Origin of the sequence: Vibrio sp. 1-Bac 57 (assembly GCF_037546855.1) — a bacterium.
Lineage (GTDB): Bacteria > Pseudomonadota > Gammaproteobacteria > Enterobacterales > Psychromonadaceae > Psychromonas.
The window spans coordinates 1-57,671 of sequence record NZ_JALAAC010000018.1 but is presented as its reverse complement, the minus strand read 5'-3'; the positions used below and the strand labels follow the sequence as shown (position 1 = coordinate 57,671).

At 37.1% G+C, this 57,671-nt stretch carries 49 protein-coding genes, 1 tRNA gene and 1 pseudogene; 22 read left to right on the top strand and 29 right to left on the bottom strand.

The genetic code is table 11. From position 1 onward, the window contains the following. The first annotated feature begins 272 nt into the window (after positions 1–272). From sbcB to MT391_RS12765, 10 genes are all read left to right on the top strand, one after another. Complete coding sequence (gene sbcB, locus MT391_RS12810; RefSeq protein ID WP_499498377.1) at positions 273–1,703, top strand: exodeoxyribonuclease I; 1,431 nt, start codon at positions 273–275, stop codon at positions 1,701–1,703. Positions 1,704–1,792: 89 nt separating this feature from the next. Beyond that, complete coding sequence (locus MT391_RS12805; protein ID WP_166372479.1) at positions 1,793–2,383, top strand: hypothetical protein; 591 nt, start codon at positions 1,793–1,795, stop codon at positions 2,381–2,383. Positions 2,384–2,519: 136 nt separating this feature from the next. After that, positions 2,520–3,485, top strand: a complete 966-nt coding sequence (gene cysK, locus MT391_RS12800; RefSeq protein ID WP_166372478.1) for a cysteine synthase A — start codon at positions 2,520–2,522, stop codon at positions 3,483–3,485. A 403-nt stretch (positions 3,486–3,888) separates the two neighbouring features. Next, positions 3,889–4,146: an HPr family phosphocarrier protein gene (locus MT391_RS12795; RefSeq protein ID WP_113818788.1), complete on the top strand. Its 258-nt coding sequence runs from the start codon at positions 3,889–3,891 to the stop codon at positions 4,144–4,146. Between the two features lie 51 nt (positions 4,147–4,197). Next, positions 4,198–5,919 carry a phosphoenolpyruvate-protein phosphotransferase PtsI gene (gene ptsI, locus MT391_RS12790; protein ID WP_166372477.1) on the top strand — a complete coding sequence of 574 codons (1,722 nt, stop codon included), beginning with the start codon at positions 4,198–4,200 and terminating at the stop codon, positions 5,917–5,919. A 70-nt stretch (positions 5,920–5,989) separates the two neighbouring features. After that, a complete protein-coding gene (gene crr / locus MT391_RS12785) occupies positions 5,990–6,499 on the top strand; it encodes a PTS glucose transporter subunit IIA (RefSeq protein WP_028867124.1) in 510 nt (169 codons plus the stop codon). A 262-nt stretch (positions 6,500–6,761) separates the two neighbouring features. After that, positions 6,762–7,112, top strand: a complete 351-nt coding sequence (locus MT391_RS12780) for an ArsC family reductase (protein ID WP_299664857.1) — start codon at positions 6,762–6,764, stop codon at positions 7,110–7,112. 9 nt (positions 7,113–7,121) lie between these two features. Then, entirely contained in the window at positions 7,122–8,255 is a 1,134-nt protein-coding gene (gene dapE, locus MT391_RS12775; RefSeq protein ID WP_166372475.1) for a succinyl-diaminopimelate desuccinylase, read from the top strand. A 20-nt stretch (positions 8,256–8,275) separates the two neighbouring features. Further along, the gene (locus MT391_RS12770) at positions 8,276–8,938 is read left to right on the top strand and encodes a M15 family metallopeptidase (protein ID WP_499498374.1); all 663 of its coding nucleotides are present in this window, start codon (positions 8,276–8,278) and stop codon (positions 8,936–8,938) included. Between the two features lie 21 nt (positions 8,939–8,959). Beyond that, positions 8,960–9,346: a PilZ domain-containing protein gene (locus MT391_RS12765; protein WP_299664868.1), complete on the top strand. Its 387-nt coding sequence runs from the start codon at positions 8,960–8,962 to the stop codon at positions 9,344–9,346. A gap of 252 nt (positions 9,347–9,598) precedes the next feature. On the opposite strand, the gene MT391_RS12760 is transcribed toward MT391_RS12765, so the two are convergent. Beyond that, a complete protein-coding gene (locus MT391_RS12760; protein WP_499498373.1) occupies positions 9,599–10,081 on the bottom strand; it encodes a YajQ family cyclic di-GMP-binding protein in 483 nt (160 codons plus the stop codon). 243 nt (positions 10,082–10,324) lie between these two features. Between MT391_RS12760 and MT391_RS12755 the strand changes: the two genes are divergently transcribed. After that, positions 10,325–11,299 (top strand): ketopantoate reductase family protein, encoded by a 975-nt coding sequence (locus tag MT391_RS12755; RefSeq protein ID WP_499498371.1) that lies wholly within the window; start codon positions 10,325–10,327, stop codon positions 11,297–11,299. Here the strand turns inward: MT391_RS12755 and MT391_RS12750 are convergent. The 6 genes from MT391_RS12750 to yejK all read right to left on the bottom strand — a co-directional run bounded on the left by MT391_RS12750 (position 11,253) and on the right by yejK (position 16,968). After that, positions 11,253–12,260: an LPP20 family lipoprotein gene (locus MT391_RS12750; protein WP_499498369.1), complete on the bottom strand. Its 1,008-nt coding sequence runs from the start codon at positions 12,258–12,260 to the stop codon at positions 11,253–11,255. The two genes, MT391_RS12755 and MT391_RS12750, sit on opposite strands and share 47 nt — an antisense overlap. A gap of 93 nt (positions 12,261–12,353) precedes the next feature. Beyond that, positions 12,354–13,598 (bottom strand): COG3014 family protein, encoded by a 1,245-nt coding sequence (locus MT391_RS12745; protein WP_166372469.1) that lies wholly within the window; start codon positions 13,596–13,598, stop codon positions 12,354–12,356. Positions 13,599–13,775: 177 nt separating this feature from the next. After that, positions 13,776–14,375, bottom strand: a complete 600-nt coding sequence (locus MT391_RS12740; protein WP_299664881.1) for a penicillin-binding protein activator LpoB — start codon at positions 14,373–14,375, stop codon at positions 13,776–13,778. A 184-nt stretch (positions 14,376–14,559) separates the two neighbouring features. After that, positions 14,560–14,907, bottom strand: coding sequence for an HIT domain-containing protein (locus MT391_RS12735; protein WP_166372467.1), 348 nt, complete (start codon positions 14,905–14,907; stop codon positions 14,560–14,562). An 84-nt stretch (positions 14,908–14,991) separates the two neighbouring features. Beyond that, a complete protein-coding gene (locus MT391_RS12730; protein ID WP_166372466.1) occupies positions 14,992–15,858 on the bottom strand; it encodes a 6-carboxytetrahydropterin synthase in 867 nt (288 codons plus the stop codon). 33 nt (positions 15,859–15,891) lie between these two features. Continuing rightward, positions 15,892–16,968: a nucleoid-associated protein YejK gene (yejK, locus tag MT391_RS12725; protein WP_299664890.1), complete on the bottom strand. Its 1,077-nt coding sequence runs from the start codon at positions 16,966–16,968 to the stop codon at positions 15,892–15,894. 263 nt (positions 16,969–17,231) lie between these two features. Here yejK and MT391_RS12720 point away from each other — a divergent pair, with 263 nt between their 5' ends. Both MT391_RS12720 and MT391_RS12715 read left to right on the top strand, forming a co-directional pair. Next, positions 17,232–17,456, top strand: coding sequence for a YejL family protein (locus tag MT391_RS12720; RefSeq protein ID WP_028867137.1), 225 nt, complete (start codon positions 17,232–17,234; stop codon positions 17,454–17,456). Between the two features lie 5 nt (positions 17,457–17,461). Further along, complete coding sequence (locus MT391_RS12715; protein ID WP_499441926.1) at positions 17,462–19,267, top strand: DUF3413 domain-containing protein; 1,806 nt, start codon at positions 17,462–17,464, stop codon at positions 19,265–19,267. Positions 19,268–19,648: 381 nt separating this feature from the next. On the opposite strand, the gene MT391_RS12710 is transcribed toward MT391_RS12715, so the two are convergent. From MT391_RS12710 to MT391_RS12675, 8 genes are all read right to left on the bottom strand, one after another. Continuing rightward, complete coding sequence (locus tag MT391_RS12710) at positions 19,649–20,269, bottom strand: nitroreductase family protein (RefSeq protein ID WP_051368855.1); 621 nt, start codon at positions 20,267–20,269, stop codon at positions 19,649–19,651. A 2-nt stretch (positions 20,270–20,271) separates the two neighbouring features. Next, a complete protein-coding gene (locus MT391_RS12705; RefSeq protein ID WP_499498367.1) occupies positions 20,272–22,194 on the bottom strand; it encodes an iron ABC transporter permease in 1,923 nt (640 codons plus the stop codon). Then, on the bottom strand, positions 22,184–23,290 hold the full coding sequence (locus MT391_RS12700; RefSeq protein WP_499498365.1) for an iron-siderophore ABC transporter substrate-binding protein: 1,107 nt from the start codon (positions 23,288–23,290) through the stop codon (positions 22,184–22,186). The genes MT391_RS12705 and MT391_RS12700 overlap by 11 nt, the downstream gene beginning before the upstream one ends. Beyond that, positions 23,290–24,117: an ABC transporter ATP-binding protein gene (locus MT391_RS12695; RefSeq protein WP_499498363.1), complete on the bottom strand. Its 828-nt coding sequence runs from the start codon at positions 24,115–24,117 to the stop codon at positions 23,290–23,292. Before MT391_RS12695 ends, MT391_RS12700 begins: the two co-directional genes overlap by 1 nt. 2 nt (positions 24,118–24,119) lie before the next feature. Then, positions 24,120–26,324, bottom strand: a complete 2,205-nt coding sequence (locus tag MT391_RS12690; RefSeq protein WP_499498362.1) for a TonB-dependent receptor — start codon at positions 26,322–26,324, stop codon at positions 24,120–24,122. 204 nt (positions 26,325–26,528) lie between these two features. Continuing rightward, entirely contained in the window at positions 26,529–27,758 is a 1,230-nt protein-coding gene (locus tag MT391_RS12685; protein WP_499498360.1) for an MFS transporter, read from the bottom strand. A gap of 387 nt (positions 27,759–28,145) precedes the next feature. After that, complete coding sequence (gene pncB, locus MT391_RS12680; protein ID WP_499498358.1) at positions 28,146–29,366, bottom strand: nicotinate phosphoribosyltransferase; 1,221 nt, start codon at positions 29,364–29,366, stop codon at positions 28,146–28,148. Beyond that, complete coding sequence (locus MT391_RS12675) at positions 29,366–30,010, bottom strand: isochorismatase family protein (protein ID WP_499498356.1); 645 nt, start codon at positions 30,008–30,010, stop codon at positions 29,366–29,368. Before MT391_RS12675 ends, pncB begins: the two co-directional genes overlap by 1 nt. 613 nt (positions 30,011–30,623) lie before the next feature. Here MT391_RS12675 and MT391_RS12670 point away from each other — a divergent pair. Further along, on the top strand, positions 30,624–32,006 hold the full coding sequence (locus tag MT391_RS12670) for a sodium-dependent transporter (protein WP_166372461.1): 1,383 nt from the start codon (positions 30,624–30,626) through the stop codon (positions 32,004–32,006). Between the two features lie 495 nt (positions 32,007–32,501). Beyond that, positions 32,502–32,798 (top strand): HlyU family transcriptional regulator, encoded by a 297-nt coding sequence (locus MT391_RS12665; RefSeq protein ID WP_166372460.1) that lies wholly within the window; start codon positions 32,502–32,504, stop codon positions 32,796–32,798. A gap of 125 nt (positions 32,799–32,923) precedes the next feature. On the opposite strand, the gene MT391_RS12660 is transcribed toward MT391_RS12665, so the two are convergent. Beyond that, positions 32,924–33,355 (bottom strand): MarR family winged helix-turn-helix transcriptional regulator, encoded by a 432-nt coding sequence (locus tag MT391_RS12660; protein ID WP_499498355.1) that lies wholly within the window; start codon positions 33,353–33,355, stop codon positions 32,924–32,926. A gap of 92 nt (positions 33,356–33,447) precedes the next feature. On the opposite strand from MT391_RS12660, the gene MT391_RS12655 reads away from it, so the two are divergent. Then, on the top strand, positions 33,448–34,188 hold the full coding sequence (locus MT391_RS12655; protein ID WP_499498353.1) for a siderophore-interacting protein: 741 nt from the start codon (positions 33,448–33,450) through the stop codon (positions 34,186–34,188). Between the two features lie 543 nt (positions 34,189–34,731). Then, positions 34,732–36,003 carry an O-acetylhomoserine aminocarboxypropyltransferase/cysteine synthase family protein gene (locus MT391_RS12650; protein WP_499498352.1) on the top strand — a complete coding sequence of 424 codons (1,272 nt, stop codon included), beginning with the start codon at positions 34,732–34,734 and terminating at the stop codon, positions 36,001–36,003. A gap of 65 nt (positions 36,004–36,068) precedes the next feature. Here the strand turns inward: MT391_RS12650 and MT391_RS12645 are convergent, their stop codons facing one another. Then, positions 36,069–37,061, bottom strand: a complete 993-nt coding sequence (locus tag MT391_RS12645) for a YheT family hydrolase (RefSeq protein ID WP_499498350.1) — start codon at positions 37,059–37,061, stop codon at positions 36,069–36,071. Positions 37,062–37,171: 110 nt separating this feature from the next. On the opposite strand from MT391_RS12645, the gene MT391_RS12640 reads away from it, so the two are divergent. Continuing rightward, positions 37,172–38,044 (top strand): carboxylate/amino acid/amine transporter, encoded by an 873-nt coding sequence (locus MT391_RS12640; protein ID WP_166372455.1) that lies wholly within the window; start codon positions 37,172–37,174, stop codon positions 38,042–38,044. 427 nt (positions 38,045–38,471) lie between these two features. Further along, positions 38,472–38,678: a hypothetical protein gene (locus MT391_RS12635; RefSeq protein WP_499498348.1), complete on the top strand. Its 207-nt coding sequence runs from the start codon at positions 38,472–38,474 to the stop codon at positions 38,676–38,678. Between the two features lie 132 nt (positions 38,679–38,810). Here MT391_RS12635 and MT391_RS12630 read toward each other — a convergent pair whose 3' ends face one another. The 7 genes from MT391_RS12630 to MT391_RS12600 form a co-directional block, all read right to left on the bottom strand. Continuing rightward, complete coding sequence (locus tag MT391_RS12630; RefSeq protein WP_499498347.1) at positions 38,811–39,365, bottom strand: sugar O-acetyltransferase; 555 nt, start codon at positions 39,363–39,365, stop codon at positions 38,811–38,813. 401 nt (positions 39,366–39,766) lie between these two features. Further along, complete coding sequence (locus MT391_RS12625) at positions 39,767–40,489, bottom strand: DUF3726 domain-containing protein (protein WP_299664954.1); 723 nt, start codon at positions 40,487–40,489, stop codon at positions 39,767–39,769. Beyond that, complete coding sequence (locus tag MT391_RS12620) at positions 40,486–42,228, bottom strand: hypothetical protein (protein WP_499498346.1); 1,743 nt, start codon at positions 42,226–42,228, stop codon at positions 40,486–40,488. Before MT391_RS12620 ends, MT391_RS12625 begins: the two co-directional genes overlap by 4 nt. A gap of 84 nt (positions 42,229–42,312) precedes the next feature. Further along, positions 42,313–43,905 carry a BCCT family transporter gene (locus MT391_RS12615; protein WP_499498404.1) on the bottom strand — a complete coding sequence of 531 codons (1,593 nt, stop codon included), beginning with the start codon at positions 43,903–43,905 and terminating at the stop codon, positions 42,313–42,315. A gap of 358 nt (positions 43,906–44,263) precedes the next feature. Continuing rightward, on the bottom strand, positions 44,264–45,304 hold the full coding sequence (locus tag MT391_RS12610; protein WP_499498344.1) for a membrane dipeptidase: 1,041 nt from the start codon (positions 45,302–45,304) through the stop codon (positions 44,264–44,266). 74 nt (positions 45,305–45,378) lie between these two features. Then, entirely contained in the window at positions 45,379–46,842 is a 1,464-nt protein-coding gene (locus MT391_RS12605; protein ID WP_499498342.1) for an aldehyde dehydrogenase family protein, read from the bottom strand. A 136-nt stretch (positions 46,843–46,978) separates the two neighbouring features. Beyond that, a complete protein-coding gene (locus MT391_RS12600) occupies positions 46,979–47,389 on the bottom strand; it encodes a RidA family protein (RefSeq protein WP_166372447.1) in 411 nt (136 codons plus the stop codon). 208 nt (positions 47,390–47,597) lie between these two features. Here MT391_RS12600 and MT391_RS12595 point away from each other — a divergent pair, with 208 nt between their 5' ends. Continuing rightward, positions 47,598–48,479, top strand: coding sequence for a LysR family transcriptional regulator (locus MT391_RS12595; protein WP_499498341.1), 882 nt, complete (start codon positions 47,598–47,600; stop codon positions 48,477–48,479). Between the two features lie 184 nt (positions 48,480–48,663). Here MT391_RS12595 and MT391_RS12590 read toward each other — a convergent pair whose 3' ends face one another. Next, positions 48,664–50,835 (bottom strand): ankyrin repeat domain-containing protein, encoded by a 2,172-nt coding sequence (locus MT391_RS12590; protein WP_499498339.1) that lies wholly within the window; start codon positions 50,833–50,835, stop codon positions 48,664–48,666. 228 nt (positions 50,836–51,063) lie between these two features. Here MT391_RS12590 and MT391_RS12585 point away from each other — a divergent pair. Then, a pseudogene (locus tag MT391_RS12585) lies at positions 51,064–51,284 on the top strand (NAD(P)H-dependent oxidoreductase); the annotation flags it as partial. 258 nt (positions 51,285–51,542) lie between these two features. Here the strand turns inward: MT391_RS12585 and MT391_RS12580 are convergent. Beyond that, positions 51,543–51,633: transfer RNA gene (locus MT391_RS12580), tRNA-Ser, on the bottom strand. Positions 51,634–52,076: 443 nt separating this feature from the next. On the opposite strand from MT391_RS12580, the gene MT391_RS12575 reads away from it, so the two are divergent. Further along, entirely contained in the window at positions 52,077–52,859 is a 783-nt protein-coding gene (locus tag MT391_RS12575; protein ID WP_166372444.1) for an HAD family hydrolase, read from the top strand. A 275-nt stretch (positions 52,860–53,134) separates the two neighbouring features. On the opposite strand, the gene MT391_RS12570 is transcribed toward MT391_RS12575, so the two are convergent. The 3 genes from MT391_RS12570 to MT391_RS12560 all read right to left on the bottom strand — a co-directional run bounded on the left by MT391_RS12570 (position 53,135) and on the right by MT391_RS12560 (position 55,899). Further along, entirely contained in the window at positions 53,135–53,329 is a 195-nt protein-coding gene (locus tag MT391_RS12570) for a hypothetical protein (RefSeq protein WP_166372443.1), read from the bottom strand. A 673-nt stretch (positions 53,330–54,002) separates the two neighbouring features. Further along, on the bottom strand, positions 54,003–54,746 hold the full coding sequence (locus tag MT391_RS12565; protein ID WP_166372442.1) for a PEP-CTERM sorting domain-containing protein: 744 nt from the start codon (positions 54,744–54,746) through the stop codon (positions 54,003–54,005). An 853-nt stretch (positions 54,747–55,599) separates the two neighbouring features. Continuing rightward, complete coding sequence (locus MT391_RS12560) at positions 55,600–55,899, bottom strand: DUF1330 domain-containing protein (protein ID WP_499498337.1); 300 nt, start codon at positions 55,897–55,899, stop codon at positions 55,600–55,602. Between the last annotated feature and the right edge of the window lie 1,772 nt (positions 55,900–57,671).

Below are 57,671 nucleotides of genomic sequence, written 5' to 3'. Positions count from 1 at the left end.
GAAAGTGAGACCATCTAAAGCAACATAAAAATAACATTGAGCAACATTCAATAACATCTAACAACGTCCAATAACAGAACAGTCACTTTTCAGATCAATTCTCACGATTCATCAACAAAACGGTCATATACAAAGAGCATCAGCTTAATTGTATTGAAAAATTATGATTGTTTCGTAAATACTTATTATTCAACCGCATTAAGTTCAATTGATTCGCTTTTTAGGATCAAATTAGCCACAATATAACAACTGAACATTTTGGATATAAGAATATGAATCAAGCATCTCCAAGCCTTTTTTGGCACGATTATGAAACATTTGGATTGAACCCTGGCACTGACCGCCCTTCTCAATTTGCAGGAATTCGAACGGATCTTGATTTAAATATTATTTCAGAACCTTACGAGTGGTATTGCCGCCCACCGAATGATTATTTACCTGCACCAGAGGCCTGTTTAGTGACAGGAATAACGCCTCAACATGCTTTACAACATGGTGAATTTGAAAATCAATTTATATTCAACATATTGCAACAATTCCAACAACCTCAAACCTGTGTTGTTGGTTACAACAATATTCGTTTTGATGATGAAGTTACACGCTTTACTTTGTACCGAAATTTTCACGATCCTTACCAAAGAGAGTGGCAAAATGGCTGTTCGCGTTGGGATATTATCGACATGGTACGCGCATGTTATGCCCTTAGGCCGGAAGGTATTGAGTGGGTATTTGATGACAATGATGCACCAAGCTTTAGGTTAGAGTTATTAACTAAAGCAAATGAGATAACTCATCAACAAGCACATGATGCAATGTCTGATGTTTATGCCACGATTGCGATGGCAAAACTGATCAAGGACACGCATCCTAAATTATACGAATATTGTTATAGCCTGAGACAAAAAAATAAAGTTTTAGAACAACTTAAGCTCGGCACTTTTACACCATTAGTGCATATTTCCGGCATGTTTTCTGCGCTACAGGGTTGTTGTTCTTATATTCTTCCGATCGCGCAACATCCGACAAATAACAATGCGGTTATTGTGCTTGATTTAAATAAAGATCTTTCACAGTTGGCTGCTTTAACGGTAGAACAATTACAAACCTATTTATATACCGCTACGGATGATTTACCTGAAGGTATTAATAGACCTCCTATAAAGCTTATTCATATTAATAAATGTCCAATCGTCGCTAGTGCAAAAACATTAACCGCAGAAAGAGCTAAAGAATTGGGTGTCGATGCTAAACAATGTCGCCTTTCTATGGACTTTTTCTCGGCAAACAGACAGCTAGTAGAGAAGCTGATATCAGTATTTAATACTGATGCCAAAATTAATAAGGAACAGCAGCCAGAGCAAAAACTCTATTCTGGTGGTTTTCCAACGGCTAATGATAAACAACAAGCAAAAACGATTTGTGCTCTTTCTCCACAGCAAATAGTCAATCATGAAGTTAATTTTGACGATCCTAACTTGGCTACACTTTGGTGGCGATATAAAGCGAGAAATTATCCTCAAACGCTGACGATTGAAGAGCAACAAAAGTGGGCTAGACATAGAGAAGCTTATCTGATTGATCATACTAATGACTATGTAGAACGTCTTAATATCTTGGCGATCGAGCATCAACATAGTGCTGAAAAGATAGAGATCTTACAAAAACTGGGACATTATCTAGAGTTTTTGAATGAAAATGGTTAAAAAATAACAAAATTACTCTACAATTAATGATTAACAGCAAAGTGCTGCAATTGTCATACTAGGATTAAGAAGATCAAGGAGCGATCAAGTTGAGTATGTGGTCTGGATTAAAGTTACCTTCAGTAAAATTAACAATATTGGTGCTAAGTTACTTAGTCACTCCAAGTGTTAGTTTTGCTCAAGATAATAACCAAAATCAACTACAACTGGATTACCAGTTAAGCATGAAAAAAGTTAATTTTTTGGAGAAGCCCTTCTCTTCATTTTATTATATTTCAGAAGCAACTTATCACTACCTCGATTCTGCATTCAATGGTTTTTATCAACGCATAACTTTCGACACTTCTATCAAAGACAGTACCTTTAAAAAAAGTAAACAATACGAAATAATTTCAGTTCCGTTCATTTCAAATAACAGCCAATTAGTTCAATTTGAGATATTTGGAAAGTTCTCTGATCCTAGTAACGATAATCATCGAGATATGTCACCAGGCCGTACTTTATATGAATATATTGAAAACTCCGAAGCCCTCGATATTTATAATAGTGAACTATCTCTTGGAGCCGGTATTAGCTTTCAAACATCCCCTTACAGTAAAATCAAAGTATTGATTTCTAATAGAAACCTACCAGGTTACGGTGCAAGCCAAGCTTTAATTGGTTTCGAATCACGCTTTTAACTTATCTTCCCCCTCTAAAATACAACTTATCTCAAAAACCTATATGGTATAACAAAATTTCACTTCCCCATTTACAAACATTAGATATGCTATCAAGAACTAATTATTAAATAACCCAACGGATAGGAACATCATTATGAGTAAGATTTTTAGCGATAATTCACAAACCATCGGTCATACGCCGTTAGTACGTTTAAACAATGTGACTACAGGTAATGTATTTGTAAAGGTTGAAAGTCGTAACCCAAGTTTCAGCGTTAAAGATCGCATCGGCGCTAACATGATTGATGCAGCGGAAAAAGATGGCACATTAACTAAAGGTGTTGAATTAGTTGAAGCAACAAGCGGTAATACTGGTATTGCACTTGCATTTGTTGCAGCTGCACGTGGTTATAAAATCACCCTAACAATGCCAAATACAATGAGTATTGAACGTCGTAAATTATTAAAAGCATTAGGCGCAAACTTAGTATTGACTGAAGGTGCACTAGGCATGAAAGGCGCAATCAATAAAGCGGAAGAGCTAGCAGCATCTGCGCCAGGAAAATACTTAGTTTTACGTCAATTTGATAATCCTGCTAATCCACAAATCCACGAACAAACGACTGGTCCTGAGATTTGGAATGATACAGACGGTGAAATAGATGTATTTGTAGCAGGTGTGGGTACTGGTGGTACGATTTCGGGCGTTAGTCGTTACATCAAAGAAACTCAAGGTAAAGCGATTATTAGTGTGGCAGTAGAACCAACAGATTCTCCGGTTATATCTCAAACATTAGCTGGCGAAGAGATCAAACCAGGTCCGCATAAAATACAAGGTATTGGCGCAGGGTTTATTCCTAAAAACTTAGATATCTCATTGATTGATAGAGCTGAAGCGGTAAGTAATGAAGATGCAATCTCAATGGCTCGACGCCTAATGGAAGAGGAAGGTATCCTTGCTGGTATTTCTTCAGGAGCAGCGGTTGTTGCCGCAGCACGTTTAGCTGCTCAACCAGAATTCAAAGATAAAAATATTGTCGTAATACTACCTAGTTCAGGTGAGCGTTACTTATCAACGGCATTATTTGCAGGTCTATTTGACGGCGAAAACTTTGCATAAAACGTAGAATAATATGTGACTTTATGATTTTACAAAGGTACTTTTTAGTACCTTTTTTTTTACTTCCAATATCCCTACAGGTCGCATAGTCCAAAAAACATACAAACACACGAATAATACCTTGTTTTCATCACCTATTCAGAGAAAATCATTGACCTTATCTGTCTTATTTAGGATCATGAAATCCAATTTTTTAATTGTTATAATTACAAAAAGCTGAATAAAATTAACAGAAAAGTGAAAGTGAATATTTATTCAAACAAATATTGACCTATGTCTAAACTTTCTTATCGTTTTTTATGTTTAATCAGCTTGTTATTATAATTTACTTCAGCTAATAACTATTTTTTTAATGACATTAAATTAATGGTTATTACCATTTAAACTTAAATAAGGTGCTCTCATGTATCAAAAAACAGTAACTATCACAGCTCCAAATGGCCTTCATACTCGTCCTGCTGCACAATTTGTTAAGGAAGCAAAATCATTTGCATCTGACATTTCTGTTGAAGTTGGCAGCAAGTCTGCAAGTGCTAAAAGCCTTTTCAAACTACAAACTTTAGGTTTAACTCAAGGTACATCTGTAAACATCAAAGCTGAAGGCGCAGACGAACAAAAAGCTGTTGATACTTTAGTTGAATTAATGGCAACTTTAGTTTAATTCAAAACATCTTTTATTAGATCAAATTCAGTAGTTTTTTAAGGATAGGTTATGATATCTGGCATACTTGCATCCCCTGGTATTACGTTTGCAAAAGCGTTGTTATTACAAGAAGACGAAATTTCTCTCAATACTGAGAAAGTAGACAATATTGAACACGAAATTACTCGATTTGTTGATGGCCGAGCAAAAACTTCAGCTCAACTAGAAATAGTCAAGCAAAAAGCGCTTGAAACATTTGGTGAAGAGAAAGAAGCTATCTTTGAAGGGCATATAATGCTCCTTGAAGATGAAGAGCTTGAAGAAGATATCATCGCCTATATGAAAAAAAACAAGTGCACTGCGGATTTCGCAATCAACTCGATTGTGGAAGAGAATGCACAAATGTTACAAGAATTAGATGACCCATATTTACGTGAACGTGCTGCGGATTTCCGTGATATCGGCAATCGTTTACTTAAAAATGTATTAGGCATTGAATTAGTTAATTTAAGTGATATCGCTGAAGAAGTAATTTTAGTCGCTAATGACTTAACGCCTTCTGAGACAGCACAGATTAATCTTGATAAAGTATTAGGTTTTATCACTGATATCGGTGGCCGTACTTCACACACATCAATTATGGCACGCTCATTAGAAATTCCAGCGATTGTTGGTACTAATGATATTACAAAATGTGTGAAAAATGGTGACATGATTATTCTTGATGCCTTGAATAATAAAATCATTATTAATCCAAATAAAGCACAATTGGCTGAAGCTAAATTGGTACGTGATGCCTTCTTAGAAGAAAAAGCTGAACTTGCTAAATTAAAAGACTTACCTGCTATGACTTTAGATGGTCATCAAGTAGAAGTAGGGTCAAATGTTGGTTCGGTAAAAGATACCGATGGCGCTAAACGCAATGGCGCTGAATGTGTTGGTTTATACCGCACAGAATTCTTATTCATGGACCGCGATCAACTACCTACTGAAGATGAGCAATTTGTTGCTTATAAAGATGTAGTTGAAGCAATGGAAGGCAAACCTTGTATTATCCGTACTATGGATATTGGTGGCGATAAGGACTTACCTTACTTAAATCTTCCTGCTGAATTAAACCCATTCTTAGGATGGCGTGCAATTCGAATTTGTTTCGACCGCCCTGAAATAATGAATCCGCAATTACGTGCTCTACTTCGTGCTTCTGCATTTGGTAAGATCCGTATTATGTTCCCTATGATCATTTCAGTAGAAGAAGTTCGCAAGCTAAAAGATATTTTAGAATTGTTGAAAACAGAATTACGTAATGAAAATCTTGCCTTTGATGAAGAAATTGAAATTGGCGTAATGATTGAGACACCAGCAGCAGCTGCGATTGCTCATCATTTAATTAAAGAAGTCGACTTCTTCAGTATCGGTACAAACGATTTAACACAATATACACTTGCTGTAGACCGTGGTAATGAACTAATTTCTGATTTATATAATCCACTTTCACCATCGGTGTTAACGATTATTAAGACCGTTATTGATGCTTCACATGCAGCCGGAAAATGGACGGGTATGTGTGGTGAATTAGCGGGTGACGAGCATGCAACACTATTGCTATTAGGTATGGGATTAGATGAGTTCTCTATGAGTGCTATCTCAATACCAACCGTGAAAAAAATTATTCGCAGCACTAATTTTGCTGATGCTAAAGAACTCGCTGATAAAGCCCTTTCAATGGCAACTGCTGCTGAAATTGAAGCCTTAGTTAACGATTTCAATCGAGCTAAAGGAATTAGTTAACTAATTCATTTTAAAGGTGATATAACATCACCTTTTCTTGCACTTTATCAAATATTCGGAGTTTACTAATATGGGTTTTTTTGATTCTTTAAAAAAAGCAGTAACAGGCAATACACAAACAGCTAGTACCATTAATATCATTGCACCACTTTCAGGTGAAATTGTTGCTATTGAAGATGTGCCAGATGTTGTTTTTGCCGAAAAAATTGTTGGTGACGGTATTGCAATTCGCCCAACAGGCAACAAAATGGTTGCACCTTGTGACGGTGAAATTGGTAAAATTTTTGAAACTAACCACGCATTCTCATTAGAATCAGATACAGGTATTGAGCTATTTGTTCACTTCGGTATTGATACAGTTGAGTTAAAAGGTGAAGGTTTCACTCGTATCGCTCAAGAAGGTCAAAAAGTTAAAGCCGGTGATACTATCATCGAATTTGATTTAGCTTTCTTAACTGCAAAAGCAAAATCAATTTTGACACCTGTTGTGATCTCAAATATGGATGAGATTAAAGAGCTACAAAAAATGTCTGGTACTGTTGAAGTAGCAACTGATGTAGTATTAAAAATAGTTAAATAATATTTTTAATTATTTTGATATTCTCTTATTAAGAGTCGCTTAGGCGGCTCTTTTTTTTATGCAACTCTTTAATTACTATCCATTATCAAACAACTGACCTTCTCAAATTTTGCTTAACGAGTCTTCGTAAACACCCATTGCCATTCAATATGCAAATATCATCCGCATCATAGAAGGTATATTCACAGCTATATATTTTTCTTCTCCTTGCTTACTTGTTACAATCCCCTATCTTTTTTATTCTAATACTTAAGTGCTTCTTATGAATACAATAATGTACGGTATCCCAAATTGCGATACGATTAAAAAAGCCCAAAAATGGCTTAATGAAAATAATATCTCGTTTACTTTCCATGATTATCGTAAAGATGGTTTAGATAACCAATTACTAGAACAATTTTATCAACTAGCAAGTTGGGATCAATTGCTCAATAAGCGCAGTACTAGTTACCGAGTGTTAACCGAACAACAAAAAGAATCGTTAAATGCCGAGACCATTAGTCCCTATTTTATTGAATCTCCAACATTGATTAAACGTCCATTAGTGCTCCACAATAATGTGGCTATAGTCGGCTTTAATGCTAAGAACTATCAACAATTTTTTGCTGTATAAGGAAATACAATGACTCATTCCCCAGTGGTAAGCCTGTTACAGGATTTAATCAGCCGTCGTTCAGTCACACCTGAAGATGCAGGATGCCAAGACTTATTAATCGCACGTCTTGAAAAACTTGGTTTTGTCTGTGAAACCATGGAATTTGAAGATACGTTAAATCTATGGGCGAGAAGAGGAACTGAAGCTCCTTTATTTTGTTTTGCAGGACATACTGATGTAGTACCAACAGGTCCGGAAAGTAAATGGGCAACACCTCCATTTGAACCAACTATCATCGATGGTATGTTATATGGCCGTGGTGCTGCCGACATGAAAAGTGGTATTGCCTGCTTTATGTTAGGACTTGAAGCTTTCATTGAAGAACATCAAGACCATAAAGGTTCTATTGCATTGCTTATCACCAGTGATGAAGAAGGTCCGTTTATCAACGGGACAACGCGTGTTATTGATGTATTAGAAGCAAGAAATGAAAAAATTGATTACTGCATCGTTGGCGAGCCTTCAAGCACCAATCATGTTGGCGATATAATAAAAAATGGTCGACGTGGTTCGTTAACGGCAGATATTACCTTCAAAGGTACGCAGGGGCATGTTGCTTACCCACACCTAGTTAATAATCCAATTCACCTTGCGACGCCAACCTTAACTGAATTAGTACAAACAGAATGGGATAAAGGTAATCAATACTTCCCTGCGACTAGCTTTCAAATCACTAATTTCAACTCCGGCACAGGTGCCAGCAATGTTGTACCGGGTGATGCAGTTGTGCAGTGTAACTTCCGCTACTCAACAGAGTTAACAGCGGATATGATCACAGAGAAAGTAGAAAAGATCCTTAATAAAGCAGAATTTGAGTACGAAATACACTGGACCTATAACGGACAACCTTTCATCACTGAACCAGGATCGTTAACCGATGCAGTTGCACAAGCTATTTTAGCAACCAACGGTATCACCACTGAACTATCAACCAGTGGTGGAACATCTGACGCACGCTTTATTGCGCCGACAGGAGCACAGGTTGTTGAGTTAGGACCTATTAATGCCACTATTCATAAAGTTAATGAATCAACCAATGTGCAACAACTTGATGAGCTTGTAGATATTTTTAAACTCACCTTGAAAAATTTATTAGCATGATCTCAAGGTCAATGACACCAATGCAGTTAACTGGACAGGTACAAACTCATCTTGTAGAGTTCGCACCTAACCGATTACTGCATAAACAAGTCATTGCTGATTTTTCTGCGCTCCAACAGGCGGCGAAACGTGATGGGTTTACATTACATATTGCCAGCGCGTTTCGTAGTTTTGAGCGTCAGTTACTTATTTGGAATAAAAAATATGCAGGCCTCACTCCTATTTTAGATGAACATGAAGTTGCCATACAGAGCGATAAGATCAGTGAAATAGACAAATTATACAAAATCTTACATTGGTCCGCACTACCTTCTGCCAGTCGTCACCATTGGGGTACGGATATAGATGTTTACGACCCCACTTTATTACCCGCTGAACAATCTTTACAGCTGCAAAAAAGTGAATATTTAAACGGTGGTTACTTCTCAGAGCTAACCGCATGGCTGGGTAATAATATTGAACAATTTGGTTTTTATCGGCCTTATCAGTATGACCAAGGAGGTGTTGCACAAGAGCCTTGGCATATCAGTTACTTTCCATTGGCTGATGATTTTTTATCACAACTGGATTTAGATCTTATTTCCAACACCTTAAAGCAATATTCTATTCAAGGTGAATCGCTAATTCAGCAAGAGTTGCCTACCATATATAAACAATATATTTGTAATATAAACACACGGTAAGTATCCACTAAAGGAATAATCATGTCTGAACGTCGTAAATTTTCGCGTATAAACTTCCAATGTCATTGCTCACTCATTTTTGATCAAAAGATTGCTACACATGACTTTGATGCTTCACTGGTAGATATCTCACTTAATGGTGCATTAGTGGCTGTTACTGCCCTTTCACCCGATGTAAATCAACAACAGGTTCAGGTTAGTCTGACGCTTCAAGGATCTGACGTACAACTGCTGCTAAACGGCACAGTAAGTCATCAACAAGATCAACTATTAGGTATTCACTTTACTAAAATTGAGTTAGAAACAATGTCACATTTAAAGCGATTGATTGAGCTTAATTTAGGCGATCATGATGAAATGCACAGGGAATTCGAACAGTTGATTGAAATGCATATTGCTGAGAGTTAATCTATTCTCTATCTGTAAAAGAGACGGTTAATGATTTATTCTTAATAAGTTAGTAATGATGAATGTTTAGTATGAGTAGCTAGTATGAATGTTTAGCCTAGTTGCCCATTCATACTTAACTTTTCATCGACTTGCACTTAAGAAATAAAGGCAGAGGATCAAATTGCAAAGCATAAGAGTAAGAGGGTATAAGTTCAAAGCAGTAAACTAAACACAATTAAATTGCTTAATTTACTGCTTAATCAATAAAAGTTAGTCTTTAAAGTTATTAAATTGAAAGCCCATTCCTAGGTCACACTCTTTTACCAAACGCATTGCTTGTTGCAAATCATCACGTTTTTTACCCGTAACACGAAGTTGTTCACCTTGGATAGAGACTTGAACTTTAATTTTACTGTCTTTAATTAATTTAACTAGTTTCTTTGCAGTAGGTTGGTCAACCCCTACTTTAAACTTAACCGTTTGAGACCAAAATTTACCCGATTGGTCACATTTTTCAGGATCCATAGCACGCGTGTCTACATTACGCTTAACTAAATTAGCGCGTAATATGTCGCGTAATGAATTAATTTGCATTTCCGCTTCGGCTTCTAATTTCACAACTTCTTTATTTAGCGTTATAGACGCTTTTACACCACGAAAATCGAAACGAGTACCGAGTTCGCGACTGGTATTATCGACGGCATTTTTAACTTCCACTAAATCAACTTCTGAAACGATATCAAATGAAGGCATTTTTGTTCCTTAATAAACAATTAAAATAATTAACAGTAAATTTACCAGAAAACCTCGCTAGCATCTATCTCCCTACTGGACTTTGTTAGGTATCTCTTAGGTTGATATCATCTCTTAGACTTAAAGGTACTCTCTGAATCAATTTTTAATCAACTATTGAGTTTTGTACAAGGCTGATTAGTAACGGGTATAATAAGATAAAGTAAGCATAAAATAATGACATGATAGAGGTAAGGGACAAGTATGATTCAAATTATTGGTGCAGGTGCAATTGGCTGTTTATGGCTGGCAAAATTACAACAGTCAGGCAGTGTTTGTCACCTTGTATGTAGGTCAAAAACCACCAAATCTATCTTACAGTTTACCAATTTATCTGGTCAGCAAAGTTTACTCACTATTTCTGTAAGCCAAAAGGTATTAAATACAAGCACAGAGCAAAAAAACAGTACTATTCTGGTTTGTGTCAAAGCACAGCACGTTGTCTCTGCTTTATTAGCACAGCAACAATATATAGATATAAAACAAAAACTTATTCTAATGCATAATGGCTACGGTTGTGCAGAACAAGTACGGAAACACTTCCCCGACAATCCAATCATTTGTGCGACTACAGCAAATGCAAGTTTAGTTAATGCGCCATTGGATGTTATGCACACTGGTATGGGCCCTACTTACCTAGGCGCTTTTATAGATTCAGCTGAAATGGAGGAACTGACAGAGGAAGATAAAGAATCAGCAACACAATTACATCATTTTTTAAAGCCCGTTATTGAGCCACTGCAACAGGCAATGCCAGAAGTATATTGGAGTGAAGACATTGTAAAAAAATGTTGGCTAAAGCTGGTCATCAATGCTGTTATTAACCCCCTCACGGCAATTCACCAAATACAAAATGGACAATTGCAATCACCTGAATATGCTGTCGTTATTCAACCTTTAATTTCAGAAATCTTTGCCATTGCAGAAGTAGAGCATATTGATTTTGAATTACTCGCTTTACAGCAAAATATAGATCAAGTGATCCTAGCTACAGCAAAAAACTTTTCATCAATGAATCGAGATATTTTTTATCATCGCCCCACTGAAATCGAATTTATTAATGGTTATTTAATAAAAAAGGCACAACAACATAACATTGAGGTGCCTCTTTTACTTGAGTTATACAATAAAGTTAAAGTGTTGGAGAATCACTCAGCAATTGCTGAAGGTAAGTATTAATATTCTCGTTTAACTTATCTCTTAAACGCAACTGCAATAACTCTGGTTGCTGCGCAGACACTTTAATCGGCCAACGTTTACGACTCATCACTTTACCATTTTCTGAAAAACTCAGTTCATAACTGCCACGTAGCCAGTACCACTGTTCAAGACGTGTTGGTTTAGTGACATCAATCGAGCTTGATAATTGTAAAGCGGACGTATCAACAACTTTCACACCCAATGTTGATAGTCCTGCTTGTAATAAACTGATATCTGTCTCGCTATCTTCGGCAACACTAACTTCTAAAGAAGCTAAGTTATTACGTATTAATTGTTCAATGTCTTGACTAGAAACTTCATTAGGAATGCCGCGTCCTCTAATATAGGCTAACTGTAAATCAGCCATTTTTCGAGAAACTTGCAGATCTCTCGCATTACGTAATGCGTTAACAGCTAAAATAGAATTAGGTGCGGTGTTTTGACTATACTCTATCAGCTTGAGAGCCTCTTGATCCGCTTCCATAATTGTTTCTGTCAGGTTTTGCGCGGCACTAATTTTATGTAGCACAGCTAACGCATAATATTCACCACTTTGGCTCAACCAAGTCTCTTTTATTTCAACGCCTGCAATGGCTTGATTCGTCTTCGTCGCAATATTACGTTGTAAGCTGCTCGAACTCTCCATGGTGACCCCTAAAGCGCTTTCATTTTTGATTGCCTCGGTCAATGTATGTGTTTCAGCTTTAACATTAACGGAAAATATTTCAACTAAATTAGCAACCGCATTTTTACCTGCAAGTGTTCTACTCGATGCCTGTCCCACAGCCGTTAAATAGACATTACTAGGATAAGTTGTTTGGGCATGGTCAATCCAATCCGGTCGTTGCTTTTTATCTTGTTCAATATCACTCGATGATGAACAAGCAGAAATTAACAATATTGATAATAAAATAGGTAACGAGAAGGTTATTTTGTTCATAAAAACTCCATAAAATTTAATCGGTAAAAACGTATGAATAAAAATTTGATTCTATTCTACGAGCTGCAATGTATTCTTTATTATGTATTTTAATCATTGCTCATAATGGAACACTTTATCGGATAATCCTGTACTTAAAATGACATGCTGATTTGGAGCAGCTAATTCCACTACACTATCCCCTTGATGATTGGTTGATACAACAATATTATCAGCATCTGTTTCTAGATAACTAAACTGTATGGTTGCAGGTAACATATTCCAACTTCTCAAATCCGCTACCTCACTAAATATCGTCGCTAAGTTTGCTAATAGCCCCAAGATTGGATCTTTATCCTGTGCTTCCTTAACCAATTGATATTTAGAAATAGCACGCGTCGTGGTTAACAATAAAATGGAGGGATATTCTTTATCTAAATCTTCTCGTACTAGCTTATCTACATTTTCTACTACTTCACTGTTGATTTGCTGCTTATCATCATTAATTTGGTTGTGCTGAGTTCTGCGCTGAATACTTGCGTAAGTTGGCATTGAAACTCTGACAATTTGCTTCCCATTAAAACTAGGAACCGCGAGACTTTGTTGCACCTTATTTGAAACTACCCCGTCAAAATAAAGACCGAAGACTTGGTGCTTTTTCTGCTTTATTTGTTTTTGTTTACTCAGTGCTGGATATTGTTGACTGTAATATTGGTATTGAGTGTCATTGCCCATTTTATCACTCATGCGCAATAGGCCTAATTTCAATCCTTTAGGTAAGCTTATGTTACGTTCCTTGAGTATTTTTTCTGCTAATTGGTAACTAATAAATGCATTAGAACGTTCATCCAACAACTCATAGATAATTGCAGACAACAAATGAGTACTGGCTAATTGACCATTCAATTGATCATTTTCAGCCAGCTTTTTCATTGCTACATCTGCTTGTAACATTTCAACACGTGCATCATCGATGCTGTTGTTAAATAAGTAACCCAATGCCAACATGTTATGCACCATTACACGATCAGTAGGATAACCGCTGTAACGCCTGAACGTTTCATTAACAGTGCCCGCAGCAACATTCTCCGAAATAGAGGTTGCTTGCAATGAAAGCATTTCATTTTTTGCTTTTAATAAAGAATCGATTGATAGTTCAAACTCACCGGAAAGTAGCTGTAAATAACCTAGATTCAAATAGTACTGAGCAAAATCTGATTGATCAGGCTCTGTCTCACTAAGTATCGAGAGGATCTTTTCTGGGGGTTCTTGTTGAAGTTGGTTAGCCAGTTTAATATTGTTATGTTGAGCTGCGCAGCCCGATAATAAGCATAAAAGAACAAACATTATTTTGTGCATAAAGAGACCACTTTCAAATTAAATAAGCGCTAAGCAGAGCTTAATTAGATATACCCGCTATATTCAAACTATAAAATGAGCAAGATTCAAACTCTGAAATGAACAAAGCTAAATATGCACAGTTCCTAGCTAAAAAGTTGAATATGTAACGGGTATATGAATGTCGATTGAATATGCTTAACCGCGTAGTTTGCTGTTTTTAATCAGCTTTTTGATTTTCTTCTCACCAATCCACACTTTACGATTATCTTTAATGCTGATCAACTCTAGATTAACTTGATAGAAACGAACTTGAGTACTGCCATCAACATCGATAATCGTATTGATTTGACCTTGCATCATAAAGTCAGCACCATATTCTTGGCCCATTTCTTTACGTGTTGCTTCAGAAGCATTTAAGTCTTGATCCGCTCGTTCATCACGAATTTCTTGACGATTAGCAGAACTTGCTACAAATTGTACTTCACCTGAATTGATTAACTCACGCTCCATGTTCGCAATAAACGTATTAGTGTTGATATGCTCATGACTTAAGTTTTTTACACGCCCGACGATCACCGCAGGATCTTTACCTTCACTCTTAACAAATTTAGAAATCCAAGCGCGGGATAAAGAGTCTTCGATCATTTCACGTGCAACTAACTGTGAATCAGTATCATTCCATGCACCACTTAAATCAATTTGTTGTTGTGCATCTAAGCGCTCAACCGATGTTGAACAAGCTGATAAAATCAAACTTGCCATTATTGCTAACCAAAAACTAGATTGTTTTTTCATCGTAAATTCCACCTAAAAAGAATGATTGAAGATAACTGTAAATATTTGTTAACCATGACATAAAAAATTATCTATTTACAGTAATGTAATTAGATTATCTATCTGTAACAGTATAATGAGCTGCTTTGGCTTCTATGCTCCCCATTAAAAGCGAGTACAAAAAGCTAAGAGTAAGCTAATCTATTTAGCTCACCAATTTTCCCAGAGCTTTGCCACCTAACAAGTGTAAGTGAATATGGTACACTTCCTGTCCACCATCAGCATTACAATTCATAATTAAACGATAACCCGATTCAGCAATACCCTCTTGCTTCGCCAATTGTTTTGCAACGGTATACATTTTACCAATAAGAAACTCATCTTCTATTTCGATATCATTTGCAGTTGCGATCAATTTATTAGGAATTATCAAAATATGTATAGGAGCCTGTGGAGAAATATCGCGAAACGCAGTCACATATTGATCTTGATATAACGTATCAGACGGAATATCTTTATCGATAATTTTTCTAAATATAGTTTCTTCGGCCATCTTAAATCCTTAAAGCGAGTATTGAATTAATTTCTTAACGACAGTTAAATGTTTGCCGTACCATACAATTAAACAGGTAAACGATTACAACTCGGCAATCGCACCTTTACCGATCCCTTCATAGGCATAAACAATGACATTGTTTTGCCCTTCTTCTTGTTTGATAGTTTCGCATATAAAGCGGGCTAACTCTTCAACCGTTGTGTCATTATTGAGTACTTCACAGCGACTTGCTGGCATCAACAACTCAAAATACCCCTGTGCAGAATGATAAGCAGAACAATGCATTGGCACCGTTGACTCTGAAGGCGTAAAAGATAGTAACGTAGAGTCTAATAAATCTTCGTCGCTTGCTAAATAAATATCAGACCAACGTTGGGCCCATTTTTTAACCCATAGTTCACTATATTGACCATTAATATAAATATCAATTTTTGAACGATGCCCATGGGCAATACGTTGGCAATTACCATCGTGCTTTTTTAATCCATGCGTATAATGATAATAAGGTGTTGAAATTACTTCTGAACGTAACGTAATGGATAATCCGGTTATATTTTTAGGTAACTTAACTAATAATACTTGCTCTAAATATGCCTCTAATAACGGAATGGTTATGCTTTCAGCATCTAACAAGCAATAAGCTTGGTGCGGGCTTTTTAGCTGAATAACACTATGATCTTCAAGTATATAATCTACTTGAGTGCGATCAGCTTGAATCGATACAGAACAATAATCAGCAGACTGTGGCACCAGTAACTTATGATCTACTTCCGCGTCAATAATTGCTTTGATTTGTTTTTTAACTAGTGAAAAATCTAATAACATAGATTGTTCGTTTAATTGTCCATCTAGAACGACGTCTACTTGATAGCTTTCGCCAACAAAACCACGTCTGTGATCTAGATAGGTAGAATCGATGACCGTTAAATCTCGTACAAATAATTTCATGCTTTAATCACTTTTTTAAATTAACAGTCAACCTTAAAAAGGCGCTTTGCCATCGTCAGATGTTTGTGCAGACTCAGTTTTACTATCAGTCTCGATTAACGCATCGCGTTTAAGTTGTTCACGAAGATTTGGTGGAATACCTTGGATAGTCAATGTATCTGAAGCTTCATCATAGCTGATTGAAGTACCTAAATGTTTTTGGTCGAAGCTGATGTTCATACCGCCGCCTTGGCCAGTGTACTTGGTTAGCTTTCTCATTAATGTTCGGTCAGCAGGAAAGTTCTCTTCTAGTTGATAATCCTCAGTGACAAAATCATAAAAACTACCTTCAAGGCTAGAAGCGCTTTTAAACTCTTCGGATAAACTCGATAGGTCAATATCTTCGCCTTCTTTTAATTGCTCTTTACAATAATTTGAAGTGACTTCACGTACTGTTTGTTTTTGTTCTGTAGGTAAAGCTTGTTTTTCACAAAACTCATCGACCGCTTTTAACAAACCTTGGTTTTGTGCTTTTGCATCAAATCCTTCTTTTGCGCCCATAAAGTCTAAAAAGAAATCGGATACTTTTCTACCCACTCGTCCTTTAATAAATGATATGTAACGATTAGCTTCTGGATCGCGAGCTAATAAAGTGAGGTCAATTCTGGCCACAAGTTGAATTTTACTCGTTTCAATATGCTGACTAACTTGTAGTTCTAAGTTTTCGTTGACGCTAATCGATTGGTTATTTTGTAATAACGCCACCAATAAATAGTCACTAGTTGTCCAACTATACTTAGTAATCAACAACACACCCTCTTCTGCAAAGTCATGCTCTTTTAATTCATTAACCAAACACGTTGCTGCTTGTTGTGAAAAGCTAACAAAGTCTAATTCACCCGATAACTCTTCTTTCAAGGCGCGATGAAATACTTGTGGCTTGTCAGCTTCAGCAGCGAAATAAGCAAATGCTTTATTAGATTTACTTTGATAACCACGATGTAAGTCCATCACCAGTTGCTCAATAGAAGGGGAAATAGGTAATTCACCTTCGCGCATTTTACAATTTAAAACCCCTTCGCTATTGTAACTAAGCGAATGTAAAATGATGTTAGTAGCAGAAACGTTCATAGATAGAGAGACCTTATTGAAGCAAGTGAACTTAATTGGTAAATTATACACACCACGGCGGATCTTAAAACAGCAAATCGAAGCTTATTGTGCGAATCTAGGTTCGGATTCACTTTCATAATTAACAGACAGATACGCTAAAGAGGATATTATGTTTGGTTAATTATCCGATCAACTTTAAAATTCCAGTCTTTAAGTGATTGGTATAATAATATGAGTGCGGTATCATATCGCAATTATTATCCCTTAATTAGAAGTTTATTATGCCAATTCAATCGAAATACTCTAGCCAAAAAATCGAAACTATTCTTGACCAGGTAATGGAGGTTTTACACGACAATGATGTGTCCGTTGATTTGAGTCTAATGATTCTCGGAAATAGCATTACACATGTTATTAATAGCCAAGTACCAACATCTCAACGTAAAGCCATTAGCGACAAATTTGTAAAAGCATTAAGTGCTTCTATTAATTTGAAAGATAAATAATAACAATGGTAGAAACGGGTCATAAATTCCACGATAACGTAGCCAAGCAAGTAGCTTGGGCTCACTGGTTTACATTTTTCAATATTGTTGCCATCTCTTTAATTAGCCTGCGTTATATCGCCTATTCAGGGTTAGCTGATTCAAGCTTAGGCATTTTTTATCAATTCTTAAGCTTAGTTGGCCATTTCAGTTTCCTTGGGGCGATGGTCTTCGGCATTCTGTTATTTCCGTTAGCTTTTTTAATTTCCCATAATTTGACCTATCGAATAATTTCTATTGTGATCGCAACCACTGCGATCACTTTTTTGATTATTGACACCCAAATTTTTCGGCTTTATGATTTCCATCTAAATCCACTTATTTGGCAATTTTTACAAAAACCGGAACAAGTTGAAGCGATTTATTCAATCAACCTTCACTATATTTCAATACCAATCACATTCTCATTGGAACTGCTTTTTTCCTTTTTATTATGGAAAAAAGTACGAAAAATTCAGTCTAAACACATCGGCAAGCCTATCGCCCTGTTTTTATTCGCGGCTTTTGTGCTCACACATCTTGTTTTTATTTGGGCTGATGCCACGCAATACCGACCAATCACCCATCAAAAGTCACTTTATCCGTTATCCTACCCGATGACTGCACGCACTTTTTTGACTAAACAGGGTTGGTTAAATGAAGACAAATTACAAAAAAATAGTCTGGGTCAAGCAGGAACCAATCAACAACAACTTAATTATCCACTCACGCCGTTAAGCTATGCACAAAAACCAACAATAAATGCCAACAATAACGTGTTGATCATTAATGTAGAGTCTTTGCGTGCTGACATGTTAAACCTTAATAACATGCCTAATTTAGAAGCTTTAAGCGAGCAAGGAATGAATTTTAAAAATCATTTCAGTGGTGCTAATAATAGCCGACAAGGTGTATTCAGTTTGTTTTATGGGCTACCCAATAGTTATTGGAATGCTGTAACTGAAAACCATATCGCTCCTATTTTCATGAATGAAGTGGTGGCGCAACAACGCCCTATTGGACTATTTTCAAGTATTGGATTTGTGCACCCTGAGTTTTTGCAAAGCAGTTTTAGTCAATTGAAAACAACACCTGATGTCTATTACTCAAAAGCAGAAAATAACATTCAAGTAGTTCAGCAATGGGTAAAATGGGCCGCAACTCAACAGGCAGATAAACCTTGGTTTAGCTATGTGTACTTAGAGCAAAAAAATGACCATTTATTTTCTCAAGCTACGCATAGAACAATTCCCGAACAAAGTGAAAACTTGTCTCTATATCAGTCTCAGGTTGCGACCATCGATAACCAGATACAACGTTTAATAGAAACTTTAAAAGAACAAAAACAATACCAAAATACTATTATTGTTATCACTGGGACTCACGGACAATCATTTAAAGGTCAAAATACAAATGATGAGTTAATTAATGGTTCACATGTACCATTAGTCATTATTTGGCCTGATAAAACACCTAAAAACATTTATAGAATGACAAGCCATGTGGATATTATACCGACGTTAATGCAAGATATTTTTGCAGTGAAAAATCCTGCAAATTCTTACAGTAGTGGCCAACATTTATTAGATAACAATGTACGGCAGTATGTATTATCTGGCGATATAGATAATTATATTATTTATGAAACAGATAAAATCACGCAATTCTCAGGAAATGGCGATATTGATAGTATTGACTGGCAAGGTGAAGGTGTTGGTAAAGCGGGTAATGAAAATGAATTTGATATTACTTTATTAATTGATGTGTTATCAAAATTACGTCGCTTCAATTAAAATTAATGTACTTAGTACATCTTAGAAACTCAGTTACTGTTGATAGTTTGTGAGACAAGGTTAGATTAAAACTAAATCGCTAACAGTTAATTAATGCTTAAAAGATCCGAATAGCATCGAATAACCTTTAAACCGCCTCTCCAATAAATAACGCCCAACATAAAAAGCCAATACAGTGTATTGGCTTTTTTTTATCCAGTTCATACAAGCTCAATTTTTGATAAACTAACTAGTACCAATCTAAGTAATTATCTAGTCATTTATTTATCCAGATTGGTATAACTTGTATTGCGCTTTTTCTGATCAACTGCCTTGTTTATAGTTTAGAACACACTTTTAAATGTTAGGTGTTGAAGATTTAATACTGAATATTTAGCACGTTTATTCTGCTTCACTGAAGGTCATCGCCGTTGCATCAAATAAAGGACTTAATTGATTATCCCCCTGCCACTTGAAACAATGCGAAGCAACATCACTGCGCTTTTTTATACGTTGTTGTTTTTTAGTGCCAAGCATAATAAAAGCAACGGGTTCTTGTTGTAAAGTCAATCCAAACAGTCGATGCACGGCAGGTAACTCTGCCGCATCAGTACTATACCAAATGGCTGCTACTTCTTCTTGCTCTGCAGCTAAGAGAATATTTTGACAAGCGGCGGCGGCGGCTAATACTTGGTCACGTCTTGACACTGCATGTGGCTCAACAATATCAGCAGAAACGAGCACCACCATCGGCGCGTCTTTCAAATAACTCGTTAAACGGCGAATACGTGCAGGTTCTATATGCTCAGCATGTTCAAGCCATGCTTGACACATCAATTCACACATTTCCCCCACTTGTTCAGTATCAACCACCACTAAATGCCAAGGTTTAATATTGCCATGGTCAGGTGCACTCATTACCGATTGGAAAATTCGCTTTAACTTAATGTGATCCGGAGCGGGATGTTCCATTTCATGGACATGGCACGAACTGCGCTGATAAATAAGATCTAATACTGACATCCTTACTTCCTTCTATAACCTAATAAAATTAAACAAATAAAATATAAACCACCGATGATTGACACCAATATGCCGCTGGCTATTTCAAAAGGAGCAATCAAGGTTCTGCCTAAACCGTCAGCTAATAATAATAACCATGCACCCACTAGCGCACTACCTAACAGCAATACCCAATGACGCGTTTGTCCGAGCAAACGTAAAATATGTGGCGATAACAATCCAACAAAAGCGATCGCACCTACCGCAGCCACCGCAGCAGCGGTTAATAACACCACCAGCAATATGATAAATAGACGTAACTTCATTAACGGCTGCCCAAGTCGCGCCCCCCAATCTTCTCCAAGAGTAAAAAGGTCAAGATGTCGCGATAACATTAATAAAGCGAAACAGCAGGGTAAGGTGACCGCCAGTAATAACCAGCCAATTTGCGCATCAGCACCATAGGTTGTACCCGTTAGCCATAATACAGTGACGGAAGCCGCACCAGCACCAAAGGTCAGGACCATCGAAGCAATAGTGCCGCACCAAGCTGAAATAGCGATTCCTAGTAAAGCGAGTTGCGATACCCGTAATTGATATCGCATTGCAATAAACAAAATACAGACAACAATAGCCGCCCCCACTAAAGCCCAGAAAAACAGGTCAACTCTAGAAGCGTCAGGCCAAATTTGTAAGGCTCCGATAATAAATAAAACGGATGCAGAGGTTGCACCAGAGATGTCTGGGCTTGCCATCGGATTTCTAAACAGGGCTTGTAACGCACACCCTGCCATACCAAGTCCCATACCAGCCATCACTGCAACAGCCATTCGCCATGCATTAAATTGGAAACCTAATGCATCAGGCCAAAATACCATTGCCGTGACCACCAGAAAACAAGCCGACAGCACAAGGGCTATCGACTTTGGTAATTTAATTAATGCCGCTAAACCAAAACCACTTTCTTGCATCGCCATCGCTCCTTTTTTACGACTTAATAAATACAAGAAAAAAGGAATACCCAGCAATACGGTTAAAACGCCGGTAGGTAAGCGAAAACCAGACACTGGTAATGATCGAGAAAAGAGTTCTGCGATGACAACGAGTAATGCGCCAAACAGACTGGCACAAATCAACTGTTGGCGTGTTTTGTTAAACCCCAACATGCGAGCAATATGAGGCGCCATCAGCCCAACAAAGCCTAAAACACCAACCATTGCAGTCACTAAAGAAGCTTGTAACACGGCGATAAACAATAAAATGGCGCGCCAACGACGTACAGATAAACCCACCACATTAGCCGTATCATCACCTAAACTGAGCATATCAAGCTGACGATGGCACAATATAGGTAACGCTAATAACAATAACGCGGGTAATAAAATAGTGAACACTAATTGGTCATCACTTTGTCCAATATTGCCACTGCCCCATAAAAACAAACCATCCATACGCTGCTCTGCATAGATCATAATCGCAGAAGACAACGCGCCAACGGCCAAACTCATCGCCATACCAATCAAAATAAGCTGTAATTTACCGCCACCAATTACCTGTGATAACAATAAAATCAACATTGCAATCACTAATGCAAAGACAAAAGCTGCAATCCACACTTGCCAAATAGTAGGTTCATCAATCACTAAATTGATCACCATCGCACCCAACAACGCCCCTGCGCTAATGCCAATAGTGGAAGGTGAAGCAAAAGCATTACCTAACGAGGTTTGTACTACTACACCTGATTGCGCAAGTAATGCGCCACATAACACCGCCATTAATAATGTTGGTAGCAATAATTGATAAAAGTAAGTGATTTGATACGTGTTTGTTAATACTGTTTGTTGATAGCTAACCCAAACAAAAACAACAACCATTAAACTAACCAACACAAGCAATGATTTTTTTAAAAGATCTTGCTCTAATCTTAAGAAATTAGTGATCATGTTGTTGCTCCAATAGCGCTTTAGTAAAAGCACGTGCCATACGAATAACAGACACAGGCCCCCCAAAACTCCACAATGACGGCACCGTATAAATATCTTTATTCTTCACAAAGTCATGTTCAGCCCACAGTGGTGAAAGCATCATTCGTTCACCAACACCTGCTCGTTCTTGAACTAAAATCAAAGCCGTATCTTGCAATAATTTAATTTGTTCTAATTGTAAATGTGTAAAATCCTTGCCCGGTAACGTCATATCCCATTGATAATTAAGTCCTAGATGGCTAGCGATAGAAGCCGCTAAACTTCGTTGTGAGAAAACACGTAAACCATAACCCATGCCAACAAATTTTCCGTACGCTATTTTCTTATTGTGTAATCCCGCCTTAATGATCAGCAAACGTAGACGCGTTAACTCCGTATCCATTTCAGCTAACTGTTGTTTAGCTAAGGTTTGTTTACCCACTCGCTCTGCTAATAGCAGGTAGTTTTCTCGCATTTGTTGCATATATCGATAATTGGGCTGATTGAAGCGGGCAAATTGTTGCAATAACAAGGTCGGGGCAATCATCTTTAACTCATTAATTAAACGAGCATGACGAAAGGGATAGCCAATAATAAGGTCCGGCTGCTGTTGTAAGATCACTGGCAAACTAGGAAAAGCGCGATTACCGACTTCTCTAACACTATCTGGAATAGCGGGATGATTAGATTGCCAAGTCCGATAACCATTTTTTGACGTCATTGCGACGGGTTTTATGCCCAAAGACAACAACATTTCAGCAGCTGTCCAATTTAATGCAACAACACGTGGCTGTTCAACTAAGATGAAAGGAAGTGACAGTGCTAAGGCCGCGTCATCTGAAATATCAATGGAAGCTTCAAGCTGGTTAATACTTTGTTTATTAATGCTTAGTTCATTGACACTTTCTCTATCTATGAGGCTTTTATTTCCAATGTTCTTGTTAATGACTTCATTATTAATAACCTCCTTATTAATGGTGCTTTTATTAATAGCAGCTTGATCCATTTGGCTATACGCTAAGTTTGGCAATACGCCTAGTATACAAACAGTGGCTAACATAAAACGTGATAACATTAGCCTTGCCTCGCAGGGTCAGAGTCTACCGCTGTGATTAATTCAGGTTTCGCTGATGTTCTTGGCCATAATAATGTTTGCCCTTCCACTTCTACACGTGCAACAGAAGTATTATAAACTTCAGAAATACGTTCAGCAGTGAACACAACGTCAACATCACCTGCAGCCACTACCTTGCCTTTTTCTAACATAATAGCTTGATGGCTAAATGTTTGAGCATGGTTAAGATCGTGTAATACCCAAATGATAGTTTTTCCATATTGTTCGTTTAAGCGTTTCACAATATGTAACAACTCAACTTGATGGCCAATATCCAACCATGAAGTCGGTTCATCCAATAAAACGATATCAGTATCTTGTGCTAATACCATTGCCAACCAACACCGCTGCGCTTCTCCACCAGACAATGTTTCAATGGCGAGGTTTGCAAATTCAAGCACTCCAGCTTCTTGCATCGCCCAATGCATTTTTTGTTTATCTTTTTTGGTTAATGGCGCAAACCAACGGCGATGAGGGTGACGACCAAATTCAACGAGATCAGCCACCGTCAATCCCACTGGAGTGGCATGTCGCTGTGGTAGCATCGCTAATCTGATCGCTAAATCTGCACGGGAGTATTGCGCGACTCCCTTTCCAGATAACGTAATATCACCAGCACTGCTCGTTTCTAAGCCAGCAATGAGTTTTAACAAGGTACTTTTACCCGACCCATTAGGGCCAACTAAAGCGGTTACTTTGCCATGTTGAAATTCGCAGGAAATATCATTTAAAATTATCTTGCCACCTAAATGGCAAGATAAATTATTCACAGTTAATAGAGCAGTCAACGTTAGAATGCCACATTGTAGTTAATAGAATAGGTACGACCTTGGCCCTGGAACTTAACCAAGTCAGAATTCGCAATCAAAGTACTATAAGTATCTTGGGCACGTTGAGACCATAACGTATCGTATTCTGTATTGAATAAGTTAGTAATACCAAACTGGACTTTACCAACTGGTAATTTAATGCCAGATAATAAATCAACCGTGTTATACCCTTCAAGCTTGCCACCACTTGCATCTTTATAATCAAACATTTGAGTGGTTTGAAGGCGAGTAGCAAATTGTTCAGTATGCCAATTGAGATAAGCGGTTAACTTAGAAGGACTAGCGCTGGCAACTGACAAATCTTGCCACTCTCCATCCACTTTAGTTTCACTAATAATGTAATTAAAGTTCCCCCCCGTGCTAATTTCTTCTGTTAAGTAAAAGTCTAGTTGTGCTTCTAAACCATAAATACGTACTTTATCATCAACAACATTAACGGTTTGATCCGCTTTATTGTAATCAACTTTTTTATCAGAAATAGAGTAATAAGAAGCTAACTGCGCAGAAAATAATTCGTCATTAATACGGTATCCCAATTCAAGCGCATTTGTCTTTACTCCTTCTAATGGATTTTCAGAAACGTTAACGCTGCTGGCTACCGTGCCGTCTGCATTATAAACACCTTGTCCATAATATTTAGCTGGGTCAGGTACTTCAAAACCTTGCGAGAAGTTAAACCATAACTGTTGTTGCTTTGTTAATTTATAAACTAACCCTGCATTAACTAAGGTATTACCGTAAGCTTTTGTTCCCCCCCCTATTGCCTCTGCAGAGGATAAAGAGCCCGTTAATAATTTATATTGTTGAGCCGCGCCAACAAAATCACTTACTTTAACATTCGTATATTGATAGCGAATGCCTGCGTGCACATTCAATGCAGAGTTAACGTCATAATCACCCTGTAAAAATCCAGCAATAGAGGTTGTTGCGATATCAGGGTAACGCCCTGCCGCACCAATACGGTTATTAATTAAACCGCTAGAAGCTAATGCAGTGCTGATATCATAATAAGTTTGAGTCGCAGAGAACTTTTCGTATTCAGCATCGATACCGTACACTAAGCTAAGTGCGTCAGTAGGTTTAGCAGTAAACACCAATTTTGAACCGACCACTTTAGTATCTTGCTCAGATCCCCCTAAAGAAGAGTTAGCAAAATCGGGAAATGGATTGAAACGTAATGATTCTGAGCGATAAAACAATTGTAAATTCATGGTCTGATTATAAAAATCACTATTAATGTAGTTAGCGGCGATTAAATAACGATCAGTTTGTGCTTGGTCATCAAGTTGGTAACCATCGACCATATTGATCTCTTGGCTTGGGTCAGAAATATTACCGTAATTCGTTCCGTAATCCACTCCATAATCACTATCTTGGCCACTATTATAATACTGCGCCATTAATTCCAGACGTTGCGTATCAGTAAGATCGAAACCTACACTACCCAATATATCTACTTGAGATACATACTGAGAGCTAGTTTGTGTGACATCTTGCAACACCATATCACCGTTTGCATCATACATAGCATCAGAGTGGTCATAAGAAATTGCTAAACGAGCATCCAGCGTATCAGTACTTGTTGAGAGAGCTTGAGCGACTTGATATTGCAAATCTTCACTATTATTAAACCCTGATTTAGCACCAACCCAAGTTTCACTATTACCCGATACGTTATTGCCTTTTTTGGTAATAATATTAATGATACCGCCAGTACTACCTCCGCCATACATAGCTGATGCACCAGAGATCACTTCAATACGGGAAATATTAAATGGGTTAATAGAATCAAATTGACGACTGATACTACGAGAAGAGTTCAATGAGATACCATCGATCATCACTAAGGTTTTTCTGCCTCGCATGTTTTGGCCAGAATTGGTTCGAGATTGACTGCCCATATCCAAACTTGGAATTAAGTTGGCTAATAATGCTTTGAAATCAACACCTGATTGCGCTTGCTCGGCAATTTGCTCTTCTTCAATGACCAACACCGTTGCTGCAATATCACTGATACTTTGCGCACTTCGGTTCGCGGTTACAACCATTGCATAACCTTCATCATCGACTTCAGCCTGAGCCAGTAACGGCATCCCTAACATTGCGATAACAATAGGATTTAAGATAAATTTAATTGATTTTGATTTTGATTGCGCTAGTTTCATGGTTAATTCCATTTATATAAATAAGATATTCACATTTAATATTGTCTCAGCTTTCAATACGTTGAAGCCTTACCGCTATAATTAGCAGCTTCATGCTTTACAGAGACCTCGAGTTAATTTTTTAATCTAGTGTTTAAAGTGCAGCTACACACTGTTTGTCTGAACAAGTGACTAATTCGTATTTATATCGTTAGCTTCCTCCCATTACACAGAACCTGAACTGAGTTTATCTAATACAGCAGTGCGTTCAGTGCTTCGGCTTGCTTGAAGGTAAATGGCAAACCAAGTCGCTAACATGCAACTAGTAAGCAAAATAAAACTCACTAACAAGGATTGTTCCCCAAATAATAAAAGTGCCCCTCCTACTAATCCACCAAAAGCATTGCCCAAAGTATGTCCTTGGGAGACCGCCGCTGAGGTGCGCGCTTTATGAAACTGACTAGCATGCATCGCTAACGCGGTATACCAAGCAGGTGCCATCGATAACGCAGCACTGATCAAGATAACCGCAAGCATAAGTTGTTGTTGCAACACAAATAAGCAGCAACCTACAATCAAAGCGGTAGAAATAGTCATTAAGAAGATGGCCGGATAACGGCTAAGAAGACGATACACAATAAATAATGAAATCAGTGCGCTGGCACTGGCAGCAAACAACAGGTGAGCGGTCATCTCTGTCGCTAAAGTGGCGCTGTTGTATTGCGCTAATAATAAAGGACCGAGGCTAAATTGTAATTGTGATGAAAACAAAGAGAGTAAGAGTGCACTGATACACACAATCACTAATAAACGCGGGCTGAAAAAGGAAAACAATGGCGTCGGCGCAATTACTTTACCGTGGTTGATAGCTGTAAATGCCGGATCGAGGTGTTGTTTTGAATCATGACTGAAACAAGCAATGAGCAAAGCAAAGACTGTCACCGTTAAAATAAACCATAAACTAAAATAATCATTATTAATTGGTACAAAAGTTAATAACGGTGCCGTCAGTCTTCCGACATTAGTTGCAATACTAGACCAAACTAAGCGTTCGCCTTTTATATCACCACGTGACAAACTAAGTTGGGCACTAGGAATTATTGCGCTACAGAAAATACCGTGTAAGACACGACTTACACACAGTGCAAATAATAAGAGTGTCCCTGTAAGCTCGCTATATTGTAATAATAAAATAAAGCTAAGTTGAGAAATAATAAAACCCAATAATACCCATTTTACAACTACCAACAGTGATTGTTTCGCGCTAAAACGCTTATCTAACAAATGCCCCCATTGACCGCAAAATGCCATGAAAATAAGGGTACCTAAAGATAAAGGTAATGCTAATTGCAACGCAGTAAGTTGACCCTGTAACATCATTTTAGGGATCAGTATTAAAATCGCACCTTGCAATGCCCCTAATACCCAACATGATAAAACTGCCATCCCTTGCATTACTTATCCTTAATAAAATTATTGATAAATCACAAGCACTTGCGAATAGTTATCATTTACATGCATGGTAATGTAAATGATAACTATTGTCATTAATATTTTGTTTTTTTATTGAACTTTTTTCAAAAACATAAAATATGACGTAGGGGATTAAAAGAAATGAATTAAAATACACAAAAGGACAACACAATTATAAACAGGACTTATCCGCTATTTGGCGGAATTGCTAGTAGATGGCTAACACTCACTAAGGAATAGCAGAAAATGTTACTGAACGTGAAGACCAACCAATAGAAAATACAATGTACTGTAATATCCTGAAATAAAGTGACTTGAAGTGAAGAGAAACAGGAAAAAAAGCGCCTAACTCCGTTAAGCGCTCAAAAATTATTTAGATATTCTTACAATACTTGGGTCGATACCATATTGACTGGCGAGATATTGCAAATAACCGAGATCTTCACACATACTTTTACCAGGCTCATCTGAAATTTTAGCAACCGGTTTGCCATTAACCGTGATCATTTTAATCACAATACTTAATGGTGTGTTGCCTACATCGTTCATTAAATTCGTACCAATACCAAATGTGACTTTAATACGTCCTCTGAATCGTTTCCATATTTCGAGCATACGAGGAAAGTCTAAAGAGTCACTAAACACCAGTGTTTTATTTAGTGGGTCAATGTCCATGCTTTGGTACAAAGCAATGGCTTTTTCTCCCCATATAAAGGGACAACCACTATCATGGCGAAGGCCATCATACAATTTACCAAAATACGGATCGTCAAAGTCGCGAATAAAAGAATCCATTGAATAACAATCTGTTAATGCAGTACCAAGTCGTCCTCTATATTCTCTGACCCAACCTTCTAATGCCGCAGTTTGCGCATCCGCCAAGCGGGTTACTGCTTGCCAGCTTTGAAACCATTCGTGAGCCATGGTACCGAGTGCGGGTAAACCCAGCGTCCTTGCAAAATGAACACTACTTGTTCCGACAAAGGAATCTGGTAATTCAGCTTTCAAGGTTGTTAATACTTCTTCTTGCCAATCTTTACTGGCACGACGCCTTGTTCCAAAATCTATAAAACTAAAACTACTTAAATCACCTTCGGCTTTAAGCAGCGCAATTTTTGAAGCTAATTTTTCACGAGCAATAAATAGGTCGAAACCGCCACAATTAATATAAGTGTGTAATTCACTGATAATAGATAAAGCATAAATTTCAAATAAACTGACGTGTAATAAAGGACCATCAAAACGTAAATTAATATTTTCCCCATCTGAATGTAGGTGTATGAATTTCATATTTAATTTAAAAATACGTAAGAATTCAATATAATCAGGTTTAATAAAAGACAACTTCGCTAGATAATCTAATTCTTCGTCTGTAAAAGATAGCGTACAAATATGCTCTAGTTGCTTTTGAATTTCTGGAATCAAAGGCGTTAAATCTAAGCCTTCCTTATTTCTACATGCAAATTTCCACTGCACATTAACTAGACGGAACTCCGCTGCATGATAAAAAGCCTGCAACATGGTTATTTTATAAAAATCAATATCCATTAAGCTATTAATCAACCAACGATCTATTTTTGTATTACTCATTACAACTCCAGTTCCTGACTATTATTAATCAGTGTTGCACCTGCCATTTGCATTGTTGTACAGGCTATTTTTGTCGATTCACGGTCAACCCCACGGCAAGACGCTAAATTAACAATCACTTTAAATCCAGCCCTACATAACTGTAACACCGATGTTTTAACACAATAATCAGTCGCAAGCCCCCCAACAATAACCACTTCAACCCCTTGTTGTTGCAACCATTCAATTGCACCAGTGCTTTCAGTTTCAGCAAGGTCTTGATAACAAGCACCATAGGGGTGTTTAAGAGGCTGCTCACCTTTTTTAACTAATAAATCGTACTCAGTTTCATTAGGTAACCCAGGTATTAAACTATTTCCTTTTGTGCCAACCACGCAATGCGCTGGCCATTTAATATCCAAACTAGGGTAATCCCCCTCCACTGGCGTCATCACTTGCTCAGCAGATTCCGCTATCCAAGGTGCCTGAGCAGGATGACAATCTTTACTGACTAATCGATAGTCAGCAAACTTAGCTTGAGCATTTAACTCTGGTGCAATTAAATCCCCTTCAACTATCGGTAACTCATCGGGACACAAAGGAGTAAAACCACATTGAGGGTCGATATCAAAACTGGCCGTTTTCGTTTTTACAATTTTGATCATTAAATACTCCTATTTATTTTTTGATGTTTAACAGTGTACGAGCCGAGTAACTGTAATGCTTCATCAAATGACAGCTTTTAGTCACAACTTTTAATTGAAACCTCTGTTGTTAAGGTATTAATTTAAAATCTTGGCGTATTTGATCTATTAAATTTACACAGAAGAACAGCTTGAGAGATTAAGATTAAAAAAGCATTTAGTTTACTCCTGTACACAATGACTGGCAAGGTAGTGGAAATACAGTGTCATGCTATAGCTATGATCATTAAACTATTTTTTATTTACAAAACACCAATAATTATGATTTAAAAGATTCGAGTCAGCTTTAAACCTGATATATAGAATATTGTTTGCAACACCTTAAAAGTCGATTATTCTGTGCAATATCAATTTCTATAAACCACAGCAATGCTAAGGTATTGCTCATTTCACTGAGTTGCGTGCCATTTTATTGAGCTGAGTATGCTTTCAATAACATAAATTAATTTTTATGATGGTTTATGTAGCCTATAGCCCGAACTTTTATTATTCTTAGGCAATTATTCGCTTAAATTATGTTTTAATACGTTTCTGCTATAAAAATATCTATTTTAATTACATCTCAAGGATTTAAATGAACACTGATACACATGTCTCCAATCGATGGTCAAGTCGATACGCGTACGTTTTAGCTGCAACCGGTGCTGCAGTTGGACTTGGTAATATTTGGAAATTCCCCTACATCATGGGTGAAAATGGTGGTGGTGCATTCGTTTTTGTATACCTTCTATGTATCTTTTTAATCGGTATACCTGTGATGATGGCTGAAGTAGTGATCGGTAAACGTGGTCGTTCAACACCAGCGAATGCTATAGCGCATGTTGCTACCGAATCAGGTCATTCCTCTCATTGGTCAATCATTGGCACTATAGGTGTATTAGCGGGTTTCTTAATACTTAGTTTTTACGCAGTAATTGCAGGTTGGGCAGCAGCTTACGTATTTTTTGCTGGCTCAGGCGAGTTCAGTTCTGCGGCTGCAGTACCTGCAACTAATGCAGACGTAATTGGCGCTTTATTTACTGACTTAATTACTAGTGTTTCACAACTGCTTGTTTGGTCTTCATTAACACTTATTGCCGCTGTTTATGTAATTTCAAAAGGTGTAAAAAATGGTTTAGAAACAGCCATTACTTACTTAATGCCATCTTTATTACTACTATTAGTGGGCATTATGCTTTACTCCGCTGTCGTCGGTGATTTTGCATCTGCATTTAGCTTTATGTTCCATATAGACTTTTCTCAGCTTACTATTGAAGGTGCATTAGTTGCATTAGGCCACGCCTTTTTCACTCTAAGCTTAGCAATGGGTATTATGATGATTTATGGTGCGTACCTGCCAAAAGGTGTATCAATTGTAAAAACATCTATTACTATCGCGATTGCCGATACGGTTGTTGCATTAATTGCAGGCTTAGCTATTTACCCAATCGTATTTGCTAATGGTTTAGAGCCAAGTGCAGGACCTGGTTTATTATTCCAATCGCTTCCACTTGCGTTTGGTTCAATGCCATTTGGTGATTTAGTAGGCACACTATTCTTTATCATGATTGTATTTGCAGCCTTTACTTCTGTAATAGCTTTACTTGAATCCCCTACTGCTTACTTAGCTGAACGTCAAAACATGAGTCGTACTAAAGCGGCTATCATTGCTGGTGTAACAGTTTGGCTTTTAAGTCTATTAACTATTTACTCATTTGCAGGCGCAGAATGGACAAAACTATCATTCGGTATGGGCGGAGACATTTTTGAGTTCTTAGATTACATCACGGCGAATATTCTATTACCGCTTGGTGGTATCTTTATCTCAATTTTTGCTGGCTGGGTGATCAAGCCAGAAATTTTGAAAGAAGAGTTCCAAATGTCAGATACAGCTTTCTCGATTGTATTATTGTTACTACGTTTTGTAGCACCAATCGGTATTTTATTAGTATTTGCCAATGCTATCGGTTTATTTTAAACATAAGCTTATTGCGTAAAATAAGCACAATATACTGATTGTTGTGCTTATCATGTATAACAGAATATAAGCAACTCCTTGAGTTGCTTTTTTTTGCTCTCGAAATAGAATATTGGAACGCTTACTTATTTTGATACTTTATCACTACAGGCGATGGTCTTAACACTTTAAGTTAAAATGCATGGCGGATTCAACATTGTATTATGACAATTCCACTAAATAACTGATCAAGCTTGGTTAGCGAATTCAACATTGAAGATCATCACTTCTGGATTATCAATTTTGCAAGCAGAATAAATGTTTGACGCAATATTTAATCACGCACTTAATAGAGTTAGTATTACAGAGAGGTGTTTAGTTTTTTGATAAATAATGCACTTCAAATAAACGAGTAGAACACTGCTATATATGAAGATTATTCAGTTAATCTATCAATTATTTCAAACATAAATACAAGCAATGATGCAACATGAAAGAATTTAAGGAAAATATATAATGGGATTTTTATCAAGTATCACTTCACTTTTTTCAAGCAACACTTCAGAAGCAACAACAACAGCCGAAGAGGCTGCAAGCGTAACCTATAATGGCTTTATTATTACGCCTGCCCCCATAGCAGAGGGCGGACAATTTCGAGTAGCAGCGACGATCACTAAGGGTGAAGATGAAACATTACAAACGCATCAATTTATACGCTCTGATTTAGTAGGTAGTCGTGACGAATGTATTGAGATCACCATTAGAAAAGCAAAAATGACCGTTGATCAATTGGCAGACTCCCTATTCAATTAGTTTATTCCTTGAACAGCAAGAATTGAAAGTTGAAAGTCAATTATAAAAGAATTTCATCGCACCTTTTTAATTAAGATCTTGTTTTATTGAGGAGCTTATTTTATTAAATGAGCTCCTCGTTATCATCACTTAAATAATTTCAAATTATTTGTCATTGTCTCACTCACTTTATTAAACACGCGCAGTTCTTCCTGAGATAACCCTTGTAGCATCTGCTGTTTGATTTTTGCTTGTGCCTCAGAAAGTTGCGTAGCTAGCACTTCTCCATCTTTTGTCAGTGACAGGATCAAGCTACGTTTATCTTCGGGATTTGCTGTTTTAGTGATCCATTTATGCTCAATCATTTCTTTAATCAATCGCGCTATTTGTGATTTATCTTTGTCAAAAAAACACACAATATCGTGCGCGGTACAGGATTCATTTTTTTTAATAAAAGATAAACATTTTACATGCATCGAATTCAACCCAATTTCATTAGCTTTCAGTTCTGAACGCATCGCTAGACGATAGCAATGAACGATATTGAAAACAGCATCTGAACTAAAGTCATTTTTCATAGAGGGCACCTTTAAAGTTAGTTGACATTATCAACTTAAATATATTATAGTAGACTTTATCAACTAAAGTAGCTTAATTCAAGGAAAACCCTATGCAACCTAAAAAACCAAATAAGAATAAGCGATTAACGCATGTTTCACAGGTGATTGACCTTTCACCGCATTTACGTCGCATTGTTGTTACAGGTGATAGCCTTAACGATTTTCCGATTGACCAAGAAGGCTCCTATGTCAAAGTTGTAATAGAAAAAGAAGGTGAAGTCGTCATGCGTTCATATACGATTCGACTATTTGACCAAGAAAAAAATGAACTATCTTTAGACTTTGTCATTAATCGTCATCAAGGTCCAGCGACTGACTGGGCTCAAAATGCGAAAATAGGTGATAGCATTGGTATTGCAGGTCCAGGTCCAATGAAGATAACAAATTATGATCACCACAGTTATCTACTTGTGGGTGACTTAACCTCAATGAATGCATTAAATGGATATATTCCAAAATTCAAAAAAGAAGCCAATATTAAAGCCATTATCGCAGTGCCTAATCGTAAAGACATTATAAAAATGGATTATGATGATTCGCGTAACACACACTGGTTTATTGAAGATGAAGCTACAATGACATTAGAAGAAACGGTACTCGAGGCAGCTAAGAATATGGCAAAAGATAGTCATGTATTCCTAGGATTAGAAGCCAGAAGTATCCGCGCGCTACGACCTGCTTTACAAGAAGAGATAGGCTTTGATCGCTTAAATATCTTTGCCGTGGGCTATTGGAAAAAAGGGGTTAATGCTGATCGTTTTGGAGTAGAAAAGCGTAATAATCCACTGTAATAAAAGGCTAGTTCACCGGAGACAATTTGATTAAATTAAAATGTTAATGAGCTAAATAACAATAGTTTAGTATTTTTGACTACCGGTCATATATATTATTTTCAGTTTACTATGACTCATTTAGCTTTCATTATGCTTTCATTATTTAAAATTAAGAATTTAGTATTAAAGAACAAGCACGCCTTTAAATCACAATCTCTAAAGGCTGTTGTTCTTAGATCTTTCTTTCCATAAGAGACAATTCTCGTTGAAAAATGCCTATTCGTAAAATTATCCTCGGTGCTAAATGATCAAAACTTGCTATAGCTTACAGAAACGACTGCCTTTAATTGCAACATCACTAGTAGCGATTAATATGTTATCTCTGTTTCACTCAAATTGCATTTATTGTTGTTCATATAAGTTAGCCGGTGTACTCGTCACTATTCAGATACAAAAAGTTTAACAATAAAAATTTTAGTTAATCAACGAGTTAAATTACTTATTGAGTACGATATTCTGCAATATGCAGTGAAATGTTTTTAATCATTATTTGGGGTATTTATGAAATTAGAATCACTTGCGTTACACCATGGTTATGAATCAGAAGCGACCACTAGAGCAGCAGCTGTGCCTATCTATCAAACCACTTCTTATACTTTTGATGATACCCAACACGGTGCTGATCTATTTGATTTAAAGGTACCTGGGAATATCTATACGCGCATAATGAACCCAACGACCGATGTATTGGAAAAGCGTGTCGCTGCAATGGAAGGCGGTATCGCGGCACTAGCAGTCGCATCCGGCATGTCAGCCATTACTTATGCTATTCAATGTATCTGTGAAGTTGGCACCAATATCATCAGTACCAGTCAACTTTACGGTGGGACTTACAATCTATTTGCTCATTCATTACCTAAACAAGGCATTGAAACCAGAATGGTTTCTTATGATGACTTTCAAGGGTTTGAAGATGCAATAGATGAAAATACGCGAGCTATCTTCTGTGAATCAATCGGTAATCCGGCCGGTAATATTGTTGATTTGCAACAGCTAGCCGATATAGCGCATCGCCATGGATTACCATTAATTGTTGATAATACAGTAGCAACACCAGTGCTTTGTCGCCCTTTTGAGTTTGGTGCTGATATTGTAGTGCATTCTCTGACTAAATATATTGGCGGCCATGGTACCTCCATTGGTGGTGCAATCGTCGATTCAGGCAAATTTGACTGGGTTGCTAACAAACAACGTTTTGCCGTATTAAATGAGCCAGATCCTTCTTATCATGATGTGGTTTACACTGAAGCCTTTGGACCAGCTGCTTTTATAGGTCGTTGCCGCGTAGTACCTTTACGTAATACAGGCGCTGCTATCTCACCGATGAACTCATTCCAAATTATGCAGGGGCTAGAAACGCTGTGTTTACGTATGGAGAGACATTGTGAAAATGCAGAGAAACTTGCCACTTATTTAAGTAACCATGAAAAAGTCGCTTGGGTTAATTACGCCGCACTTGAAAGCAGTGCTTATTACCAAACTTGTCAAAAGATTTGTGGCGGTAAAGCTTCCGGTGTATTAAGTTTTGGCATTAAAGGTGGCGCTGAAGCTGGCGGTAAATTTATTGATGCACTACAAATGATTTTACGTCTTGTGAATATCGGCGATGCAAAATCCCTCGCTTGTCACCCTGCATCCACCACTCACCGTCAACTTAATGCCAATGAGCTAAAAGCGGCAGGTGTGAGTGAGGAATTAATCCGTATTTCAGTAGGGATTGAAAACATTGTTGATATCATTGCTGATGTAGAACAAGCATTAGCGAGCGTTTAAGCATTAATTAGCCAATACCCAGAATCATCACCTTCATTAAGGTGGTGATTATTTAGCTCAAGCAATTACTCAATCGCTTCTTGTTGTTGTTTTACAAGCTCAGAAACTCGGTCACTTGCCCAACTTTCTAGTCGCCAATTCTTAATAAAAGCACAATGCCCCCCTTTCTCTTGCAACTCTATGGTTAACCAAGGCGAGCTAAATAATTCATCCAATTGTTCAGCAGGGATCATAGGATCATCTGCCGCAGCAATAATGGTTGTCGCAATCGCCAATTGACTAAGGCTCTCACCCAATATTGAATAAGCATCGAAATATGCTTGAAGACTTTTAAATGGCGTATAACCTAATACAAAAAACTCATTCATTTGATCCAATGTTTTTAATTTTTTTAACTTATCGCCGTAATCAAAATGATCGTGATGTTGTAATTTTTTGAATAATGAATTTTTCCATCTTTTTACAAAATATTGCTCATACACAGGAAAACCCGTATTCAGCTTTTGCATCGTTGTTGTAGGATGTAATAATGGGCAAATGGCAATGGCTTGGTGCAAATTAATATGTTCAACCTTAGCGACATTAGCCACGCGTAAACAAAAATTACCGCCAAGCGAATAACCACACAAAACATTATGCCCCCCTCCAAATCGCTCGCAGAGATATTTAACAGCTTCCACTACTTCTTGCAAACGTGTTGAATTAAACAAATCTTTATTGAGGGACTGCGTACCGCCATGATCGCGAAAATTTAAACGGAAAACATCATAACCATCATTTAATAATTTTTGACCATTGGAGAGTACATATAAAGACTCTGAGCACCCTTCCCACCCATGTAAAATAATGGCGAGGCCTTTGCTAGAAACCTTAGTATGACTTTTTGTTAGAAAGCCCAGTAGTTTTACACCTTGAGGTGTTGTGATCACATGTCGTTCAGCCGTTTTTAATAATACAGAAGCACGTCGTTTCTCTAATAGGTTTCTCGGCCCAGTGCTGGACAAAATAGATTGTAAATGCTGATTGCTAAGCCCTTTGGCTGGTTTAAATTGACTCAATTTTTTTACCCATATATTTTCACAATAAAAGCGATATACATAAACAGATTTACCCTGATCACAGAAATCAGTAAACTAGCCGACATTATATTCAAATGGAATTGTTATTCATGCCAATACTTATTGCCGTCACCTTTTTATGGGCTTTTTCTTTTAGTTTAATTGGCGTTTACCTAGCCGGACAAGTCGATGCATGGTTTTCAGTGCTAATGCGAGTTGCGTTAGCGACAATAGTCTTTTTACCGTTTTTAAAACTACAACAAATCAGCATAAAAGTCGCGTTACAATTGATGGTCTGCGGTGCATTCCAACTCGGCATTATGTATGGCTTCTATTATCAATCTTTTTTATACCTTTCAGTCCCGGAAGTTTTACTGTTTACCGTAATGACCCCAATTTATATTACGCTGCTGAATGACTTATTAGATCGAAGATTCAATGTCGGTTTTATTATTAGCGCATTATTAGCGGTTATTGGCGCGATTGCTATTCGTTATGAGGGTATTGATCAAGGATTCTTGAAAGGGTTATTAATAGTGCAAGGTGCCAATTTATGTTTTGCAACGGGGCAAGTTGGCTACAAACGTATTATTGCAAAAGAGCGTGAAGATTTGCCACAACGTACAGTCTTTGGATGGTTTTTCATTGGCGCATTAACCGTCGTGATCCCTTGTTATTTAGTACTTGGCGATCCCGATAAATTACCGACAACCACCCTACAATGGTCAATTTTGTTTTACTTAGGTATCGTCGCTTCTGGAATAGGTTACTTTGCTTGGAACAAAGGGGCAACGATGGTTAATATCGGTACATTAGCGGTGGCTAATAATTTATTAATTCCAGCAGGCATTATTGTCAATGTGTTATTTTGGAACCGAGATGCTGATATTTTAAGATTATCCATAGGTGCTGGCATTATCTTATTAGCGTTGGTAGTCAATGATAAATTTAATCAGAAAATTCATAAGCCTAACGTAGAATAACTAAAAAAGAATAGAAAGGGTTAACCATCTCACGGACTATTTTATAAATGCTCACTATAAAAATAGTCCAACACCTCATTTTTCATGCCCACTCTCATAACTAGATGAAGTTAATAGATGAAAATTTGAAAATGTTTATTGCATAGACCAAACAGCTGCATGTAATTCAAACGCATTTTGCCTATTAATGAACCACATTATTCAGCTATTACTCTACAACCTTCATTTAAATCAAATACATATCATATATCTATCTCTTTACAGGTTCATATATTGATCTATGATAACTTTCTTTAGTACACTCCTTTGCAAAAAATAATGCTTGTAACTCACTGTTTTAAAATATTAGTTGCTCTAAAAAACGAGCTGCTTTAAAAGACGAGTTTTGCATTAGATTGAATGTTTAAAGCATAACAAAGGTTTTGATATGAATAATAATATGAAGTTGTTTTATTTGGTTTTAGTGATCACAGGGTTATTTTGTACCGTGGTAGAAACGCTCACTTCACTACAACATAAATCACCTTCTTTGTTTTTACCTGTTGCGATTCTACTGTTTTTTACGGGGATCATTGGCGTATTTAATATTAAGCGAGCAGAGAAAAAAGCAAGGGTCGTTAAATCTGCAAAATAACAGCGTCTGAATCGGAATACCTGCTCAAAATAACCTACTCAAAATAACAACGTCAACAATCAGAATAGCTATCTCAAAAAATAACGATCAGGTGTCAACTCAGCGACACCTTGTTTTGCTAATGGGTAAAACTCACGGTATTGTTTTGATTACTTTAGCGGGATTACCGCCAATCACAACATTGTCAGGAAAAGACTTTGTTACTACAGCTCCTGAAGCAACCACTACATTATGACCTAATGTTACACCTGGATTTATTGTCGCGTGTCCGCCTATCCAGCAGTTATCACCAATTCTTATTGGCTTAGCAAACTCGATTCCACTTACTCGCTCGATAGGGTCAATAGGATGACAAGCAGTATAAATACCGACTTGTGGTCCAAGCATGCAATTGTCACCAATAATAACTTCCGCACAATCCAATATCACACAGGCAAAATTAGCATAAAAATTTTCACCCACTTTGATGTTTTGACCATAATCACAATTAAAATGTGGCTCTATAGCAATGTTTTTACCCGTACGTCCAAATAACCCTTTCAGCAGTTTTTCTCTTTCTGCTTTTTGGTCTCGATTAGTCGCATTATATTTAGCGGTAACCTCCCTCACATTGGCACGAATTTGTGACAATTTATGATCACTAGGATCATAAACTTCACCCGCCAGCATTTTATCTAGTTCATTCATTTTAATGTCCAACTTATGTTCGAAACGTATTATCTAATACTTATGCAGAAACTTATTTATACATTCCCTAGATTTGTATAATAAACTCACGTCCTAGATTATCACAATAAGTGCAATGTCTCAGAATGTTGAATATAAACTATTTATTTAATCTTACATTAACCGTGAATTTAATAAGTCATTTAATTTCAAATAGGCGATGGTTATAGCGATCAGTATAATAATGGTTATACATTATTTATGTTTTAGGTCGGTTTTTTTCTGCAGTTTTAAGTAAAAGTATATTAAGAAGTGACGTTAATTAAATAGCTGATAAACATTGAGCCTATACAGCTTTTCTTTTTACATCTTATAACCTTTGTTTCCCGTACCTTTACAATCAAAAAGGGACGGGAAAAATGTTATTCCCCCGCTCCTCTGATCGATTGCTCGCTGTTCTCAACAAGTATCGCAGTAGCGGTGTTTTTTAATAGCTCCCACTCGTGATCTTCAACAAAAACCCCTTTATTCCAAGCAATATCTTGAACTCCACTGAGGTTTTTAGCATCTATATGCTTGCTATAACCCGAGGATAAATTGGCGATATCAAAATCATTAACCGATAGTTCAATGGTCATATCGTTTAACCCATTAACCTCTCGTTGCAGCGTTTCTGCTAAAAATAACTCAGGTAACACACAACCTCTGTTCAAAATATATAGGGTGTGTTTAGGGCTACTTCCATTATCCCATTGTGCTTTACAAGCAATACCTTTACCGGCCAACATCAATAATTCACTATAGGCTAACCAGCGATTGTGGCAGTTTTTTAACGACAGTTTTAAATGCTTATTAGCAATCATTTGTTCAAGTGCATAATCAATAATCACCGGTAAATGGCAAGCGACACTACTGCCATGCAGATCGGCTATTAAATGCCCATCAGTGACCTTAATATCAACGGGTTCATCTCTCTCTAAAGAGATGAACTGAGTAGCATTATTAAAATGCTTTACCCCATGCAAACCCACCATTTGTAGATCAGCCACCATATTTGCAATCAAATCGGCTTCACCACACACACGTCGCATACCCAGGAAAGCTTTATTCGTCACTGTAATTAATTCATTGTGTGTAACAATCATTTACTGCTCTCCTGTACTGCAATTATTGATTTATCTACTGCCGCATCTGTACTTTTATCAACGACTGCTTGCTGAGGTAACACTGGGAATAACCACTCTCCATCATGAATTTCATTCAACAAAGGTGCACCTTGAAAGAAGCTAACTCTTACCCAACGATCTGAACGGGGATCAAATTTAGTCGCCCCAAAAAAAGATAACTTACAGCGTAATAAATGCATCGGTAACGATTGTTTATGCAGCACATTCATCTGAATATCGCCCATTACTTTATTACCTAATGTCCATACTCGACGTGCAATGGCTCTATATTGTGGCTTTTGTAATAGAAACTCAGCCAAGGACATTTCTGGAGAGCAAGCTAATAAAGCATAATATAAACGATATACCTGACGACCAATGTCTAGCGGTAATTCTCGCTCCTCACCTATCTCTTCACCGCGAATACCTAAACGTGGTTCTTCCTTATCCTGTGAGCGATACCAAAACCAATAATTATTTTCTGATTTGCTAAAATCAGTCTCAATAGCCCAGCGATATTTCTCATTTAACAGCAATAATAAATCGTTAACTTTTTTACCCTTTGCTAGGTTTAAACTTTCATGTGTATTAACTTGATCTTGAAAGTTATCAACTAATTCTGGATAAATTTCCATTAAACAAGAGATTAAGATTTCTTGTGTTTCTACACTTAAGTCTTCAGTTGCATTCAGCAAGTCACGCCAAGTGTTACTGGCAGAAATTAAATCTTTTAATTGACCGTTAAAACTCTGTAACTCATTAACTGAACAATGATTTAACTGATCTTGATTTTGATTCTGCGTATTCACTTGTTGTAAATGACACACCGCTTTATTAAGTAAAAATAGCAATGATTGATGCTTTTCAGAATCCGCAGGACAGTCTAGTACCAATGTTAATGCCGCTTCACGATTAGACATCCATTGGTCAACAATACAGGGATGATTAATTAAATAAGGTGCCATGCCTAAACCAGTCGCATTACCCACACCAAGATAACGTTTTAGGTCATTACTTAAAGAAGACGCTCTTTCACCACCCTTCTGCTTTGCTAGGTAATCAATCCAATCTAAACTGAATTCACGTAACAAATATACCGCGCACATTTGAGCACTAAAGGATTGTTTAAAATCAGGGTTGTTCTCTAATATTTTAAAATCAGCAATACCAAATTTACCATTACCGTAAACAGCCGTAGTACGAAGAATATACCCCACATCAACCAGTTCATCGGAGGTCGGTTGCTTACCCTGAGCTAAATGAGAAACAATATGTTCAAACACACGCACACTTTTATTTGCTCTTGCTAATACCAGTACATTAGTTGGATTTCTACCAGCTTCTTGTAAAGGTACATTGGCTTGCAACTGAGCTAATAACTGTTCTGATACGTCTCCATAAACAAGCGCAAAGGTAACGTCCCATTTTTCAGCGATAACACGATCATTACGTTCATCATCTTCTATTTCATTACAAAAAACGACTAGATGATAAACATGATTAGGTGTCTTAAGTTTATAAATAACATGCCCAAAACCCTGTGGCGATAGTTGCCAGAGATCCTTAGTGACTTGCCATTTCTGTTGTGCCATTTTACGAATTAAAGTACGAACAAAGCTTATTCTATTGGAATGCATAGCACCCAATCTTTGTGGTGCCATAACAACTTCTGGACGACGCATATTGACGTCATTATTTGTTAAACGATGTGCTTCCATACTGCTCACCACCTTTCAGTGTTAATGGTTTATATTTGGGCGCGATTTTAGCGCCCTTCTTGCTTAAATTCTTTATTACGACCTTTAGAAACCCTGTTCTTTTGCCATTTTCATCGCAATTTGAGGTGCATTCCACAAAGATGGTAATAAGATAATCGACACTGGCACAGCAGTTATAATGATGAAGGACTGCAGTGCAGATATTCCCCCTGACCCGATAGATATTAAGATCAATGCAGTCAAGCCCATCATTGCTCCCCAAAATATACGGATCATTGCATTTGGTTCAGTTTCGCCACTGATCACAACACTGATGGTATAGGTCATCGAGTCGCCGGTGGTGACAATGAAAATAGTAGTTAATATCAAAAATAGAATCGAGATCAGCATCGGAAACGGTAGTTGAGTCGTTACAGCTAATAAAGCGCCCGGTAAGTTAAAGCCCTCAAATGCTTTACTCACACTACCAGGTTCTGCTATTTCAAATGCTAACCCTGAACCACCCACTACGGTGAACCAAAAACATGTCACCAACGGTGCTATGATACTGATTGTGCACACTAGCTGACGAATACTTCTGCCGCGAGAAATACGGGCAATGAATATCGCCATCATCGGGCCATAACCCAGGAACCATCCCCAAAAGAATACAGTCCACCAGCTTAACCAACCTTCATCACCACGGAATGTTGCCATCGGAATAAAGTTATTAACTAGACCACCAACACCTTGAATATAACCATTGATGATAAAATTGGTTGGACCAAAAATTAAAATATAAATCATTAACGCAGAAGCTAAGATCACGTTATAACGGCTTAACATTTGCATTCCACGGTTAAGACCACTTAATGCAGATAACGTATATAAAACAATGGCAAACATGATAATTACAAGCTGAGTTGTAAAACCATCAGGGATCTCAAACAATACGTTTAAAGCATAGCTAACTTGTAAGCCTAGGAAGCCAATAGGCCCAATAGTGCCGGCAGCAACGGCGACAATACAGCACGCATCAATCAATGCACCGGTATGGCCTTTCAGTGCTCGATCACCAAGTACAGGATATAGTAGAATACGTGGTTTTAATGGTAAGCCTTTATTGTAATGCAGGTGCATCACAACAATAGACGTTAAACTTCCGACGATAGCCCAAGCAAGGAATCCCCAGTGCATAAATGATTGTGATAATGCATTAAACGCCATTTGTTGCACATCTTCTGACGCCCCATAGATAGGAGGAGGACTAACAAAATGAGCAATTGGCTCTGCAGCCGCCCAAAAAACACCACCACCGGCCAACAAAGTACAAAAGATAATTGCCATCCAACGGAAACCGTCCATTTCAGGTTTATCAATACCACCCAAAATAACTTTACCGGTTCTACCAGCGGCTAAAGCAAGACCAATTAAAAAAGTCAGTAACAACAACACTTGCCAATAAGGACCAAATACATTAACTGCCCATGAAAACCCCGTGTTGACTACACTGGCCAACAGTTCGCCATCGTATAAAGCCAGTAATACAAACAAACAAATAAAACCGCCACTGTACCAAAAAGTAGGATTACCTAACGCTAACTTGGCAGCCGTCGAGCTATTATCTTTGTTCGAACTTGCATCTAATTGTTGCTTTCCATCAGCTAATTTATTACTTGCAACAAGCGAATTATCGATACCTGTAACTTTCATATTATTAGTTAAATCAGTCATATCTGACTCCTAAAAAGTTTGTCTTGCTAATTTATTAATTAAGCCGTCTATTTGTGCACAAAACAAAACTATCGATTAAAGTCACTAATTGTTCTAAATCTTTGTTCTAAATCTAGAATAGAGAGTTAAAATTATTAATTAGTTACGATAAATAGCTTCACTCAAATCGCTTTTACAAGCGTATGGACAGTTAATTTGTAAATTTGCTTTCACTGCATGCATCAAAGGAGAAACACAATTGGTCACTATCTTCAGGGGGCACTTTTGAAATACACCAGATGCCCAATTGCTCATCACCATTGATACATACTTTATTTACCACCTAAGCAATAATTTTATATTGAGAAGATGACTCCATGTGTGGGGTACTTTGTTGTGAGATTGGTGTAAGTCCTTTTTCTAAGAAGTTGCACCAATTACCACCAAGTATTAACCCAGCCTCAGATTCCTTGAACCCATGACTTATTAATCCGTTATAAATATTTTCCATACCAGCACTACCGCAGAACCAAGGTAACGAATCAGGCCACCCGGCATTACCAGCAGAACCTTCACCGTAATCCATGTCTTTTGACCAACGTCCATTACGCATCCATTGCAATACACTTTGTGGTTGATTTAGACATAAATCACTGCCGATGCTTAAGTGTTCAACCCCGACCATATCCGCTGTTTTGGCGACCATTTGGCAAAATTGTTGCAATGTACATTGGCTGCCATTTGGTAAATGGAAGGGATACAAACTAAAACCTAATAAACCACCATTTTCAGCTAATGCTTTAATCACGGTATCTGACTTGTTACGTAAAGCATCGTAAGCAAAACTAGGGTTTGCATGACTAATGCAAATTGGACGAGAAGATAGTTCAATCGCTTCCAACGTAGAACGCTCGGCACTGTGTGACATATCAATAATCATTCCAACGCGATTCATCTCTTCTATCGCCTGTTTACCAAAGCGCGTGATGCCTGTATCGTTCTTCTCATAACATCCCGTCGCCAATAAGCTTTGGTTGTTATAAGTCAACTGCATAATCAGCAAACCTTGTTGGCGCATTACTTCAATCAAACCTATCTCATCATCAATAGAGGAACAGTTTTGCGCGCCAAAGAAGATACCGACCTTGCCCTGAGCCTTGGCAGTTTTAATGTCTGCCAAAGAGTGGATCGGCATAATTAAATCTGCATTTTGCTCAAACCGTAAATTCCACTCAGCAAAACGACTTAAGGTTTCGCGTGCATTTTCGTGATAAACCAAAGTAGCGTGTACCGCTGTGATACCACTTGCTTGAAGCGTTTGAAAATACTCTCTGCTCCAATTGCAATACTGCAATCCATCAATCACAATTTGTTTTTGATACATAATATTTCCTTACTTTCACTCTTTGTTAATTTGAACTGAGCACTAACCCGTTATTCACCTATATCTAACTGACCTTAATAAGGACGTTGATAAGTTGTTTTAACCACGGTGTAGAACTCTTTCGCATATTGACCTTGCTCTCTTGGACCAAAACTAGACTCTTTACGTCCGCCAAATGGTACGTGATAATCTGTTCCAGCCGTTGCCAGGTTAACCATTACACAACCTGTTTGAGCTTGTTCTTTGAACATTGCACTGTTACGTAAACTCTGAGTGATGATGCCGCCTGTCAGACCAAAACGAGTGTCATTAACCGTTGCAATACCTTCTTCTAAATCGGCAACACGGATCACACTCGCCATTGGAGCAAACACTTCTTCTTGATTAACTTCCCAGCTATTTTTTGTATCTAACAATAAAGTCGGAGACATGTAATAACCTTCATGTTCAAGATTTAGTCGCTCACCACCGAACCCTACTTCAGCACCGCTAGTGGTTGCTTTGTTAAGCCATGCAAAGTTTGACTCAAGTTGTTTTGAATCAACTACTGGTCCCATGAAAACGCCTTCTTTTAATGCATGGCCGACGGTTAGTTCACTCATACGTTTGATTAATGCTTCCACATAAACATCGTGTACTTTATCCATAACCACTAAACGTGATGATGCCGTACATTTTTGACCTGAACCTGAAAATGAGCCGGCGATAGTTGCTTCAACAGCAATTTGAATATCTGCATCATCTGCAATTAATAGTGCATTTTTACTGCCCATCTCTAATTGACTGCGAATGAAGTTTGGCGCCGTTGCCGCGGCTACTTTACGACCAGTATCCACTGAACCGGTAAAGCTCACGCCATTAATCTCTTTACTGTGAATCAAGGCATCACCAACTTCAGAACCACTACCTAAAACAAGGTTAAAGGTGCCTGCCGGTAAACCTTGGCGAGAAATAATTTCAGTTAATGCAACAGCACTAGCAGGTGTTAAATTCGCAGGTTTCCAAATCACACTATTACCAAACGCAAGTGCAGGTGCTATTTTCCAAGCGGCAGTAGCTGTTGGAAAATTCCAAGGAGAGATAATCGCAATCACGCCCACTGCTTCACGCGTGACATCAACAGAAACACCTGGTCTCACTGAATCTGCGTTATCACCAATTTGACGTAATACTTCAGCGGCAAAATATTGGAAAAATTGACCTGCACGGTAAATCTCACCTCTTCCCTCTAAAAAAGGCTTACCTTCTTCACTAGATAATAAACGCCCTAGCTCATCACAACGCGCAATCAGTTCATCACCAATCGCTTGTAATACTGACTGTTTACGCTCAAGAGGTGTTTTTTCCCATTCTGGTTGCGCTTGTTTTGCTGCAGCAATCGCTTGGGCTACCTGTGCTGAACTTGCTTGAGCAAAATGACCTAGTGTTTGACTAATGTCAGATGGGTTAATATTAGCAACTGTGCTTACACCCGCTTGCCATTCTCCAGCAATATAAAGAGACTTTTCTGCTTGAATATTTTGTGCTTGAGCTGTCATGTTTATTTCCTTTTGTATTCGTTAGCGATGATGTTTTTTACATTTATTAACAAACTAGCGCTGTATTCTTTAATAGATAATTTTTAATAAACATTTACTAATAGATAACTGCTAATAAACATTTACTAATAAATAGTTACTGTTCAGATTGAACCGATGCATAGACGACTAATTCAACTAGCATCTCTTCTCTCGCGAGCCCTGCAACGACCACTGCTGCACGGTTTGGATAAGGAGCCTTAAAATACTCGGCATAAATATCATTAACTGTTTTTAGGTATGCTCGATCGGTGACGTAAATTAACACCTGAACCACTGAATCTAAAGATTCTCCTGCCGACTCTAAGGTATGTGCTAGGTTTTCAAGCGTTTGACGTGTTTGTGCTTCGATCCCACCGGGTACAACAACACCACTTTGATCAATAGGTATTTGTGCGGTATATAAAGTGCCATTATTGACAATAGCCCACTCAAGTGGAGCTTTTGACGCAAAAAGCGCTGTTTTAACTGCATATTTGTTGTTCTTAACTGTTACGCTTTGATTCATTTTTTGGCTCTCCTTATAAAGTGAAAATATACTAACCTTTGACTATTGATAAATATAACGGTAAATTTTATCAAAGTGATAAATAAAACTTATCACTTTAAAAGTTAATGCAATGTAACAGACAGTTTGTAATGCTGTTGTCCGCGATAAATTGCTGTTGATAAATAAAAAGCAGCAAATCTTGAATATGTGCGATCAGGAATAAACCATGAGCTTTAAAATCCAACAATTAAAACATTTTATTTTAGTCGTCGAGTCAGGAGGATTTCGCGCTGCAGCGGAACTTGCAAATCGATCACAAGCTGCACTTTCAACGTCAATAAAGGAGCTGGAGCGTATTCTAGGGCAGTCTCTTTTTGAAGCAGGTAACAAATCAACATTAACTCCTTATGGAGAAATATGCTTACCAAGAATCAAACAATTTATTAATGTTTACAATACGTTAGAATATGATTTAAAGGCTACAGCAGCGGGGAAAAAAGGCAAAGTTAGAATTGCCAGTGTCCCCTCCGTGGCCGCCAAATTGATTCCGAGTGTGCTAGGTGAGTTTTATGAAAAATATCCTAACGTAGAGGTCAGTTTAATTGATGATAATGCGGCAGGTGTAGAGGCACGTTTGCTCTCTGGAGAGGTTGATTTAGCATTAGGTAATTGTTCTTATATTGACGAGCAAAAGATTGCATTTACCCCTTTAATTTCTGATCCAATTGGGGTGGTATGCCTAAAAGATAATCCATTAGCAGCCCAGACTAAAGGTATAGAATGGCAAACATTGTTAGATCAACCTTTCATTCGAAATGGGACCTGTGTCTTACTTGACCCAACTCCCGCACGACTACTCAGTGAAAAAGCGATTTGTTCCGTCGAAAATATCACCTCTTTATTTTCGGTATTAGAACTGGGCATAGGCGTAACAACATTACCTAAATTAGCTTTTCCAACACATTCCACACACTTAACTTGGATCCCGCTGATTAATCCACTCATTGAACGACAAATTGGCATTTTCCGTTTAATTGATAAAATAATGTACCCTCAAGCGCTAGCGTTTCATGATCTGTGTATTCAGTATCTTACTAATTCAAAGTAAGTTATGAATGTGACCTCATTTAAAATAATTGAGGGCTATTTGAAGGGGCATGTGAGTTTAATAGTTGGCGGATTAAATATTGAAGGTGCTGTTATTTAACATTTAATAACACGCTTATTCACTTGAAAGGCACCCATAAAAAGTGCCTTCAAGTCACCGTTATGCACTAAAACGAGATGTGAAATTACAACTCATTTAAATACTCATAAAAACCGGCTTCCTTGGCATAATCATAAGCAGTTTTTCCTTCATTATTTTTTTGCTTTATATTCGTCCATGGTTGCTCCATTAACATTTCAAATATACGACGGTTATCGTGCTTATTTTTAAATAAAAATAGTAATGGGCTATCACCAGTTTCATTTCCATTAATGGCCTGGGCATTATAATAAGCTGGCTGTTGTAACAATAGCTCAACCATATCTGCGTGATTGCCTTCTATTGCTAAATGTAAAGCCGTGGATTTAGTTGAATTTGATTCTATTAAAGGATCCACATATTTCTGTTTAAGCAAAAATTTCACAATATTCATATGCCCACGAAAAGCGGCAGTATGAATCGGTGCGTAATAAGATTGTTTTTGTAAGTCTGCACCTCGCTCTGCTAAAAAAGTTAAGACTTCTAATTGATTATATTTAGCAGCAAGGTAAGCACCAGTAACTCCCAGGTTGGCATCAAAATTAATATTGAAGCCTTCACCGATTAAATATTTTACCATGCCTAACTCGCCTGCTGCTGCCGCCTTAGATAATAACGATGAGCTATCATCGTTAGGGCTGAGTTGATAAATATTGTTCATTCGATTCACTTCACGCTTAAACTGCGTTAGGTTACCGGCTTCAATCGCATCATAAGCAGCAAAACCTCCTTTTGCATTAAACCTTTCAAATATCTCAATCACTTCTTTATTGTTTTTATGCGAGGCCCATTCCCATGCGCTACTTCCCGCATAATCTTCTGCCCATAGTTCAGCGTCATTTTCTAATAACAAGCTAACCATCTCTGTTTGATTATTTTTAGCCGCATAAATTAATGGCGACAATAAATTGGTTGCTATACGTGCATTAACATCAGCCCCCTCTCCGATCAAATAGTTGGCAATGTTGATATAATTTCCTGCTTTATTTTTTCTATTTTCAGATACCGAACTTAATAATGGCGTTTTAGTCTCCGTTCGTACTTTAATATCAGCACCGTTATCAACCAATAAACGTAATATTTCTAAAGACCCATCTTGTGCCGCTTGGTGTGCCGCTGACCAGTTTTTATAGTGTTCATTAATATCTGCCGTTTCCTGCAACACTTTTTTTATACGCTTCATATCTTTAGCATTAACTGCTGTTACGAGTTCTGAATAATCATCGCTTAATACCGTGTAGTCTTGTTGTTCAACTATTTGTTGGGTAATTGCATTTCTTAACACTTTATTTTGCAACTCTAGAAAAACTCGATCTCCTCCTTTTTGTAGGCTATCGTAAATATTTAAAGTCTCTTGGAAATACAACTCATCGCTAAATTCTTGATTTGTACTGTAACGATTATAAAAGGCTGAGAATGCAGGCAATATTTGACCATGAATGACATTATTGATTTGTGTATGTGTCATGCCTTGACCTTGATGCGCTAATAGAAACAGTTCATTGGCATGATAAGCAGGCTGAAAGTAAGAAAGATAGGTTTTATAACGATCACTTTTTGCTTGCGATAAAAGCTGCAGAATATTGAATCCTACTAATTTATGTCCTTCATTTAAATAACTTGTTAATTGTTTTTTGAGGCCCTCAAAACTATCTTCAAATAGAAAGTTAATCTCCTTTTCGCCCTCTCCTTCAAGCGACAGATCCTCTTGGACCCGCCAATTTAACTGTTTAGTTTTTGATAATATATACCAGATCTCCGGTTCGATAACGAACTGCTCAAAACCGTTGTCGTTAAAGCGTATTATTTTTGCATAATGTAAATTATTGATTAAATCCTTATTCTGGCTCACTAACAATACATATTCAGCAGTTAAAGGTATTGTTTTCCAAGTAATGAAACCAATACTGTAAGTATTATCTGTGTTTCTATTTAAATAAACTTTCCCTTCTTCATTATCTTCAGCATAAATATCACTTGGCCAATGATTAATGGTTTGTGAATGAAGTTGATTAAATTTATTTTCACTAACAAAAAAGCCGACTTTTTGATCCCTCTGAGGATAGCGACTAGTACTGACATCGCTCTTACTTACTTCGTGCAATACTTCCCTAGCATGTTCGTTGCTTGTAGAAGATGAAGGATTAGTCGCACAGCTCAATACACTGAATGCCATAACCAATGTCGTTGTATATTTTATGATCTGTTTTTTTATCATGATGCCATCCTTGGTAAATTAGATTGATAACAATATAATAACAATACGCATTAATAATACCAGTTCCATGACATTACTGATTGGCTAGGCTGAGATGATAAAACAATAAAATACTATCCCTCAATATGCCTCAATATGCCTCAATAAATCATTAAAGACTTAAACATTAGTTACACCGCTAAAAACATGATTAAACAAAACGTACCTCAGCTGAAGATATGCAAATAACGTTTGCATAACATATTTGCTAACGAACATCGGTTTAAGCTGCCACATACAAAAAAGCATCTCATACAATTTTATTTGCTTAAGATCCTAAATTTACAAAAGACAAACTCCCTAAGCGAGTAGATGCAGAAGTTAGCTCAGGTCACTTACCTGCAAAAATGTACGGTAACGTCATGGGTGCTTACGCTTTTGCAGATTGGAATACAGACAAAAATGGATTTATAACCAGCTAAACTCAAAATTGAGTATTCTAGAAATAGCCCAATAAAAATGTAAATACCACCATAAAACGACTTAATTTTGAATTCGCTAAATCAATGTGAGGAGGAGTAAAAGAGGCTTCATTATGCATTCATTCAAATAGACTATTTTCATGATTTTTAAAGCAGAATTGATATGTTTTAAGTAATAAAATAATCAGCTATTGAGTGGTATTGGATGGTATTGCTATAAGCAGAAACGAAAAAGGCTTCTCAATGTGGCGGAGGAGGAGAGATTTGAACTCTCGGAGAGCTATTAACCCTCGCTGGTTTTCAAGACCAGTGCATTCAGCCGCTCTGCCACCCCTCCGCAGAACGAGGCGTATAGTATAGAAATTGAGACAAAAACCAAGTACTTTTTATAAATATCGACAAATTTTAATTTTTTTTAAAAAAATGAGTAAAGATTAAACAAAGCATATTGATTACTCATGGGTATATACCCATGAGACTTCAAAGTGCGAAGCCAACAAGGAAAATTAGTGACAAATGGTAGGCATACAATTTAACTTTAGAAAGATTAACTTCTGGTGCTTCTATCGCTAAAATGATTAAAAGGTCCCATTCTTTTATGGTTATTTTATTTGTTCTACGAGGCACCTACGTAAATACCGATTCAGTGTTGCAATAATCACAAAGGGAAATCATTACCACATATTGTTCTGATATCTGAGCGCGTGCCTGACAAAGCATTATGAAGTAATATAGGTATATGTCATGATCAACTTATAAAATAAAAAAGGGTTAAATTCCATGAAATTAGTGGCTTCAGATTACGATAAAACCTTCCATCGACACGATCAACAAGATTTAGAAACCAACATGAATGCGGTAGCTAAGTGGCGAAATAAAGGCAATATTTTTGCTATTAGTACAGGTCGAGATGTTGCGAGTATGCTCAACGAAAAAAGAATGAGAAATATAGAGTATGACTACATTGTTTCTCTGAATGGCTCATTTGTTGTTGATATAGACAACAATGTATTGTTTAAGCAACCTTTAGAAAATACATTAGCCAGAGATTTAGTGGCGATGTTAAGAGAAAAAATGGGCGATGAAATTAACATCTCCAATGGCTTTGATGGTTTCAATATGACGCATAAAAGTGCCAGCCTCACCAACGCAGTGTCCAAAGAAATATTCGATAGAAATTCAACAATATATACAAAAACTATGCAAGCTGCACTAGATGACGATGTGTTATTAATTGGTTGTTTAAATGATAATTTTGAACAAGCAGAACAACTCAAAAAAGAAATCCTACTCAAATATGAAAACCAAGTAGAAGTTTTTCTTAATTTAAATTACATAAACATAGTACCTAAAGGTATCAGTAAAGCCACCGGAGTTGCTGTTCTCATAGAGCATGCAGGTATAGATGAGCAGTTTGTATCTGTTATAGGGGATGATTTAAACGACATTCCGATGATAGAAAGATACAAGGGTTATACGGTAAATAATGCAAGAGATGATGTGAAAGCAGCCTCTGTAAAGTCATATAACAGTGTTGCAGAATTAATTGAAGACGTTTATTAAATAATAAAACTATATAGCTTAGAGATAGCCTAGTTAAGAGCTATGTGAGTTTAGAAATAGATGATTAATGGGGTCACAATAATTCATGTGCTCCCATTATTTTTCAATGATAATACGATTTATATGCAGCTAGATTGAAATACCTAGACTGCGTCATAACAAACTACCTCTGAGTTTATAAAACTATTTCACTAAAAGGTAGGTTGATTATGATTATTGATTGAGATTAATGCCGGCTAATTATTAGTGGTCTTAATTCAGTCAATAAAAACTAATTACATCGCATTTTTACGTTTATCAATGATCTGTTGAGCATGGGTAACCACAGATTCCATAGACAATTCAGTCGCTAGGTATCTAATACGGTAAAGTGAAATGAGAGGTAAATCTTCAATAGGCTGTTCTAGCAATGCTTTAAGTTGATTTTTATCACTGTTTGGATTGCTATCTTGGTTGTTTAAACCCGACATATATAGTTGGTTCCTTATCTTATTAAAATAGTGCCTGTAAGGGCTTTGTGATAGTGTCCTTTAAAATCGCGTAAAGCGCAATATTAATAATACGGCAGTTTTTATATTTTTAATGTTCAGTGCTCTTTTACAGCAAAATAAAAAGTCATCGATTGACAGAATCAACAAAAATTCATATGGCTAACGTTGCATCAATTGTAACGCTTACTTAAAGTTAATGAGTCCGACAAACCAATTAAGCCATTGTATCTAAAAGAAATACAATATCCAGATAGACTAAAATTATTGATACATTAAGCGAATACGATCCATTCTTTGAGCACCTCAACTAAATATTCACCGCCAATGGAGCACCTAACTTTGTATGACTAATGTAAGCAAATAATTTTTAGCTGCCATAAGCTTTTTAATATCTCGCGTTTATATTTCATTACACTCGACTTAATAGGAATCTTCCTTAAAAGTGAATATATCAATTTATTAGTCGTTTCATCTGTGATTACAAATCAAATATTTCGTGAATTAGAGAAAAAACAGCTAATTAAAAAGGAGCTTGGGGATCCTAGATCAGTGATGGCGTTAATGTAAAATGAGCTGAGGATTACGATAGGTCATCAACTGCTCATTTTTTATGATCAGGCTCTATTCTATGAGCCGCCATTTACTACGATAGTTATTTATTGGTGATTTTACGACGCCAAAATAGCCCTGCGATAGCTAATGCAAAGATAGTTAGAGTAGATGATTCAGGAACCGATGTTGCTTCTTCTTTAAATCCTGTATATCTGACTTGAGATTGAGATGAGTTAAAGAAACCAAAGTTCCCAGAATCATTATTTAAACCTGCAAGACTGAATATATTTTCATCACTAAATGTGCCGCCATTAATAAAAATATCTATCGAGGTATCAGTATAGTTTAAAGTAAAGTCATACGTTGTATTATCAATCCAACCGCGATCATTGCCATAATCAGTATCAAGAACGTCGATACCATTACCAGTATGACCCCATAAAGCATTTAAAGAATTCACATCCGCACCAGCTGATATTTTTGATAAGGTGAATCCTTCTGAACCAGTGTTACCTAAATAATTTTGTTCACTTTGTTTCCAATCAAAAAGGTAAAAGTCATCTAGACCGTTATAACCAAAAACAAACCCTATAAAGTCATCGTCAGATGTCGTTTCAACGCCAAATGTCCCTGTAAATTGATTATTGATAAAAGAATCATTACTTATAAAGAAAGTAGGATTACCGTTAATAGTTTGTAAAACAGAAGTACCGTCAGCAGCAACATTCCAATTTCCATTTGAACTATTACCTGATTGATTCCAAGTATTGAGATCTATAGCACCAGCATAAGCAACACTAGCAGAAAACATTAGCCCTGATGCAATCACATTAATTAATTTCATAAAACATCCTTTTTTTATTTTTAGAGGTCATTTAAGACCTAAGAACGAGGAAACTAGCAAATATCAAGCCAAAACAATCAACACATTACTATCAAGTACTTAAGTGAAATAAAAAAGATAAAAAAAACAAAATGTAAAATAATTCGACACTCTATTGCCATAACATCCATCTTAGGCACTGTAACTTTTTCTAATCTAATCATTATAAAAAGCACTTTTGGACAGCAATAAATTTAAAGAAATCGAAAGTAAAATAGAGCACCGATTGAAATGTAAATCAGGAAATAGAGTAAATTATCGTTTGGATATATAAAAGTACTGCTTAAGGTAATACATCGTGAATTTTAACTGAAAAGAAGTTTTAGTTATCACTAAGTATTTAGGACAACCAATGTTTAGATAGATAATGCTCAAGGAACTAGTGCATATTTCATCGAAACTTATTTTTACTGGCGTTACAACACTTACCAGTATACTCAAAACATGATAATTATTTTAACGCCCCCTGCATCTTGGTAGTACTTACCAAAACTACTCGCGAGTGATAATGGTTCGCCATGGTCGCGTATGCACTAATATTAATGCTGAATATAGGCGCGAGTTGATGAATGCACTCAACCGTCCATTAAATAGGATGCTCAAATGATCGGCCTATATATTTATCTTTACAACACACATAAGTACGGCGAACACAAAAGTGAAAAACACAATGACAATAAATTGCATCATCAAGTAACGCTTAGGACTATCGTGATTACATGAAAATGAAAGGAGGTCGGCAATTAGCCGCTAATTTCTATTAACACATAATATTTTGTTGTGTTTTTCTGTAATTATTAATCATTTTTAATAATTAAAGCTTATCAACAATAAACGCATTTATATTTTTTGTTGAAGCTAAACGTATCGCTTTTGCCTTCGCATAATCAGCGTCGGTGTCCCATGCTAGCGCTGCTTCACGACTTGGGAACTGTATAATTACTTTCATTGCAGTCTCAGCTCCATGCAATCTAAGCGCATCATTACTTGCAACAATAATCTCACCGCCATGTTTAGCGACAGTACTCCCGGTTATATGGTTTGAACCAGGATTATATTGCGCATATTGTACAGAGTCTGCGATATCGTAAGTAATAACAAAATAAGCTGTCATGTTTCAATTCCTTGATATATTGAAAATTTAGATAAACCTTCTAATTACATTATGAAGGCTGGAACCGTAAAAGTTTGACCTTATCGCTATTTGACCTTATAGATAAGGTATTAACCTGCGAACTTGGGACTATTACGTCAATCTGCATATGATAAATATTATCTTAGAAAAGAAAATGATTTAACTCTCCAATCATTATGGAAAAATAGTTCCACAATTTAAAATCTAATTTTCTAAATATATCCACGTTCAGCAAATGCGAACCTCATATTAAATTGTGAATTAGAAATCGAGAATTAGAAATCGAGCATTAGAAAGTCGAGAATTAGACAGCCATAAACTTTTTAAAGCCAAAGGTCGGCAGTAAAATAGGGAGCAAAATAATAAGTAAAACCAGTAACGAAGCAAAACCAACCTACCCCGCTACTCTCTGCAAAATATTCGAAAAAAAGGTTAATGCTAAGTTCCGTTTACATATTCTTTTTGCGCATGAGCCTTGATGTGATCGCATATATGAAAGCACTTTGTAAGAGCAAAGAGAATGCCATTGAGAACTCATACCAATCATAATAAAAAGCTGGAGCGTTGTTGCCCAATACACCTGTCGCTTCAATGATTTTAAGAGGCCAAACACAATATAAGTTTGATAGTTCACCATCCAAAACCATCAATAAAAATAACGTCATAACTGAAAAAACAAATGAAATTGTAAAGACCTTCACTAGCAATACCCCATATTAACTCGAACAGAAAACAGATTATTAGGCAGAAAAATCCATGTTTACAATGAATAGATAAAGCAATCTAATCTATTTTAATTTGATGTCACCATAGCAATTTTGATTAACTAATCAAGAAGTTAACAACCATAATAAAACCTTAATCATATGTATAAATATAAAATTTCGATTCACAGCAAAAATATGCAGTCACAGGAGTGCTGTGAGTAGATATATTTAAATCAAACATTGAGTGAAAGATATTATGGGGTCTGGCACTTATTGGCGGCACTGTTTAAATGATTGACCCGTTTATTTATCTCCACAGCACAAATAAGCACGTCGAACATAATGAGAAATACAATGATAATAAGGTGCATGTATCTCAAATGATGCTTGGAGAAGAATTTAAAAGCAAAACGCAAGACTTGCTCTCATTATTTCGAGTTTCGTGAGATAGGTCGTCTACGCTCATCCAGTCAGCTTTATTGTTATCAACAGTGTTTTCGCCCTGTCAGCGACGGTAACTGTCAGCTCCTTCGCCATGTACAAGGCTTTCCCCTGCTCAGACTACTATGGGCTGATCTGACTTCCAAAAGATCTTCGTTTGCCTTGCTTTTCACTCAACTTCCCTACCACCTTCCTTGTGGAATACCTTTGGATCTCTCAAGTTCTCAATGCATCTCTACATACATGCCACGGCTTGAAAACTCCGCTGACTCGCCACAATCTCACCACTGCGATTGCTTTGCTTGGACTTCGATGGCGTTGCAAACCTCGTCAGTCAGATCTAATATTTATCGGAGCGATACCAGCACTTCAGGGACACGTCCCCCCTATGGCCTATATGATTCTCTGTGTACGCTTCACCTTTCTTGTTCATCTGGAGCGATAAATCGCAGATAAGTGATACACGAATCCCAGACTCCGCCAAAGGCGCAACACTCGATACAGGTGGTTGGTTAAACCTTACCTGACAGGGACTTACACCCTGCAAGTCGCATCAAGCTTAGCTTGACTCACCAACGAGGCTGTAGAATTTCTCATTCTCAG

Coding starts and splice junctions, on each gene's coding strand:
- sbcB (WP_499498377.1), top strand. CDS start 273: ATGAATCAAGCATCTCCAAGCCTTTTTTGGCACGATTATGAAACATTT.
- cysK (WP_166372478.1), top strand. CDS start 2,520: ATGAGTAAGATTTTTAGCGATAATTCACAAACCATCGGTCATACGCCG.
- MT391_RS12795 (WP_113818788.1), top strand. CDS start 3,889: ATGTATCAAAAAACAGTAACTATCACAGCTCCAAATGGCCTTCATACT.
- ptsI (WP_166372477.1), top strand. CDS start 4,198: ATGATATCTGGCATACTTGCATCCCCTGGTATTACGTTTGCAAAAGCG.
- crr (WP_028867124.1), top strand. CDS start 5,990: ATGGGTTTTTTTGATTCTTTAAAAAAAGCAGTAACAGGCAATACACAA.
- MT391_RS12780 (WP_299664857.1), top strand. CDS start 6,762: ATGAATACAATAATGTACGGTATCCCAAATTGCGATACGATTAAAAAA.
- dapE (WP_166372475.1), top strand. CDS start 7,122: ATGACTCATTCCCCAGTGGTAAGCCTGTTACAGGATTTAATCAGCCGT.
- MT391_RS12770 (WP_499498374.1), top strand. CDS start 8,276: ATGCAGTTAACTGGACAGGTACAAACTCATCTTGTAGAGTTCGCACCT.
- MT391_RS12765 (WP_299664868.1), top strand. CDS start 8,960: ATGTCTGAACGTCGTAAATTTTCGCGTATAAACTTCCAATGTCATTGC.
- MT391_RS12760 (WP_499498373.1), bottom strand. CDS start 10,081: ATGCCTTCATTTGATATCGTTTCAGAAGTTGATTTAGTGGAAGTTAAA.
- MT391_RS12755 (WP_499498371.1), top strand. CDS start 10,325: ATGATTCAAATTATTGGTGCAGGTGCAATTGGCTGTTTATGGCTGGCA.
- MT391_RS12750 (WP_499498369.1), bottom strand. CDS start 12,260: ATGAACAAAATAACCTTCTCGTTACCTATTTTATTATCAATATTGTTA.
- MT391_RS12745 (WP_166372469.1), bottom strand. CDS start 13,598: ATGCACAAAATAATGTTTGTTCTTTTATGCTTATTATCGGGCTGCGCA.
- MT391_RS12740 (WP_299664881.1), bottom strand. CDS start 14,375: ATGAAAAAACAATCTAGTTTTTGGTTAGCAATAATGGCAAGTTTGATT.
- MT391_RS12735 (WP_166372467.1), bottom strand. CDS start 14,907: ATGGCCGAAGAAACTATATTTAGAAAAATTATCGATAAAGATATTCCG.
- MT391_RS12730 (WP_166372466.1), bottom strand. CDS start 15,858: ATGAAATTATTTGTACGAGATTTAACGGTCATCGATTCTACCTATCTA.
- yejK (WP_299664890.1), bottom strand. CDS start 16,968: ATGAACGTTTCTGCTACTAACATCATTTTACATTCGCTTAGTTACAAT.
- MT391_RS12720 (WP_028867137.1), top strand. CDS start 17,232: ATGCCAATTCAATCGAAATACTCTAGCCAAAAAATCGAAACTATTCTT.
- MT391_RS12715 (WP_499441926.1), top strand. CDS start 17,462: ATGGTAGAAACGGGTCATAAATTCCACGATAACGTAGCCAAGCAAGTA.
- MT391_RS12710 (WP_051368855.1), bottom strand. CDS start 20,269: ATGTCAGTATTAGATCTTATTTATCAGCGCAGTTCGTGCCATGTCCAT.
- MT391_RS12705 (WP_499498367.1), bottom strand. CDS start 22,194: ATGATCACTAATTTCTTAAGATTAGAGCAAGATCTTTTAAAAAAATCA.
- MT391_RS12700 (WP_499498365.1), bottom strand. CDS start 23,290: ATGTTATCACGTTTTATGTTAGCCACTGTTTGTATACTAGGCGTATTG.
- MT391_RS12690 (WP_499498362.1), bottom strand. CDS start 26,324: ATGAAACTAGCGCAATCAAAATCAAAATCAATTAAATTTATCTTAAAT.
- MT391_RS12685 (WP_499498360.1), bottom strand. CDS start 27,758: ATGCAAGGGATGGCAGTTTTATCATGTTGGGTATTAGGGGCATTGCAA.
- pncB (WP_499498358.1), bottom strand. CDS start 29,366: ATGAGTAATACAAAAATAGATCGTTGGTTGATTAATAGCTTAATGGAT.
- MT391_RS12675 (WP_499498356.1), bottom strand. CDS start 30,010: ATGATCAAAATTGTAAAAACGAAAACGGCCAGTTTTGATATCGACCCT.
- MT391_RS12670 (WP_166372461.1), top strand. CDS start 30,624: ATGAACACTGATACACATGTCTCCAATCGATGGTCAAGTCGATACGCG.
- MT391_RS12665 (WP_166372460.1), top strand. CDS start 32,502: ATGGGATTTTTATCAAGTATCACTTCACTTTTTTCAAGCAACACTTCA.
- MT391_RS12660 (WP_499498355.1), bottom strand. CDS start 33,355: ATGAAAAATGACTTTAGTTCAGATGCTGTTTTCAATATCGTTCATTGC.
- MT391_RS12655 (WP_499498353.1), top strand. CDS start 33,448: ATGCAACCTAAAAAACCAAATAAGAATAAGCGATTAACGCATGTTTCA.
- MT391_RS12650 (WP_499498352.1), top strand. CDS start 34,732: ATGAAATTAGAATCACTTGCGTTACACCATGGTTATGAATCAGAAGCG.
- MT391_RS12640 (WP_166372455.1), top strand. CDS start 37,172: ATGCCAATACTTATTGCCGTCACCTTTTTATGGGCTTTTTCTTTTAGT.
- MT391_RS12635 (WP_499498348.1), top strand. CDS start 38,472: ATGAATAATAATATGAAGTTGTTTTATTTGGTTTTAGTGATCACAGGG.
- MT391_RS12630 (WP_499498347.1), bottom strand. CDS start 39,365: ATGAATGAACTAGATAAAATGCTGGCGGGTGAAGTTTATGATCCTAGT.
- MT391_RS12625 (WP_299664954.1), bottom strand. CDS start 40,489: ATGATTGTTACACACAATGAATTAATTACAGTGACGAATAAAGCTTTC.
- MT391_RS12620 (WP_499498346.1), bottom strand. CDS start 42,228: ATGGAAGCACATCGTTTAACAAATAATGACGTCAATATGCGTCGTCCA.
- MT391_RS12610 (WP_499498344.1), bottom strand. CDS start 45,304: ATGTATCAAAAACAAATTGTGATTGATGGATTGCAGTATTGCAATTGG.
- MT391_RS12605 (WP_499498342.1), bottom strand. CDS start 46,842: ATGACAGCTCAAGCACAAAATATTCAAGCAGAAAAGTCTCTTTATATT.
- MT391_RS12600 (WP_166372447.1), bottom strand. CDS start 47,389: ATGAATCAAAGCGTAACAGTTAAGAACAACAAATATGCAGTTAAAACA.
- MT391_RS12595 (WP_499498341.1), top strand. CDS start 47,598: ATGAGCTTTAAAATCCAACAATTAAAACATTTTATTTTAGTCGTCGAG.
- MT391_RS12590 (WP_499498339.1), bottom strand. CDS start 50,835: ATGATAAAAAAACAGATCATAAAATATACAACGACATTGGTTATGGCA.
- MT391_RS12575 (WP_166372444.1), top strand. CDS start 52,077: ATGAAATTAGTGGCTTCAGATTACGATAAAACCTTCCATCGACACGAT.
- MT391_RS12570 (WP_166372443.1), bottom strand. CDS start 53,329: ATGTCGGGTTTAAACAACCAAGATAGCAATCCAAACAGTGATAAAAAT.
- MT391_RS12565 (WP_166372442.1), bottom strand. CDS start 54,746: ATGAAATTAATTAATGTGATTGCATCAGGGCTAATGTTTTCTGCTAGT.
- MT391_RS12560 (WP_499498337.1), bottom strand. CDS start 55,899: ATGACAGCTTATTTTGTTATTACTTACGATATCGCAGACTCTGTACAA.